The sequence below is a fragment of the Pseudomonas sp. A-B-19 genome (assembly GCF_019947515.1).
In the GTDB taxonomy this organism is placed as follows: domain Bacteria; phylum Pseudomonadota; class Gammaproteobacteria; order Pseudomonadales; family Pseudomonadaceae; genus Aquipseudomonas.
The window spans coordinates 56,692-112,593 of sequence record NZ_JAGYGN010000002.1 but is presented as its reverse complement, the minus strand read 5'-3'; the positions used below and the strand labels follow the sequence as shown (position 1 = coordinate 112,593).

The following is a 55,902-nucleotide window of genomic DNA, read 5'->3' as shown; positions in this document are numbered from 1 at the left end:
GCCGATCAGCGCGCGGGCGGCGGCGACCCGTTGCTGCTGGCCGATGGACAGCGCATCGGCGCGGCGACCGAGGATGTTTGCATCCTTCAACCCCAGGTGGGCAAGCAGCGTCGCGGCCGCTTTGTCGACGCTGCCGTGACGTTGTTTCGCCCGTGCGGCGCGCAGTTTCGAGAAGTGGCAGGGCAGTTCGACGTTTTCGCGCACCGACAGAAACGGCAGCAGGTTGAACTGCTGGAAGATGTAGCCGGTGTGATCGACGCGGAAGTGGTCGCGGGCACCGGCCGAGAGTTGCGTCAATTCCTGGCCGAGCAGGCGGATGCTGCCGCGATCAGGCTTTTGCACGCCGCCGAGCAGGCCGAGCAGGGTGGTCTTGCCGCTGCCGCTGGGGCCTTTGAGGAACAGGGTTTCCCCGCGCTCCAGGCGAAACGCCGGGATGTCCAGCAGTGGCGGGTGACCGGGCCAACTGAAGCCCAGGTCGGACAGTTCGATGAGTGCTTGGGTCATGTGAAACCGGTCTGGTTGGTGGCGAACCCCTGTAGGAGCGAGCTTGCTCGCGAATGCGGTGTGTCGGAAACATTGATGCAAACTGATACGACGCATTCGCGGGCAAGCCCGCTCCTACAGTGGATTTTCGTTGAGTCAGAATTTCAGGCTGGCAGCCTTGGCCGTCACATCAACCCCTTGCTGCCCGCTCGGGCCGATCAGTTGTACCTGAATTGTCCGGGTGGCCGGGAAGCTGGTGAAGATATTCGCCAGGTCCAGCGACTTCAGGGCCGCGGGCGTGGCGCAGGTGAACTGATAGCGAGCGTGGATTTCGCTGTGATCATGGTGATGTTCGTGGCCCTCTTCGTCCTTGGCGTCTTCATCGTGATCATCGTCGGCATCGGGCTGGTCGCCGAACAGCGGGCTTTCCAGTTCCTGGTTTTCCACCACGCATCCGGCGGCTTCTGGCAGTTTGAACAAGGCCAGTGGTTGCTCAAGCCGGGCGCGGACAGCGGCAACTTTGGCTTTGTCGGCATCGCTGGTGGCGACGTGCTCGAAACCCACCAGGTTCATGGCCGGGCTTTCCAGCTCCAGCTCCAGGGTCTGCCCGTCCAGCCCGGCATTCAGGCGTCCAACGCCATGTTCGTGAGCACCCAGGCTGCCATGCGCATGATCGTGTTCGTCGGCGGCATGGGCGACAGCCAGCGGCAACATGGCAAACGGCAGGGCGAGAAGCAGACGACGCATGGCGAGTCTCCGAAAAGTAAAATGAAGAAAATGTTATGTAATCTTATAACGTAAGTGCGGAGAGTTTGACTGCCTGCTTGGCGTTGCACAAGCCCCATGGGAGCATGCAGGGAAGAAATGTGCGGGAGCAGACCTATGTTGCGAATTCGCGGAAGCATCGGCGACTGGCCGGTGGATCTGACCCTGGAGATGGACGACGCGGACTGGGCGCGGCTAGGGGCGCAGTTGCAGGTGGAAAAAACCGAGGTCAGCGCGCCAGCGGCCAAACCGCTGAATCAGGATGATGCGCTGTGGCAGATCGCCAGGGATTTGCTGCGCGAGGCCGGGCAGCTCAGCGGACCGGATCTGCTCGATCAACTCGAAGCCCTGACCGGCAGTGCGGCGGCGGGTAAACGCCTGCTGGTGCGCCTGCGCCACAGTCCGGACGTGAAGGTGGAAAGCGGCGGGGATACGCCGCTCTACCGCTGGTTGTTGTAGGAGCGAGCTTGCTCGCGAAGGGCGTCAGGGCACCGTTGTCATTCAGGTAGCCCTCGTTATCGTTGACGTCCATCGCGAGCAATCGAGCGTCGACCGGCTGCTCCTACAAGGTCGTGATCAGTAGAGAGCGGCAAACAACTTGCGACGGTAGGTGCTCACCAACGGATGATCGTTGCCCAGCAACTCGAACACCTGCAGCAAGGTCTTGTGCGGCAAGCCTTCGCTGTAGCTGCGGTTGCGGATGAACAACCTGAGCAATGCGTCCAGCGCGGCGTCGTACTGCTGACGGGCCAGTTGCTGGATCGACAGTTGATAGACCGCCTCATCGTCCAGCGGGTCTTTCGCCAGCCGCGCCTTCAGGTCGGCGACGTCCGGCAAGTCCTTGGCCAAACCGAGAAACTTGATCTGTGCCTTGGCGCCGGCCAGTGCAGCCTTGTGCTCGTCGCTCTTGACCGCATCCAGAACGGTTTGCGCTTCGCCCAGTTCACCGCGCTCGGTCAGGCAGCGGGCGTACAGGATCAACGCCTTGGCGTTGGTGTTGTCTTCGCCCAGGATCACTTTGAGCAGCGCTTCGGCATCGGCAAAGCGGCTGTCGTCGAACAGAGCCTGGGCCTGTTCGAACGGGTCGGCGGCGGCCGGTGGCGGCATCTGTACATGGGGTTCGAGCAGGGCGCGGACGGCGGACTCGGGCTGGGCGCCGGCAAAACCGTCGACAGGCTGGCCGTCCTTGAACAGCACCACGGTCGGCAGGCTGCGGATGCCGAAGCGGGCGACGATGTCTTGCTCGAGGTCACAGTTGACCTTGGCCAGCAGCAATTCACCCTGATAGCTCTCGGCAATGCTCTGCAACATCGGCATCAGCACTTTGCAGGGCGCGCACCATTCGGCCCAGAAATCCACCAGCACTGGCTTGTGGAAAGAGTTCTCGATCACCGACTGGTCGAAATCGGCAGTCGTGGCGTCGAAGATGTACGGCGTTTGCTGACTCATGGGGGATCTCGTAAAAGCGTGAATGGGGCAACTATACGGTCAGGCGCGGGCAGCGTGGTAGAGGCTCACATGCCGAAACTCGTGGGGCTCGGCCAGGTCCGGCAGGGTCATGGCTTCGAGCATTTCGATGCGCCGGTACAACGGATGACGGAAATCCCTGACGCGGGAATCCGCCACCAGCGCTTCTCGGCCGCGGCTGAGGAACTGGTCGAGCAGTGGCAGGTTCGCCCGGTCGTACAGCACATCAGCCACCAGGATCAGATCGAAGCGATCGGCCTCGGCGAAAAAATCCGTCGAGTAATCAAGCTGTATGTCATTGAGCTCGGCATTGGCCCGGCACGCGGCAATCGCCAGCGGGTCGAGGTCGCAGGCCAGCACTTCGAGCGCGCCGGCCTTGGCCGCGGCAATCCCCGCCACCCCGGAACCGGCACCGAAATCCAGTACCCGCTTGCCTTCGACCCAATGCGGGTTTGCGGCCAGATAACGGGCCACGGCCAGGCCGCTGGCCCAGCAGAAGCACCAGTACGGTGGCTCATGCAGAATGCGCCGGGTTTCTTCCGGGCTGAAAGCGCGGTCCATGTTATCGCCGTCGATCAGCCACAGTTTCAAATCGGTTCCGGGTAAAGCACAGTCCACCAATCGTGCGTCACCGAGCAGATCCGCCAACGCCATTTGCAGGTCGAGCGGTGCACTCATGGGGCTTTGACGAATTGCAGTTGGCCCAGGGCCTGGGTGGTCGGCTGGGTGATCGTCTGCGACGGCAAGTGCAGGATCAACTGCCCGGACTGGCTGGCGCGGCCTCGCAGTTCAACGCGGGCGTCGACCGGGAACGCATCCGGGTTGAAGCGCAAGTGAAACGGCAACACCTGGTTGTTGCCGATCAGGCTGGAACTGGCGAGCAATTGTTGCGGACGGCCTTTATCGTCGATCACCAACAGCGCCAGCTCAACCTCGGCGCCGTCCGGCACACCTTGCAAAGTGCCGCTCAATTCGCGCTGATACGCGGGCAGCGGGCCAAGTTCGGTGGCCTCCCGGGCTTTCTTCTGCGCTTGCTGCGGCGCCGGGCCCGGCGTTGGCGGCTGGGGCTTGGGTGCGTCGCTGCCGCAAGCCACCAGCAGGCTGAAAACACTGAGCAAAATAAGCGGACGTAACGACATTGGTGACTCCATAAAGCTGAATTCCATGGATCAAGTGATCATCCCGTCTGTATACCGCAAACCCTATGGCTTGTCTTGCCACCGGGATGCGCTACCATGGCCCTCCCTTTTCTTGTTGCCTGCCACCATGCACTGTCCCTTCTGCGGTGCCAACGACACCAAGGTCATCGACTCGCGTCTGGTCGCCGAGGGCGAACAGGTGCGCCGCCGGCGTGAATGCCTGGCCTGCGGCGAGCGTTTCACGACGTTCGAGACGGCTGAACTGGTGTTGCCGCGCCTGATTAAAACCGACGGCAGTCGCCAGCCGTTCGACGAAGAAAAACTCCGCGCCGGCATGCAGCGTGCGCTGGAAAAGCGCCCGGTGAGCGTCGAACGCCTCGAATCGTCGCTGGTGCACATCAAACACAAACTGCGCGCCACCGGCGAACGCGAGGTCAAATCCCTCGTGGTCGGCGAGCTGGTGATGGCCGAGTTGCAGAAACTCGACGAAGTCGCCTACATCCGCTTCGCTTCGGTATATCGCCGCTTCCAGGACCTCAACGAGTTCCGCGAAGAGATCGATCGCCTGGCCCGTGAACCGGTGAAAGAATGAACACGCCAGCAGAACTTGCCATCCTCGATGCCCACTACATGGCCCGTGCCCTGGAACTGGCGCGCAAGGGTCATTACACGACGCACCCCAATCCGCGAGTCGGCTGCGTGATCGTGCAGGGCGGGCAGATTGTCGGTGAAGGCTGGCATGAGCGCGCAGGCGAGCCCCACGCCGAAGTCCACGCCCTGCGCGCGGCCGGTGAGTTGGCCCGTGGCGCTACTGCCTATGTCACGCTTGAGCCGTGCAGCCATCACGGCCGTACGCCGCCGTGCGCCGACGCGCTGGTCAATGCCGGTGTGGCGCGGGTGGTCGCGGCGATGCAGGACCCGAATCCGGAAGTCGCCGGTCGTGGTCTGCAGCGCCTGGCTCAGGCGGGTATCACCACCGAAAGTGGTGTGCTGGAAGGTGAAGCGCGCAAGCTCAATCAAGGTTTCCTCAAGCGCATGGAGCACGGCTTGCCGTTCGTGCGGGTCAAGTTGGCCATGAGCCTGGACGGCCGTACGGCGATGGAAAGTGGCGAAAGCCAGTGGATCACCGGTCCCGCGGCGCGCTCGGCCGTTCAGCGTCTGCGCGCGCAGGCGAGCGTGGTACTGACCGGCGCCGATACGGTACTGGCGGACAACGCGCGGTTGACCGTGCGCGCCGATGAGTTGGGGCTCGATGCCGAGCAAACCGCACTGGCCATGAGTCGTCCCCCGCTTCGAGTCCTGGTTGACGGTCGCCTGCGGGTGCCGCTGGATGCACCGTTCTTCAAGGCTGGCCCGGCGCTGGTCGCTACCTGTGTCGCGGTGGAAGAACAGTACGCCAACGGCCCGGAGTGCCTGATCGTGCCGGGTTTTGACGGCCAGGTCGATCTGCATCGGTTGCTGGTCGAACTCGCCGCCCGTGGGGCCAACGAAGTGTTGGTCGAGGCCGGTCCGCGTCTGGCGGGCGCGTTTGCCCAGCTCGGACTGGTGGACGAGTTTCAGATATTCATCGCCGGCAAGTTCCTGGGTTCATCGGCGCGGCCGCTGCTGGACTGGCCGCTCGCGCAAATGAAGGATGCGCCGGAACTCAAAATCACCGAAATTCGTGCCGTTGGCGATGACTGGCGAGTCACTGCCATTCCTCTGTCAGCAGCAAGCGTATAATTTCCGGCCATCGCGCAAGCGCGGGCTTTGTTCTCGAGGAGAACCTCATGTTTACCGGCATCATCGAATCCATCGGCAGTATTCGTGCATTGACCCCAAAGGGCGGTGATGTGCGGGTTCACGTCGAAACCGGCAAGCTCGACCTGAGCGACGTCAAACTGGGCGACAGCATCGCGGTCAACGGCGTGTGCCTGACTGCCGTTGAATTGCCGGGCAACGGCTTCGCAGCCGATGTCAGTCGCGAAACCCTCGACTGCACCGCCATGAGCGACCTGAAGAGCGGCAGCCCGGTCAACCTGGAAAAAGCCCTGACCCCGACCACTCGCCTCGGCGGGCATCTGGTCAGCGGTCACGTCGACGGCGTGGGCGAAGTGGTTGCCCGTACCGAGAACGCGCGGGCCGTGGAATTCCGCATTCGCGCACCCAAGGACCTGGCCAAGTACATCGCCCATAAAGGCTCGATCACCGTCGACGGCACCAGCCTCACCGTGAACGCGGTCGATGGCGCCGAGTTCCTGCTGACCATCATTCCCCACACCCTGAGCGAAACCATCATGGCGTCGTACCAGCCAGGCCGCAGGGTGAACCTGGAAGTGGACTTGCTGGCCCGTTACCTGGAGCGCCTGCTGCTGGGCGACAAGGCCGCAGAGCCAACCTCCAGCAACATCACCGAAAGCTTTCTGGCCGCCAACGGCTACCTCAAATCCTGACTCAAGGGGGTGCCTTGTGGCGCTCAATAGCATCGAAGAACTGGTTGAAGACATCCGCCAAGGCAAGATGGTCATCCTCATGGATGACGAAGACCGCGAGAACGAAGGCGACCTGATCATGGCCGCCGAGTGCTGCAAACCCGAGCACATCAACTTCATGGCCAAGCACGCCCGTGGCCTGATCTGCATGCCGATGAGCCGCGAGCGTTGCGAACTGCTCAAGCTGCCGTTGATGGCGCCGCGCAACGGTTCCGGTTTCGGCACCAAGTTCACCGTATCGATCGAAGCAGCCACCGGTGTGACCACCGGCATCTCCGCCGCTGACCGCGCGCGCACCGTACAGGCTGCCGCCGCCCGTGATGCCAAGGCTGAAGACATCGTCAGCCCGGGTCACATCTTCCCGCTGATGGCCCAGGCCGGCGGTACGCTGGCCCGTGCCGGTCACACCGAAGCCGCCTGTGATCTGGCGCGCATGGCCGGTTTCGAGCCGAGCGGGGTGATCTGCGAAGTGATGAACGACGACGGCACCATGTCCCGTCGTGCCGAGCTGGAAGCTTTTGCCGCCGAACACGAGATCAAGATCGGCACCATCGCCGACCTGATTCACTACCGGATGATCCACGAACGTACCGTTCAGCGGATTGCCGAGCAGCCACTGGATAGCGAACTGGGCCAATTCAACCTGGTGACCTACCGTGATTCCGTGGAAGGCGACGTGCACATGGCACTGACCCTGGGCAACGTGTGTGCCGAAGAACCGACCCTGGTTCGCGTGCACAACATGGACCCGCTGCGTGACCTGCTGATGGTCAAGCAGCCGGGCCGCTGGAGCCTGCGCGCCGCCATGGCTGCGGTTGCCGAGGCTGGCAGTGGTGTGGTGCTGTTGCTGGGTCACCCGCTCGATGGCGACGTGTTGCTGGCGCACATCCGCGAAACCGCCGACCACTCCTCCGTGAAAAAACCGACCACCTATAGCATTGTCGGTGCCGGTTCGCAGATCCTGCGTGACCTGGGCGTACGCAAAATGCGCCTGATGTCGGCGCCGATGAAATTTAATGCGATATCCGGTTTCGATCTGGAAGTTGTAGAATACGTGCCCTCCGAATAATGACCGGTTGTTGCCGGCCCTGAATTCGCGGTTCAAATATCACCGAGGGACGCGTACGAGACGCGTCCCGGCTCTTTAAGAGATCTATCGAATGACCCTGAAGACCATCGAAGGTACCTTCATCGCCCCTAAAGGCCGCTACGCTTTGGTAGTGGGCCGTTTCAACAGCTTCGTCGTTGAAAGCCTGGTCAGCGGTGCAGTTGATGCCCTGGTTCGCCACGGCGTGAGCGAAAGCGACATCACCATCATCCGCGCACCTGGCGCCTTCGAAATTCCGCTGGTTGCGCAGAAAGTCGCCCAGAAAGGCGAGTTCGCGGCAATCATCGCCCTGGGCGCGGTCATTCGTGGCGGCACTCCGCATTTCGAATACGTGGCTGGCGAATGCACCAAGGGCCTGGCCCAGGTGTCCATGGAGTTCGGCGTTCCGGTCGCATTCGGCGTGCTGACCGTTGACTCCATCGAGCAAGCCATCGAACGTTCCGGCACCAAGGCCGGTAATAAAGGTGCTGAAGCTGCCCTGTCCGCTCTGGAAATGGTCAGCCTGCTGGCGCAGTTGGAGGCCAAGTGATTAGCGACGAAAGCGATCGTTTCAACCCGCGCGATCCAAAGCCTGCGGATGCCGGCAAGCCATCGAAAAGCGTCAAGCGTCGCGAAGCCCGTCAGCTCGCGACCCAGGCGCTGTACCAATGGCACATGGCCAAGCAGTCGCTGAACGAGATCGAAGCGCAGTTCCGGGTCGATAACGATTTCACCGATGTCGACGGCGCGTACTTCCGCGAAATCCTGCACGGGGTTCCGCAGTTCAAGGCCGAAATCGACACCGCGCTCACGCCATGCCTGGACTTGACCATCGAAGAGCTGGATCCGGTTGAACTGGCGGTTCTGCGTCTGTCCACCTGGGAACTGCTCAAGCGCGCCGACGTGCCGTACCGCGTTGTGATCAACGAGGGTATCGAACTGGCCAAGGTCTTCGGTTCCACCGACGGCCACAAGTTCGTCAACGGTGTGCTCGACAAGCTGGCCCCGCGTCTGCGTGAAGCTGAAGTGAAGGCGTTCAAGCGCTGATTGGCGCTTGGAATGTCGACACGAAGCCATGGGCGAGTTTGAGCTGATCCGCAATTTTTTCGCCGCCGCGCCTTGTGCGCAGGGCGGCGAAGGCGTTGCCCTCGGGATTGGCGATGACTGCGCCTTGCTGACTGTTCCCCCAGGGGAACAGATGGCGATCTCTACCGATACGTTGGTGGCCGGCGTGCACTTCGCCGACCCCTGCGATCCGTTTCTGCTCGGTCAGCGCTCGCTGGCCGTGGCCGTCAGCGACCTGGCTGCCATGGGCGCTACCCCCGTTGCCTTTACCCTTGCCCTGACCTTGCCGACGGTGACTGCCGATTGGCTGCAGGCCTATGCTCGTGGTTTGAACGCCATGGCGCAAAGCTGTGGTGTGGCGTTGGTGGGGGGCGATACCACCCGTGGGCCGCTGAGCATGACCATGACCGTGTTCGGTCGCGTACCGGGTGGCCAGGCGTTGACCCGCAGCGGTGCACAACCGGGCGACCTGCTGTGTGTCGGCGGCGACCTGGGCAATGCTGCGGGTGCCCTGCCATTGGTGCTTGGTCAGCGCACGGCCCCAGCGAGTATCGCCGAGCCGTTGCTGGCGCATTACTGGTCGCCGCAACCGCAGCTCGGCTTGGGTCAGGCGCTACGGGGCAAGGCCACTTCGGCAATGGATATCTCCGACGGTCTGCTCGCTGATTGCGGGCATATCGCGCTGGCTTCGAAGGTCGGTATTCAAGTCGAGCGAGATCGCCTGCCGCTCTCCAAAGCGCTGCTCGACTTTCTCGGTCGAGCGGGCGCACAAGTTGCGGCCCTGAGCGGCGGCGACGATTACGTCCTGGCCTTCACCTTACCGTCCGTCGAGTTGCCGCTATTGCTGGCCGATGGTTGGCCGATCCATGTGATCGGGCAGGTGGTAACGGGGCAGGGCGTGACGCTGCTGGACGCCGATGGCAAAGACATCACCCCACAAACCCGGGGTTATCAACATTTTCGGGAGTCACCGTGACAGATCATCCCAAGCAGGTCCCGGCGGAAAACGTACCGCCGACGGTCTGGCGTAATCCGTGGCATTTTTTGGCGTTCGGCTTCGGCTCGGGCACCTTGCCAAAGGCGCCTGGCACTTGGGGGTCGTTAGTTGCGCTGCCTTTTATCCCGTTGTGGCAAATGCTTCCCGACTGGGGTTACTGGCTGATGCTGGGCATCACCATGTTGTTCGGCTTCTGGCTGTGCGGCAAAGTGGCCGATGATTTACGGGTGCATGACCATGAAGGCATCGTCTGGGACGAAATGGTCGGGATGTGGATCACCCTGTGGCTGGTGCCGGAAGGTTGGCAATGGTTGCTCGCGGGGTTCTTGATGTTCCGCTTCTTCGACATCCTCAAGCCGTGGCCGATTCGCTGGATTGACCGGCACGTACATGGCGGTGTCGGCATCATGCTCGATGATGTCCTGGCCGGGGTGTTCGCCTGGCTGGCGATGCAGGGGCTGGTGTGGTTTTTCGCCTGACCAGGGGGACACCGCTCCCACAGGAGTAGTGTCTTGCGGGCGAATATCAAACTTTTTGATAGTTATCGCCGATAATTCAGCCTAAGCGTCGCTCGGAACCTGCTGTTACAATGCCGGCTCTGCGAATCTTCAGACTCTTTAGATCAGGAGCACACCGGTGCCTGTCGTTTTTGTCGCCGCTTCCAAGCTGCCAACGCCTTTTGCGCAATTCACCATGCACGGCTTTCTCGATGAAGCCACCGGCCGCGAGCACGTTGTGCTGAGCCTGGGTGAGTTCGCCGATGGTGCCCCGGTACTCGGCCGGCTGCACTCCGAGTGCCTGACGGGTGATGCCTTGTTCAGCCAGCGTTGCGACTGCGGTTCGCAACTGGAGGCCGCCTTGCAGGCCATCGCCCGCGAAGGTCGCGGCGTTTTGCTCTACCTGCGTCAGGAAGGCCGGGGCATTGGTCTGCTGAACAAGATCCGCGCCTATGAGCTGCAGGACGGTGGTGCCGACACTGTCGAAGCCAACGAGCGCCTGGGCTTTGCCGCCGACCAGCGTGACTACGCCATGTGCCTGCCGATGCTGGAGCACCTGGGCGTGAAGTCATTGCGCCTGATGACCAACAACCCACGCAAGGTCAAAGCCCTGACCGATATGGGTATCGTCGTCGCCGAGCGCGTGCCGCTGCACACCGGCCACAACCCGCATAACCGACTCTATCTGGCGACCAAGGCCAGCAAGCTCGATCACATGATGGGCAATGAGCATCAGGGCGAGGTAGACCGGGCGTGACCCGCGGTCAGGTGCGGCGGCGACTGTCCGTCAACTGGTGGCAGTACCTGGCACTGGCCTTGTTGCCGCTGTTTGTGATCAACGCGGTGTTCGGCCAGAGCGAAGCCATTCTGCCGGTACTGGCGATGCCGTTGTTCATCGCCGGAGCCGCCTCGATGTTTGTCAGTCTGAAATTTTTCGGTGCCTACAAACACGCACTGATCGCCACCCAGAAAGCCCTCGATACCCCTGAAGAACCTGCCGCCTGGATCAGTCTGGCGGCCAAGCGGCGTACAGCATTCCTTGCCGCCGGCCTGCCGGCCTGGATCGCTGCCCTGGCGGTGTTCGTCGGTCTCGAAGCGGTGCCGCTGATGCTGCTGGCACTGTCAACCGCCGTGCTGTTCTACCTCTACCGTATTCCGCGTCAACTCGGTTGATGCGTGCGCTCTGGCTGGCGCTGTTGCTGCTGGCCGCCAGCGGCTCGGCCATCGCGGTCGAGCGGGTTGTCAGCCTCGCACCGTCGCTCTCTGAAATTGTCGTTGAACTGGGCTCCGCCGACCTCCTGGTCGGTGTGCTGGACGCCGGTGAACGACCTGCGCGACTCAAGAACCTGCCCTCCGTTGGCCGCTATGGCCAGTTGGACATGGAGCGCCTGCTCAGCCTGAAACCTGACCTGTTGCTGCTATGGCCCGGTAGCGTCGGCCCGGCCCAGCGTGACCAACTCAAGCGCCTGAATATTCCCACCTTCGTCGCCGAACCCCACAGCCTGGACCAGCTCACCGCACAGATCGAGGCCATTGCCGCTCAGCTTGGACGGCCTGAACGCGGAACTTCATTGGCCAGGGACTTACGCCAGCGGCTGGATGAGTTGCGTCAGCGCTATCGACGGGACAAGCCGTTACGGGTGTTCTATCAGGTCTGGGATCGGCCGCTGTACACCGTCGGCGGCGAGCAGATCATCAGCGATGCGCTGGAAGTCTGCGGTGCCCAAAACGTGTTTGCCGACCTGAAATTGCCGGCACCGCAGGTCAGTGTTGAAGCCGTGTTGCAGCGTAATCCCGAAGTGATACTGGCCAGCGATCAGGCGCAACTCGATGCGTGGAAAGTGTGGCCGCAGGTGGCGGCGGTAAAGAAGGGCCAATTGCGTTTGGTGACAGATAAGGGCCTGGAGCGGCCGAGTGGGCAGATGATTGAGGCGACTGCAAAGCTGTGCCATTTGATTGCGCCAGACCGCTGAAACCGAGGTGCCTTCATCGCGAGCTTGCTCGCGATGAGGCCATTCCATGCGCCGAAAACTTCAGATCAGATCTCCGGCGTCCAGGTCACCCCGAACATCCACGCCCGACCTTCCTCGCGATACCCGTACTGACTATCCTGGTAGCTGTACAACGCCCGGCTGTATCCCTTATCCAGCAGATTATCGACCTTCAGCTCCAGACTGATTTCACGATTGAGCGCCCAGTTGCTGCGCAGTCCCAACAAGGCATAGCCGCCGAGCGGTTGTCGATTGTTCAGATCGTCATAGCTGCTGCTGACCGCTTGCCAACTGGCGCCCAGACCCAGGCGATTGAACTGTCGGTCCAGATCCCAGCTCAAAGTGCGCCGCGCGCGACGGGCCAGGGTATGGCCGGTGTCGCGATCCCTCGGGTCGATAATCGCCACGCCAAGGTTGCTCTGCCAGCCGAACCATTCTTGCTTCAATGCTGCTTCAAAGCCGTTGATCCGCGCCGAGGCGACGTTCTCCGGGCGCGAGTTGCTGCCGAAGATGATTGCGTCTTCAAGGTCGGTGCGATACAGCGACGCTTCCAGGCGACTGCTCTCGGTCAATTGACTGCGCCATTGCAGTTCATAGCTTTTCGACGTTTCCGGTTTCAGGTCCGGGTTGCTGAAGTCGGGGTAGTACAGGTCGTTGAACGTCGGTGCACGGAAGCCTTCGCTGTAGGTCAGCAGCACTTCGTTGTCCGGGTTCAGCGGCAGGGTGAAGGTGCCGCTCCAGGTGTTCTGGCTGCCGAACTGCTGGTTTTCGTCGTGACGCAGGCCCAATTCCGTGGTGAAACTGTCGGCCTGATAGCGGTGCTGGATGTACGCTGCTCGGTTCCAGCGACTGTCCTCATCGAACGCGGTGCTGCTGTTGATGCGGTCTTCATACCAGTCGCCTCCGAGCAGCAAACTGTTGCGCTCGTTGAGCGTCAGGTCGTTCTGCCAGTTCACCGAGTCGCGGTAGGTGTTGAACACGCTGCGCTCATCGCTGAGCTTGTCCAGGGTCTTCTCGCGGTTTTCGCTGTGGCCGAACTCGATGCGGGTTTTCCACAGATCATTGATGCGTGCGTCGATGTAACTGCTGACGCTGCTCACATCGAATTCGTTGTAGGGCTGCTGTTGGACCGACTTGAAGGTATTCTTGTCGAAGCGTCCGAACGGGTTATCGAACTCGCTTTTGCCGCGGTTATCCAGCAGGTTGGCACCGACTTCGATGTCATCGGTCAACGCATGGCTGAGGCTCAGGCTGACGGATTTGTTGCGGTATTCGTCATGGTCGCCGTCGCTGGGGTACGACTCGTGAGTGCGATTGATCCCGGCGGTTTCGTCGAGGCTGGCGCCGAGGTTGAAGCGGGTGTTTGCATCGCCACCGGACAAACCGAGGCTACGCTCCCAGGTCTGGTTGCTGCCAAAACCCATGTGCATTCGAGGTTGCAGGCCCTGTTCGCCGCTACGACGAGTGAAGATCTGGATCACCCCGCCAATCGCATCGCTGCCATAAATCACCGAGCGGGAGCCGCGCAGCACTTCCACGCGCTCGACCTGTTCGATGTTGATGTGTTGCAGGTTGCTGTCGCCGGAAGTCGAACTGCCGATGCGCTGGCCGTCCACCAATACCAGGCTCTGGGCCGACTGGGTGCCGCGGATGTAAACCCCCGGCAAGCTGCCGCGCCCGCCGGTTTGCACGACTTGCACGCCCGGTACGCGACGCAGCAGGTCGGTGACGCTATCGGGTTGCAGGCGATCGATGTCTGCGCGGGTGAATACGCTGTTGGCGGCACTGCTGTCATTGCGCGCTTCGACCTGGCGGTTGGCGCTGATCAACACATCGGGCAGCTTCAGGGCCTGATCGCGTTCGAAGGTGTCGGCCAGCGGTTGACCGGCTGGCAGCAGGGTCAGCATCAGGGCCAGGCGAGAGAAATTCATGGTTAATTCTTGTACGTGAAGAACAACGCGGTCCTGTAGGAGCTGGCTTGCCAGCGAAGCTTTTGGCGCCAATGAGGGCGCCTTCGCCGGCAAGCCGGTTCCTACAGGGGATGGGATTTAGATGTTGAGCAGTTGCAGGCGCTCGCGGATCGAAGTCTCGATCCCGGCTTCATCCAGACCACACTCGGCCAGCATTTGCGCAGGCTTGGCGTGTTCGACGTAGATGTCGGGCAAGCCCAGGTGCAGCATCGACTTGAGGATGTTTTCGCGGGCGAGGAATTCGCTGACTGCGCCACCGGCGCCGCCCATGATTGCGTTTTCTTCGATGGTCACCAACAGCTCGTGGCTGCCGGCGATTTCGCGAACCAGCGCCTCATCCAGCGGTTTGACGAAGCGCATGTCGACCACGGTCGCGTCCAGCGTCTCGGCGACTTTCAGGGCTTCGGCCATTTGCACGCCGAACACCAGCAAGGCGACTTTGCTGCCGTGGCGGCGAATAACGCCCTTGCCGATCTCGATCGGCTCCAGGTCTTTCTCGATGGTCGCGTTCGGGCCATTACCGCGTGGATAACGCACCGCCGCCGGGCCTTCATACAGGTAACCGGTGGTGAGCATTTTACGCAGCTCGTTTTCATCGCTCGGAGTCATCACCAGCATGCCGGGGATGCAGCGCAGGTACGAAAGGTCGAAACTGCCGGCGTGGGTCGGACCGTCTTCGCCCACCAGGCCTGCGCGGTCGATAGCGAACAGTACGTCGAGGTTCTGCACGGCGACGTCATGCACCAACTGGTCGTAGCCGCGCTGCAGGAAGGTCGAATAAATGGCTACCACGGGTTTGGCACCCTCGCAGGCCATGCCGGCCGCGAAGGTGACGGCGTGCTGTTCGGCAATGGCCACGTCGAAGTAGCGCTGCGGGAAGCGTTCGCTGAAGGCGACCAGATCCGAGCCTTCCTTCATCGCCGGGGTAATCCCGACCAGGCGCGGATCGGCAGCCGCCATGTCGCACAGCCATTCACCGAACACACCGGAATATTTCGGTCCACTGGCCTTTTTCGGCGCAACGGCCGGGGCGTCCAGCGGTTCGAGCTTGGTAATGGCGTGGTAACCGATCGGGTCGACTTCCGCCGGGGCGAAGCCTTTGCCTTTCTTGGTGACGACGTGCAGGAACTGCGGACCTTTCAGATCGCGCATGTTGCGTAGCGTGGCGATCAGGGTCGGCAGGTCGTGGCCATCGATCGGGCCGATGTAGTTCCAGCCCAGCTCTTCGAACAGCGTGCCGGGAACCAGCATGCCTTTGGCATATTCTTCGGTGCGCCGGGCGATTTCCCAGGCTCCGGGCAGACGCGACAGCACTTTTTTGCTGCCTTCGCGCATGCTCGCGTAGGTGCGGCTGGAAAGGATCTTCGCCAGATAGTTCGACAAGCCACCGACGTTGCGCGAGATCGACATGTCGTTGTCATTGAGGATCACCAGCATGTTGGCGTCCACTTCCGGCGCATGGTTCAGCGCCTCGAACGCCATGCCCGCGGTCAACGCGCCGTCGCCGATCACCGCGATGGCCTTGCGCTCGCTGTTTTGCAGGCGGGCGGCAATCGCCATGCCCAGCGCGGCACTGATCGAGGTGCTGGAGTGGCCGACGCCAAAGGTGTCGTATTCGCTCTCGGAGCGGCGCGGGAACGCGGCAACGCCGTCCTTCTGGCGCAGGGTGCCCATGCGCTCGCGACGACCGGTGAGGATCTTGTGTGGATAAGCCTGATGACCCACGTCCCACACCAGCCGGTCGTCCGGGGTGTCGAAGACGTAATGCAGCGCGATGGTCAGCTCGATCACGCCCAGCCCGGCACCGAAATGCCCACCGGTCTGGCCGACCGTGTAGAGCAATTCCAGGCGCAACTCATCGGCCAGGGTTTCCAGCTCGGCTTCGCCTAACCGGCGCAGGCCGTCCGGCGTTTTCGCGCGGTCGAGCAGGGGCGTGGTCGGGCGTTTGCGGGGAATCTCATGAAACGTCGTGGGCATCAGGCGAATCGTTATAGGTATAAAAGATGCGGCAGTTTACCTGATGCATCGGTCCCTGCCCACGCGTTGGTTTTTTTTGGCGGATTCGCCGTCAGCTGCGGCGATCGACGATATACCGGGCCAGATCGCGCAACGGCTCGGCCGCCGCGTCAAACGGTCGCAGTGCGTGCAGGGCCTGGTCGCGCAGCTCCCGGGCATAGGCCTTGGCGGCGTCGAGGCCGAGCAGGGCCGGGTAGGTCGGTTTGTCCCGGGCAATGTCGGCGCCCTGGCGTTTGCCGAGGGTTTCGGTATCGCTTTCGACGTCGAGAATGTCGTCCTGCACCTGGAATGCCAGGCCGATGGCCTGTGCATAAGTCTGCAGGGACTTGAGTTCGTCTTTCTCGGCACGGCCGCTGGCCAGGGCACCAAGCTTGACGCTGACCTCGATCAACGCACCGGTCTTGTGCCGGTGCATGTACTCCAGGGCTTTCTGGTCAAGCTTGAGGCCAACCGAACCGAGGTCGATGGCTTGACCGCCGACCATGCCCGCCGGGCCTGCCGCCAGTGCCAGGGCGCTGACCATTTGCAGGCGGGTTTCAGCATCCGGGGCGCTCAGACGCGGATCGAGCAGGGCGCTGAAGGCCAGGCTCTGCAAACCGTCGCCGGCGAGGATCGCGCAGGCTTCATCGAATTTCTTGTGGGTAGTGGGCTGACCGCGACGCAGATCGTCATCGTCCATGGCCGGCAAGTCGTCATGCACCAGCGAATAGGCGTGGATCAACTCCACCGCGCAGGCTGCGCCGTTGGCTTGCTCAGCCTTGCCGCCCAGCGCTTCGCACGCGGCGTAGGCCAACAGTGGACGCACGCGTTTGCCGCCGTTCATCACGCTGTAGCGCATGGCTTCATACAGCCGCGCCAGCTCAGGGCTCGGCGCGATGAACAGGGTTTCCAGAGCCGCATTGACGCGGGCCTGGCTGGTGGCGGAGTACGCTGCAATCATTCTGGCTGATCCGCGTCGAAGGGTTCCTCGGCCAACTCGCCATCACGCTCGAGCAGCACTTGAACCTTTTGCTCGGCCTGGGCCAGCGCCGCCTGGCAATCGCGGGTCAGACCAATACCCTGCTCGAAAGCGGCCAGCGACTCCTCCAGCGACAATTCGCCATTCTCCAGACGCTCCACCAGCGTTTGCAGGTCGGCGAGGGATTGTTCGAAATCCAGTGCAGCTTTTTTGCGGGCCATGGCGGCGATTTCCGGTTGACGTTAAACCGGCGCGACACTAGCAGATAGGGGGGGTATGGGCAAACTCACGGCGACGCACTCTCCTACAGTGGCGAGTTATCAGGATAGCGAATCTGATACCGCGTACTGCGCCCGCCACCTGGCAGGCGTTGCAGGCATTCCTTTTCCAGCAGTTCGGCCAGATGCCGGGTCGCGGTCGCTTTGGAGACTTTCGCCACGGCTTGATACTGCGCCGCACTAATCCCGCCTTCGAATCCACGCTCCCCCCCGTCCAGCAAACGATTCAGTACTTTGGTCTGCTCGGTCGACAGCTCGGACTCCCGGTGCGCCTGCCAGAAGCGCGCTTTGCCCAGCACGGATTCGATCCGTGCCATGGCCTCTTGCAGGCTGCGCAATAGAGTTTGCAGGAACCATTCGAGCCAAACCGTAATGTCCGTGTTGGATTTCTGGCAGGTTTCCAGCACCCGGTAATAGCCAGATCGATCCTCGAGAATACTCGCCGACATGGCATAAAAACGGATCGTCTGAGCCTCGCCTTGAGCCAATGCAAGGTCGGTGATCGTCCTGGTCAGGCGACCGTTGCCGTCGTCAAACGGGTGGAGTGTCACAAACCAGAAGTGTGCGATGCCAGCTCGCAGTAAAGGATCGAGCTCGGACTGACTTCGGCTGCTTTCAAACCATTCGAGGAAGGTATCGAGCTGGCGCTCAAGACCCAGGCGAGGCGGTGCTTCGAAGTGCACGGTCGGTCTGTCGAGACGACCGGAAACCACTTGCATTGGATCATTGCCGCGCAAAGCACCTACACGAATGCTTTGCGCGGCCAAGCCGATTTCCTGTTCTGGAAACAGCCACTCATGCCAATCCAGCAATCGTTCAAGTGTCAGCGGCTCGGCGAAATGCTGGGTAGCATCGAGCATTAATTGCGCGAGCCCTTCACTGCGCTTGCTGACGTTGTCTCCATCATTGAGCTCCAACCCCAATCGCCGCGCCAATGAAGAACGAACTGAACCGACATTCAGCTGTTCGCCTTCAATCGCCGACGAGGTGACGATGTTCTGCAGCAATGCATCCAGTTCACTTTGTGCGCTCAACGAACTGCCCACGGAACTGGCCATACCCATTAACCGACCTTGCGCTTGAACGCATTCGCGTAACAAGGGCGCCAAGCGTTCGGCATCCCAGGTGAAATCCGGCCAATCAGTCTGCTGCCATATCCATTGAGGTGTCATGAACTTGATGCTCTAAGTGATGGTGAGCCGATTAGACAGGCTATTCGGCTCACATAATGAGCCGAATATGATACTTATTCGGCTCACCGTCCACCCCTTACCGTGATTCCCAGCGCAATTTCGGAGCCATCCGATTGTTAAAAAACATCCGAATGGCTAACCTTCGAGCCCTATACGACCCAATAGTCACGGGTCTTTCAGGCGAAACGCAGTATCGGCATCTGTAACGCGCCCAGGATCAGGCGCCAGGTTTCGTCATGCATGGCAGGAGGCGTCGCATGCGTTCATTTCTTTTGCTGCTGATCGGGTTGGCTATCGCGCCCGTGATTCTGGCTGCGCTGAATGCCGAGTTATCGGAACCGGTGGGTGGCTGGCGTTACAACAGTCTGCTGGACCGTAGCGAAAACCCGCAAGTCGCCTATCCCACGCCGCCGATTGATCGGGGTGTGCAACGCAACCGCACGATGATCGAAGGCCGGCTCAAGGCCCTCGGCACCCAGCGCGGGCCACACACGTTGGCGGTCAACGGCAATCCGCTGAACCTCTACACCGACGAGCAGGGGCGTTTTGCCCGGCCCTACGCGTTTGGCGCCGGCTCCAATAGTGTCGAAATCCGCAGCGCCGAAGGCCAGTCCCTCAAGCGTGTTCAATTCTATGAAGCCAACAACCTGCGTACTCCGGCGCGGATTCGCGTGGCGCTGGGTTGGGACGATCCGAAGGCCGAACTCGACCTGCACATCGTCACGCCCGATGGCCAGCATGCCTTCTGGGCGCATTCGGCCTTGACCAATGGCGGCGGCCTCGACCCTGACGGCGTTGATGGCCCGGGTCCGGAAATGTTCACCATGACCGCACCGCTGCGTGGCACCTATATGGTTTACGTGAACTATTGGGGCAACTTCGGCAGCGACGGCTATAACTTCGATGAGTCTGGCAACCAGAAGGAGGTGATTACCTCGCAGATCAACCTGGTGCTCAACGAAAACACCGTCGATGAAAAACGCGAGACATTCATCGTGCCCCTGCGCGCAATCGGCGACCTGCTGCTGGTCAAGACTTTCAACTACTAAGCATCCCCGCTCCACGGATGAACATCGGGTTTTGTGAACATGAGTGATAGCACTGTTACTCCGGCCGCTGGCACACCCGCGGCCAAACCTTCCCTGCACTGGCCGACGCTGCTGATCGGGTTATGCCTGGTCGTTGTCGTGGCTGGTGGGGTGGGGTGGTTCATGCACAAGCCCAAGGCCCCGGCGCCTGTGTTGGCCAGTGACAAGCTGGGCATGAGCCGCCCGGATGGCTTGCTGGAAACCCGTTCCCTGAGCCAGTTGCCCAAGGATTTGCTGGCAGTGCCGTTCCTCAAGGAAACCCTGACCGAAGATTTCGTCTTCTATTACGAAAGCCACGCCGACCGCCTGGGGTTGATCGGCAGCTTGCGGCGGATCATCTACGAACATGACCTGAAACTGCAGGACACCTTGATCGAGCAACTGTTCGATCAACCGGCCGACGTAGCGCTGTGGCGAGGGGCGGATGGGCGGCTCAAGGATTTCCTGCTGGTGATGGATCGCGGCGGGCTGGCCAAGGTACTGGAGCCGCTGGCCAAAGTGGCGCTGGACGACTCGCAGTTGAGCAAGGTCGCTGACGTGAAAGTCGGCACCGACGACGTAGCGCTCTATCAACTCGGCTACAACGCCAGCAAGGCGCTGCTGTTTGCGTCCCATGGCGATAAATTGGTGGTGCTGTCCAATCCAGCGAAACTCTACGATCCGCAGGGCGGTGCATCGGAGGAACCGGGCAGCGTGTCGACCACGGCCATTGCCGCGCTGCTCAATGGCGACAAACTGTTCCCCGAGGCCTTCGGCCTGCCGCCGCGTGCGCCGCAGGTGAAACAACGCCTGTCGGTCAATGCCAGCGTGCTGGCAATGGGTTACCAGCGTTTCATCCCGAACTTCGCCGGCCTGCGTTTCGATATGGATGACAAGGGCTGGCACAGCTTCCTGGCCATGGACGAACTGGAGAATCAGCCGGACTTCGATTTCAAACCGATCTGGCAAGCCATGCCCATGGGCGCCAGCGCTTGCGTGGCGTTGCCGCTGGCTGCCGAACAACAGAAGCCGCTGCTGGTGAAACTCGGTGCCCAGGAGAAGGTGGCCCAGGCGCTGACCGAACACATGGCCGGCGCAGCGGGCCTGTGCTGGTATGCCGATTCGCGGCTGTACACGCCCTTGCTGGTGGCCAGCCTCAACGATGACGACAGCGGCAAACTGGATGGAGACCTGGGCAGCCTGTTCGGCTCGATGGTCGGCGCCTTTGAGCCCAATGTCGAAGACGGGGCCTTCCCGGTGGTGGAGAAACAGCAAGGCCAGGGCCATCAGTGGCAACGCCAGGTCAGCTCCGGTTTCGGTCCCTATGCGGCCAAGGAAGCTGAAGCCCCCGATGCCATCACCGGCAAGGCATTCATGCGCGTGAGCCTGGCGCGTCACGGTTCGACGCTGCTGTTTTCCCTCGACGACAAGCTGGTGGACAAGGCCCTCGGCACCCTCGACAAACGCTTCCCGCCGATGGCCGACTTGGTGCCCAAAGACCTGCTGATGCCGGTCTATTTCGGCCCGGATTCCATGGTGCAACTGATGCAGCAGGAAACCCTCGACAGCCTGCCCCAGGATATGGAGCCGGTGTTCTATAACGCCGCGCAAACCTGGCTGATCCCGAAACTGCGCAAGCTCGGCGGCTACGGTAAATACGCCCTGACCTTGCCCGAAGGCAGCGAGCCCGACGGCCATTGGCAGTGGCTGCCGCTGGAGTGGAAAGCCCTGTGACGGCATTGATCCGAAGTCTCGGCCTGCTGGCACTGTTGCTGAGCGCGGCTGCTCGCGCTGTCGAGGCACCGTCGCTCGACCCGCAGCAATCCCAGGTGTTCCGCGCCTGGTTCGTGCGCATCGCCCAGGAGCAACTGAGCCAGGGCCCGAGCCCCCGTTGGTATCAGCAGGATTGCGCCGGGCTGGTGCGCTTCGCCGCTAACGAAGCGCTGAAAGTCCATGACGACAAATGGCTGCGCAGCAATGGCCTGTCCAATCGCTACCTGCCGCCGGAGCTGCAACTGAGCGACGCCCAGCGCGGTCTTGCCCGGCAATGGCAGCAGGGCGGCGGCAAGGTCGGGCCGTACGTCAATGCGATCAAATTGATCCAGTTCAACAGCCATCTGGTCAGCCGCGATGTGGCTCAGGCACGCCCAGGCGATCTGATGTTTTTCGATCAGGGCGATGACCAGCACCTGATGATCTGGATGGGCCGCTACATCGCCTATCACACCGGCACCAGCACACCCACCGACAACGGCATGCGTTCGGCAAGCCTGCAGCAACTCATGACATGGAAGGACACCCGATGGATACCCGACGCAGCCAACCCCAACTTCATCGGCGTCTATCGACTGAATTTTCTTTCCCAATGACCGGTGCCCGAATGCTGCGTTTTCTGTCTCTGCTGTTGGTATTGGTGCTGCCGTTCTCGGCGGCTTGCGCCGAAGACTCGGTCCCGGCCAGCGGCTATGCGCCGGTGGCCGGCGAGAGTTTTTTCCTGCTGGCCGACAGCAGCTTTGCCAGCGATGAACCGGCGATGGTGCGCCTCGAAGCACCGGGCCGCGACTATCGCCGGTTTCGCATGGAACCCTACGGCGGCGCCGATATTCGGGTGTATCGCATCGACAAACCGCTGGACTTCCTCAAGCGTCAGAAGAACCTGCATCGGGTAGTCAGCGATGGCCAGTTCAAGGGTGAAGGCCTGTCCAATACCCTCGCTTACCTGTGGGACAACTGGTATCGCAAATCCCGTCGGGTGATGCAGCGGGCGTTTTCCTACGAGTCGCGTAAACAAGTCACCGAGCAAGTGCCGGAACTGAAGATGGGCGACGCGATGTCCGCGCCAACGCCCTACGATGCGCAGCCGCAATTCGCGCTGATACCGGGGTTGCCGGTGGTCAGCCAGTTCCGTTATCCGTTGTGGCAGGCCAAACCGATCCAGCCACCTGCCGGGGTGAACCTGGCCGGTTCTTCCAGTGAGTTCGTCAGCGTCGCGCCGGGCAACGTGTACATCCCGCTGGGTAATCTCAAACCGGGTCTTTATCTGGTGGAAGCGCTGATCGGCAAGTACCGCGCGACCACCATGGTGTTCGTCTCCAACACCGTGGCGGTGAGCAAGATTGCCGGTGACGAATTGCTGGTGTGGGCCGCGCGCAAACACGAAGGCAGTTCGGTGCCGAAGGTCAATGTGCTGTGGACCGATGGCCTCGGTGTGATGAGCAGCGGGGCCACCGATATCGACGGCTTGCTGCGTTTGAAACACGTCAGTCCCGAGCGTTCGTTCGTGATCGGCGAGGACGAAGAGGGTGGGGTGTTCGTCTCCGAGAACTTCTACTACGACAGCGAAATCTACGACACCAAACTCTATGCCTTCACCGACCGGCCGCTGTATCGGCCGGGGGATTGGGTGTCGCTGAAAATCGTTGGGCGGGAGTTCAAGAACGCACGGGACTCGGTGCAGCCAGGCGCAGCCGACGTCAACGTGACCGTGCTGGATGCAACCGGCACGGCACTGCAATCCCTCGACTTGAAGCTCGACTCCAGGGCCGGCACCCAGGGCCGTTTCCAGTTACCGGACGACGCCGTGGCCGGTGGTTATGAACTGCGTTTCAGCTACAAGGATCAGGCCTATAGCAGCGCCTTTCGCGTCGCTGAATATATCAAGCCGCACTTCGAAATTTCGCTCAATCTGGCCAAGCAGGATTACCGTACTGGCGAACCGGTGAAGGGCAATCTGGTGCTGCTGTACCCGGACGGCAAGCCGGTGGCCAATGCGAAATTGAGCCTGAGCCTGCGCGCCCAACAGCTGTCGATGGTCGACAACGAACTGCAATACCTCGGGCAATTTCCGGTGGAGCTGACCAGCACCGAACTGACCACCGACGCCAAGGGCAATGCGGCCCTCGACTTGCCGGCCGCCGACAAACCGAGTCGCTACATGCTCACGGTGTTTGCCAGCGACGGCGCGGCGTATCGGGTCAAGACCACCAAGGAAATCCTGATCGACCGTGGCGCGGCGAATTTCCGCTTGAGCGCGCTTCAACGCTTCAGCGCGGTGGGTGACAAGGTTGCCTTCAGCTACACCCGCGAAGGCGAGCAGGTCGACGCCGTTACGCCGGGCAGCTTTGGCTGGGTGCGTTTGGAGGACCAGAGCACCGGCGAAGGCAAACTCGCAGCAACCGACAAGGGCTTCACCCTGGCCTTTGACCGGCCGGGCACCTACAACCTGACGCTCAAGGATGATCATGGCCGAGTGGTCGGTGCCACCGGTCATTCGGTTACCGGAGAAGGTGTCAAAGCCGTACCCGGCACTGTGGAAATCGTCCTCGACAAGCCCGAGTACATCGCAGGCGATGAAGCACTGGCGCTGATCACTTTCCCGGAACCGGTCGTCGATGCCTTGCTGTCGCTAGAGCGGGACAAGGTCGAAGCGACCGCGCTGCTGTCCAGGGGCGGTGACTGGCTGAAACTGGAAAAACTCAGCGATACCCAATACCGCGCGCGCATCCCGGTGAAGGACGGTTTCGCGCCGAACCTGACCTTCTCGGTGTTGTACACCAAGGGCGGCCAATACAGTTTCCAGAACGCCGGCATCAAGGTGGTCACGCCACAGATCGACGTGGTCATCACCACGGATAAGCAAACCTACCAGCCGGGCGAAACCGTCTCGGTGGACCTGACCACCCGGTTCGCCGGCAAAGCGATTCCCGCGCACCTGACGGTCAGCGTGGTCGATGAAATGGTCTATGCCCTGCAACCGGAAGTCGCACCGAGCATCGACCAGTTCTTCTATCACCCACGGCGCAACAACGTGCGCACCAGTGCCAGTTTGTCGTTCATCAGTTATGACGTCGCTCTGCCGGGCAGCCCCGGTGCACCGGGCAAAGCCAATCGCAGTGAGCGCGGCGTGAAGGTGCTGGAGCGGCCGCGTCGCGAGGACGTCGACACGGCGGCGTGGCAACCTGAATTGCTGACCGATGCCAACGGCAAAACCCGTTTCACCTTCAAGATGCCGGACTCCCTGACCCGCTGGCGCATCACCGCCAGGGCCATCGCTGATGGCGGTCAGGTCGGGCAGAAGAAGCAATTCGTGCGATCGGAAAAACCTTTGTACCTGAAGTGGAGCGGTCCGACTCGATTCCGCGCCGGCGACAAACCGGATCTCGGCGTATTTGCTTTCAGTCAGGCCGAGAAACCGGTCAAAGCCGAACTGGTAACCCGTTACGCCGGCAACGAACAGCGCGTGCCTGTGACCCTCAACAGCGGCATCAACTACATCCCGTTGCCGACCTTTGAACTGGCCAATGGCGAGTGGAGCGCCGAGTTGGTGCAGGATGGCAAAACCGCTGATGCCCTGGCGGTGCGCCTGAGCACGAGCGGTGAAGGCTGGCAGGTGATTCAAACCCAGAGCCTTGATGTGGGTGAGGGCGATACGCCGCTGACGCTGCCGACAGACGCCAGTGAGATCCGCCTGCGTCTGGATGACAGTCCGCAAGCGTTGTTCCGTTCGGCCCTCGACGACCTGTTGAGCTACCCCTACGGCGGCGTCGAGCAGACTGCCAGTCGCCTGTTGCCGTTGAGCATCGCCTACCCGACGCTGGCGGCGAATCCGCAGATCCGCGATCGCCTGCGCCTGATCATGCAAAACAGTCGCCTGCGCCTGGTGCAAATGGCCGGTCCTTCGGCGAGCTTCACCTGGTGGGGCATGGACGGCGAGCCGGATGCCTTCCTCACCGCCTACGCCTATTACGCCGACTGGCACGCCAGCCAGGTGCTGGAACTGAGCCTGCCGCCGGAGCATTGGCAGCGGGTGCTGGAGGTCTACGCCAAGCAGGCGAAAAACACGCCGCTGTTGCAGCGGGCGCTGATTCTGTCGTTCGCCCGGCAGATGCAGTTGCCGGTCAACACCTTGCTCAGTGGCTTGATGGATGACCTGGCGAAAGCGGGCGAGGGCACTGCCGCGAACCTGATGGATAACGGCGAAGACAGCCTCGTCATGAGCGATCCCGATTCAGCCCTGGGCCTGGCTGCCGCGCGAGTGCTGACGGCATCGCTGGCCAGGCAAGCGAAGGTCGCTTTGCCGGACGCGTTCAATCGGCAACTGGCCGACGCGCAGCAGCGTCTGGCGGTCAGTTCCCAGCCGTTTGCCGAAGCGTTGAACCTGTCGCTGCAACCCTTCGATCAGGCTCACGCCCAGGCCTTGCTGCAACGCTTGCTGCCACAGCAATCCACGCTCGAACGGGCCTTGGCGTTGACCTGGCTGCAACGCAGCATCGAGCAGGCATCGCCCACCATTGCATTGGCGCCGGGTGAAGGCTGGAAGAAACAGTATGGGGTTTCTGGTGAGATGTATTGGACGTGGCAGGGGGCTGCACCCGTGCCGACGGTATTGACGCTGCCCGGGGCGCAAGAGCGCCCGCTGCGCGCTGCATTGAGCTACCGCAGCCAGCAGCCGGTGGTCGATTCGATGGCTGTGACCATCACCCGTCGCCTGTCGCGACTGGTACCGGGGGATGAGGCCTTCACCTTCAAACTCGAAGCGGTCGGCAACGCGCCGCTGTCCAGCGACAACCTCTATCTCGATGAAGTGATCGTCACCAGCAAAGCCGCCAGACCGTTGCGCTACGGCATGTTGGAGGTGCCGTTGCCGCCCGGTGCCGATGTCGAGCGCACGACCTGGGGCATCAAGCTCATGGGCAAGGCCGGCACCGAGCCGACGGCGCTGGAGAAGGCGCGTTTCGAACCGGGGCAAATGGCTTATGCCGTTCCGGTCGATGCCTTGAGTGGCGAGTTGCGTCTGCGGCACTTGGTGCGTTTCTCGCAGAAGGGGCAGTTCAGTTTGCCGCCGGTACGTTTCACGCAGGTGTATGCGCCGCAGCATCAGGCAGTGGAACAAAAGGCAGCCCTTGGCCAGGTCACGGTTCACTAACGTGCACAGACTGCTGATAGGTGGGCTGCTGTGTTTGATCCCTGTGCTGGCAACGGCGCAGGACGAACCGCTGCGCCTGGCCTTCAAGGGCGATTTGTTGGCGCTCGGCCGAACACAGGTGATCACCCGCGAGCCATTGCCGCAGACCTTGCAGACGCCGCTGGGCAGCGTGTGGAAGTTATTTGTCTACGCCTGGCTGGTGGATACCGGTGCCCGAGAGCCGGCTTATGAATGTCGCGGCCAGTCGAAGGAAGAAGTTTATTGCTGCACGGCGGGCAGCAAGATCGAGCGTGACCAGGCATTGGTGAAGTCGTGCGGTTTGTATTTCGAGCCCACGCGGCTGGGCATCAACGATGCAGTATGGCGAGCCTATTGGCAGGCGCGACAGGCGCCGCAATGGTTGCTGGATTTGCCTTCGTTGCAACCGGCTACCCGGGTTTCGGTGGCGGAACTGTTGAAGGTGTTGGCCGTGCTGCCGGCGCAGGATCAATCCCGGCGTGTGTTGCTCGATGTGGTGCTCAATGCCGCTGATGGCCAAGTCGTCGGCGAACTCGGAAGCCGCCTGCGGGTGAAGACCTGGAGCTGGTTGGCGGATCAGGACGCAACATCGCGACAGGGCGGGTTTGCCGGCTGGACGGTGGATGGCACACCAGTCTGGTCCGGAGGACGGGGCACCAGTCAGCGGGTACTGCGTGATTACGCGCAGGCATTGTCTACGGTGATTCCCGTTTCATGGCCAGCAGACGCAGGGAAATGCGTAGAGGTCGATCTGTTCTCGCGCTATCCCCTTCGGCGCGTGCTGTCAGGGGGCGCAACGGTGACTTCCGGAGCGTTGCAGGGTGACTACCGCGTTGAATTCGCCAACGGTAATGCGCTGGATATTCACAGCGACGGCGAGCTGTTTCTGCTCAACGACAAGCTCGTCGCCCGGCTGGATCGCGAAGAATACGTCGCCCGTGTTCTCCAGCGCGAAGCCAGTGCCGAACCGGTCGAAGCCGCCAAAGCCCTGGCCGTGGCCATCCGCACCTATCTGCTGCAAAACGCCACGCGCAGCGGAGACTGCCTGAGCATCGACGACAGCAGCAGCCGCCAGCGAGTTGCACCGCGTCCGGCGGCGTCCGAGTCGCGCGACATCGCCGCCTGGACCAGCGACCTGGTGCTGGCGGGCAGCACCGTCACCTACCATTCCGATCAACCCGGCCCGGACAAACTGTCCTGGCAGCAAGCCGTCGAACAGGCCCGTGCCGGCCAGCGCTACGACGCCATCCTGCTGCACGCCTACCCACGCGCCAGTCTCAGCCGCTGGGACAACCCGGTCGCGTCCTGCGAAGCGTTGCCCGCCGCACAAGCATGGCTGCAGAAACAACGGCGCGGCTGGCGCCCAAAACTTGAAAGCGAAACCGGCTACAACGAAGTCAGCACCTTCGCCGTCTGCCACCTGGCCTTCGGCCGCCCCTATGTCGACCGCGAACGTCAGCGCATCTACGTGCGTGGCGCGCAGACACTGCAAGACCGCCTCGACCTGACCCACGAATACCTGCACCTGGCCTTCGAAGCACACCCCAATGGCCAGGATGAAACCTACATCGAAGGGCTCGCCCGCCACCTCTTGCTGGAATAGTCCATGAAACTCCGTTATCCACAGGTCTTGCTGTTGCTCTGTTCGCTGCTGGCGTTGCCATCGGTGATGGCGGCGGACAGCGTCAAACTCGACACCCCCGCAGGCGGTTGGCGCACCGGCGCGCCTGAGGGCGAAGGGGAAAACTTCCGGCAGATCGTCAACTACCCGGCCTCGTCGGTGAATACCCCGGCAGGGCAGGCCAACACCGCTCGCATCAGCGGGCAGATCAAAGCCACAGCCAAATCCACAGAGCCCGGCAGGTTGATCGTCAACGGAGTGAGCATGCCGCTGAAAATCGACCCGGCCGGCCGCTTCGATCGCCCGTTCTCATTCCCCAGCGGCAGCAACAGCGTCGAGGTTCGCAGCCCCGATGGCCAACAACGTCACCGCACGCAATTGCTTAACAGCAGTGGCGGTGCGACCCCCGCCAAATTGCGCGTATTACTGGCGTGGGACAGCGACAACACCGACCTCGACCTGCACCTGATCACCCCCGACGGCGCGCACATCTGGTACGGCGACCGCGTCGCCCCCAACGGCGCTGCGCTCGACGTAGACGTCACCACCGGCTACGGCCCGGAAATCTTCGCCATGCCCGCACCGATCAAGGGGCAATATCTGGTCTACGTGAACTACTTTGGCGGCGGCTACAGCCGTGATGAAGAAGGGCAGGAAGACGCGGGGCAAGCGCTGACCACCGCGCAGGTGACGGTGATTACCGAGGAAGGCACGCCGAGCGAGAAGATGGAGACGTTCCTTGTACCGATGCGTGCGGTGGGGGAGTTGACGTTGGTGAAGTCGTTCAGTTATCCGTGAGGTTGAGGTTCAACTTGCGCAGGCTTTGCACACGGCGAGGTGGAGGCCTATTAGCGTTGTTTCATGCAGAAATACATTGTGAATGTTCCTGCATCGGTATCAGGAGTAATTGAAAGGGCTCTCCAACTGACATGGAAATGCTCTGACGTGAACGATCTTCGTAGCGATACTTCTCTCGATTCTGCTTTCAACGAAATCACCCAACTGATCGTGACCGCGCGACAACGCGCCATGCAGGCGGTCAACACCGAGCTGATTGAGTTGCACTGGCAGGTTGGGGCCTACATCAGTCGCAAAATTGAAGCGGCGGAGTGGGGTGATGGGGTGGTGGCACAACTGGCTCAGCACCTGGCCTATACGCAGCCTGGATTACGGGGGTTCACTCGTGCGAATCTTTTTCGCATGCGCAAGTTTTACGAGACTTATAGGCAAGACGCAAAAGTCGCAGCACTGCTGCGACAATTACCCTGGACCCAGAATCTGATCATCCTCAACCAGAGCAAACGCCCGGAGGAACGAGAGTTTTACCTGCGCATGGCAATCCAGGAGAAGTGGTCGAGCCGCGAACTGGAGCGGCAGTTCAAGGCGGCTCTGTTTGAGCGTTCAGTGGTCAGCCCGGCAAAAGTCTCAGCACCGCTGAGACAAATTCATCCCCAGGCTCTGGACGTGTTCAAGGATGCCTACGTGGTCGAGTTTCTAGCTCTGGAGCGTGGTCATGCAGAAACAGACTTGCATGGAGGCCTGCTGCATAAGCTCAGGGATTTTCTGATCGAACTGGGCAGGGACTTCTGCTTTGTTGGATCGCAATACCCGTTGCAGGTAGGTGGGCGGGACTTTGCGCTGGATCTGTTGTTTTTCCACCGTGGGCTGAACTGCCTGGTGGCGATCGAACTCAAGGTCGGGCGCTTTGAGCCGGAATACCTGGGGAAGATGGATTTTTATCTTGAAGCGTTGGACCGCAACGTCCGCAAGCCACACGAAAACCCGGCGCTCGGCGTATTGTTGTGCGCAAGCAAAGAGGACGAAATCGTCGAGTACGCCCTGAACCGCTCACTGTCTCCTGCCTTGATCGCGGAGTACCACACGCAATTGCCGGACAAGAAACTGTTGCAAGCCAAGCTGCAGGAGTTTTATGCGCTGAATACTGAAGAAATTGAGTGATTCGCGAATCACTTTCTTTCAGACATTAAAAAGCCGGCTTGTGGCCGGCTTCTCGGGGACGGGCTTGGATCATTTTTGGTAAACCGCGCCAGCCTTCAAAACGTACACCCGGATCTTGCGTCCGGCTGTGGGACCTGATGAGAAAGTCATCTGTCAGGTCAGTGCATCTGGGCCGCAGGGCGGGTCGATGCGCAAATGTGGGGCGCAGCATACGCAGGTTTGATGGAAATTCCCAGCGAGAACTGCAGGGCAGAGCCGTTTGGCCACCCGGGTGGGCGGCCGATGGGCGTTCTGGAGCGCTTAAAGAAAGGGCACCGTCGGTCGCCGTTTGTTCAGGGTCGACCACCAGAACACCCAGCCCAGCACCCTGATGTTCTGCTCTTCGATTTGTGCGGCTCTGAAGATTTCATCCGGGTATTCGGCGCGGTTGTGGCTGCGCAGTCGCAGGGAGTTGCCCGGTAGTCGGTGCAGGTACTTGATGCGTAGCATGCCGTCATGTTCGATGGCGTAGATCTCGCCATCGATAATCTGGGTCAGGCCACGGTCGATCGCCAGGGTCGAACCGTCTTCAATTTTCTCGCCCATGCTGTTCCCGCTCATGACGGCACAGATGGCGTCGGCGTGGTTGATTTCCAGGGAGTCGAGGTGGCTGCGGGGCAGGCGGATGGATTGCTCGGGGTCTTCTATGACGTGGGTTCTGTTGGAGCCGGGGGCGGTAAAAACTTCTTTGTAGAACGGCAGTTCGATGTCGACCGGCTCGATCACCGTGTAGACACCACGGATGGTCTGGGCATCGAAGGTGTTGCCGGATTCGTCGAGCAGGCGCAGGTGTTGGGCGTCTTTCGAGCCTTCGCCGGTTTTCAGCCAGTCGCTGCTGACGGAGAGTTTTCTGGCGACTTCTTCCATGCAATGGGCGGGCACGCCGCGGGTGTACCAGTTATGGACATTTTGCGGAGCCGTATCCAGGAATTCGGCAAATCCGGTGGTCGTGATGTTCGCTGCTTTGAGGAGTGCCTTGAAGCGTGGGCCGCTAGTGTTCTTTTTCATGAACGCGAGTCTACTGGCGGCTGACAAGGGTTTGAATAAACGCTTCGTTCAAATTTCGCGGGAAATTTACGACGGGATGTAAGACGCTCTTGGGGAATTTTAAACAAACAAAAACCATTGGAGGGTCTGTTTAAACGGGGTGTTTGGCGTGCTTATCAAGCGCCCACAAAAAACCCCGGATCTCCCGGGGTTTTTCTTGCCGCTGAAAGCCTGCAGCCGGGCTTAGCCTTTGTAGGCCGCAACCGACTTGGTGATCGCGTCGCGGGCGGCGTCTGCGCCGGCCCAGCCTTCGATTTTCACCCATTTGCCTTTTTCGAGATCTTTGTAGTTCGCGAAGAAGTGCTCGATCTGCTGGATCAGCAGTGCTGGCAGGTCGGTGTATTCCTTCACGTCGACGTACAGCTGGGACAGCTTGTCGTGTGGTACTGCGATGACTTTGGCATCGCCGCCGCCGTCGTCGGTCATGTTCAGGATGCCGACCGGACGAGCGCGGATCACCGAACCTGGAGCGACCGGGTAAGGGGTTACAACCAGCACGTCGAGGGGATCACCGTCGTCAGCCAGGGTGTTCGGGATGTAACCGTAGTTGGCCGGGTAGAACATTGGGGTGGCCATGAAACGGTCAACGAACAGGCAATCGCTGTCTTTGTCGATTTCGTATTTGATCGGCGCGTGGTTGGCCGGAATCTCGATCGCGACGTAGATGTCGTTCGGCAGGTCTTTGCCAGCCGGAATCTTGCTGTAGCTCATTGGGCGTTGCCCCCGTTAGTTGACCAGAAATACTTGGCCGGATTGACCAAAAAGTGGCGGCGATTATAGGCATATTCCCGGATCGACGCCACGCACCAGAAGTCGTATGGCGCTCACTGGTGTGCCTGATAGACAGGGTCATGCGCCTTTAGTTGCTTCAACCGCGCCAGCGGGTCCTGGCGATAGAACAACTTCAGCTGCTGGTACACCTGTGGATAAGCCTTGTGCAGCAAATCCGGGGCGCTGAAGAAGTACTCACTGGTGACAGCAAAGAACTCGGCAGGGTTTTCGGCGGCATAGGGGTCGATGGTCGTTTCGGCATGGGGATTGCGATCCAGTTGCCGGTCGAGGTCGTCGTAGGCCTTTTGCATGACGCTGGCCCAGTCGCTGACCCGCATGTCGGGGTGCAACGGCGGCAGGCCGTTGGCGACGCCGTTGAGCATGTCCAGTTTGTGCGCGAGTTCGTGGATCACCAGGTTGTAGCCTCCCCAGCCCCCGCTGGCCATTACGCCGGGCCAGGCAAGGATGATCGGGCCCTGCTGCCACGCTTCACCGCTGTGCTCACCCACCCATTCGTGCTCGATGCCGCCGACATCGCGATGGCGTTGGGGGCTGAGGAAGTCGTCGGGGTAGAGAATGATTTCGTGGAAGCCCTGATACCAGTTCAGGTCGCCGAGGTTCAGCAGCGGCAGTTGCGCCTGCGCAGCGAGCAGCAAGCGTTGTTCCTGATGCAGTTCGACGCCGGGCAGGGCAGTCAGGTGCTTGTCTTCAAGGAACAGCACGCAGGCTTCGCGCAGCCATTGGTCTTCGGCGGCGCTGATGCCATCGAGAAAGCTCAGGTGATGGCGCACCCGTTGCCACATGTCATCGGCAATCGGGTGCTTGGCCAGGGTGCGCCGGCGACGCCAGGCGCTCAGGGACCACATCGTGTCAGCGTGATTCGGCTTTGGAGCTAGAACCCGCCAAGCGGTTACGCACCATGCCAATGATCATCGGCACCAGCGAGAGCAGGATGATGCCGACTACCAGCAGCGACAGGTTCTTCTTGATGAACGGTACGTTGCCGAAGAAATAGCCGAGGGTCACCAGCCCACCTACCCACAGGACAGTGCCTAAGACGCTGAAGGCGAAGAAACGCGGATAAGGCATTTTCCCCACCCCTGCGACGAACGGTGCAAAAGTACGGATGATCGGCAGGAAGCGCGCCAGGGTCACGGTTTTGCCGCCGTGCTTGTCGTAGAAATCGTGGGTTTGTTGCAGGTAGTCACGGCGGAAGATTTTGGAGTCCGGATTGCTGAACAGTTTTTCACCCGCCGTTCGTCCGATGATGTAGTTGGTGCTGTCGCCCAGAACTGCCGCCAGCATCAGCAGGCCACCGAGCAGTACCGGGTCCATGCCGCCACCGGCCGCCACGGCGCCAGCGATGAACAGCAGGGAGTCGCCCGGCAGGAAGGGCGTGACCACCAGACCGGTTTCACAGAAGATCACCATAAACAGGATGGCGTAGATCCATGCCCCGTAGTTGGTTACAAGCATGTCGAGGTAGACGTCGAGATGCAGGACGATGTCGATCGGGTTGAAATCCATGGAAAGCACCTGTGGTGATGGCCCGACTCAGCAGGCCTGTGCGGATGACTTCGCGTAAGACTACGGATAAGGGTAGTTTTTCTTACAAGCCGGGGGAGTTCGCGATTATACGAGGCGAGAGGTGAAAATCGCGTCGAGATTGTAGCGGGGAATGTCCAGGGGTTTTATCGGGGCGCAAAATATTGTGGCAAGAGGGCAAGCCCCCTCGCCACAGGGGCTCGTCCCGCTGGTACTACCTTATAGTTCGTCGCTGATCGGCAGCACATAGTTCTTGAATTCGGTGTCTTCCTTGAATCCGATGGACTCATAGGTTTTCCGCGCGACTTCGTTGTTGCTGCTGGTGGAAACACGCATGCGCACGGCATTGGTTTCCTTGGCCATTTTTTTTGCGGTGCGGATCAGGTTGTCAGCCACCAACTGACGGCGGGCGTCCTCGATGACATAAATATCGTTGAGGATCCACACGCGTTTGAGCGAAAGCGAGGAGAAGCTCGGGTACAACTGGCAGAAACCCATCAGTTTGTTGCTGTCGTCATCGGACAGCGCCAGGTAGATCACCGACTCCTTGCGACGCAGGCGTTTTTCGAGGAACGCCCGGGACGAGTCCGGATACGGCAGGGAGCCATAAAACTCGCGATATTTGACGAACAATGGGGTCAGCAGGTCCAGGTGTTCGAGGGTCGCTTGAATAATCCGCATGGTAGGTCTCGTCTTCAAGTGGCTGTCTTACGTCTTTGACGGCGATGGGAAACCCTTGGCGGCCGTGCCACGATCCTGCCTGAAACTGGTACGAATGTGCAATGCGCAAGCGGTTCAGGCATTCGGCGGGCCGAGCAGGAAATTACCTTTCATGTCGGCTTGCGCGTCCGACTCCAGTGTCTGAACCTGCGCTTCATCCTTCAGATTGACCCCTGACAACTGCCGTCGGCAGGCTTCGCACATCAAGTAGAGCAAACGGTGTGCCGCCATGCCGTAGCTCAGGCCCTCGAGCCGTACGTTGGAGATGCAGTTACGGTAGGCATCGGTAAGGCCGACCTTGGGATTATAGGTGAAATATAAACCCAGGCTGTCCGGGGAGCTGAGGCCAGGGCGTTCGCCGATGAGGATCACGGTCATTTTCGCTGCGAGCAATTCACCGATTTCGTCAGCGACCGCCACGCGCCCCTGTTCCACCAAAATCACCGGCGCTACTGTCCAGCCTTGCGCTGCAATCTGTTCTTCGAGGCGTGCCAGAAAGGGCAGGGTATGGCGATGAACGGCCAGCGCCGACAGGCCGTCGGCGATCACGATCACCAAATCGACCCCGCCAGGATGCGCCGAAGCGTATTCGCGCAAGGTCTTTGCCGATGCGTCACTCAGTTTTCGTCCCAGGTCCGGGCGTTGCAGGTAACTGTTGCGGTCGATCGCTGCGCTGTGCAGCACAAGGCTTTCGTGTCCGCGTTCGGCCAGTTGTGAGCTGAGTGCCGCATGATCGAACGGCAAGTGCACCGCATCCCGTGCCTGAGCGTGGGCATATTGGAAGTCCAGTTGTGCACGGGTGGGAATGCTGGTGCCGGTGCGGCCCAGGGCAATTCGCGCCGGTGTCAGGCGTCGCAGTTCCAGCCATGGGTTGTGGGGATCGAAGGGTAGTTTATCCATTTCAATGCTCATCCCAGTTGTGCCAATGCCTGGCGAAAGGCCGGCGGCAGGCTGTTGCCAAACAGAACCCGGCCGTCCGCCTGGGTGAAAATGCCCATTTTCGCCAGCCACTGCTCGAACTCCGGCGCGGGCTTCAACCCCAGGGTCTGCCGGGCGTAGAGCGCATCGTGGAAGGAGGTGGTCTGGTAGTTGAGCATGATGTCGTCGGAGCCGGGGATGCCCATGATGAAGTTGATCCCGGCGACGCCCAGCAGGGTCAGCAGGGTGTCCATGTCATCCTGGTCGGCTTCGGCGTGGTTGGTGTAACAGATGTCGCAACCCATGGGCACACCGAGCAATTTTCCGCAGAAGTGGTCTTCCAGGCCGGCGCGGATGATCTGTTTGCCGTTGTACAGGTATTCCGGGCCGATGAAACCGACGACGGTGTTGACCAGGAACGGGTTGAAATGCCGCGCGACGGCGTAGGCCCGGGTTTCGCAGGTTTGTTGATCGACGCCATGGTGGGCGTTGGCCGACAGGGCGCTGCCCTGACCGGTTTCGAAATACATCAGGTTCTGGCCCAGCGTGCCGCGATTCAGACTCAAGCCGGCGTCATGGCCTTCCCTCAATATACTCAGGTTAATGCCGAAACTGGCGTTGGCCGCTTCGGTGCCGGCGATCGACTGGAACACCAGATCCAGCGGCACGCCGCGATTGACCGCTTCGATCGACGTGGTGACATGGGTCAGCACGCACGCCTGGGTCGGGATTTCGTAGCGCTGGATGATCGCGTCGAGCATTTCCAGCATGGCGCAGATCGAGGCGATGCTGTCGGTGGCGGGGTTGATGCCGATCATGGCGTCGCCATTACCGTGCAGCAGACCGTCGAGGATGCTTGCGGCGATACCGGCCGGTTCGTCGGTGGGGTGGTTCGGTTGCAGGCGTGTGGACAGTCGACCGCGCAGGCCCAGGGTGCCGCGAAACTGTGTGACCACGCGGATTTTTTGCGCCACCAGTACCAGATCCTGCACGCGCATGATTTTCGATACGGCGGCAGCCATTTCCGGAGTCAAACCGGGGGCGAGGGCGCGCAGGACCTGTTCGTCGGCGGCATCGCTGAGCAGCCAGTCGCGAAAGCCGCCGACGGTGAGGTGGCTGACGACGGCGAAGGCTTGTTTGTCGTGGGTGTCGATGATCAGACGGGTGACTTCATCGGATTCGTAGGGGATCAGCGCTTCCTGCAGGAAGTGGCTTAGCGGCGTGTCGGCCAAAGCCATCTGTGCCGCGACACGCTCGCCGTCATTGAGGGCCGCGACGCCGGCCAGAAAATCTCCGGAGCGTGCCGGGCTGGCCTTGGCCATCACTTCCTTGAGGCTGTCGAAGCGGTAAGTCTGGGCGCCGACGGTATGGGCGAATGCGGTCATGGGGCGGGGGCCTCCTGATCAATTCAAAAATTCGATCTGATTTTCTGTGGGAGCGAGCTTGCACCCGCAACATGTGCTGAATGACACACCGCCATCGCGAGCAAGCTCGCTCCCGCAGGGGAACTGCATGCACTTCAATAATGCAGGCGCCGGGCAGTGAGCCCGGCGCCGGTGCATTTAGATACCTTCGAGCATAGCGTCTGCCGGTGCCTCGGAACGTTGCTTGGCGGTCAACTGGAAGTACAGGTAACCGGCAGCCATGAAACCCAGGAAAATCAGGCCGATCAAGGTGTTGAACCAGGCCATCGCCACCAGGCACACCACCGCCAGAAACAGCGCGATCCCCGGTACGATCGGATAGCCAGGGGCGCGGAAGGTGCGTTCCAGGTTCGGCTCGGTTTTACGTAGCTTGAACAGGCTCAGCATACTGATGATGTACATCACGATGGCGCCGAATACCGACATGGTGATCATTGCTGCCGTCAGGGTCATGCCTTGCAGGTTGACCAGGCCATCACTGTAGATGGCCGCAATGCCGACCACACCACCGGCCAGAATGGCCCGGTGCGGCGTCTGGAAGCGCGAAAGTTTGGCCAGCCCTTTAGGCAGGTAACCGGCGCGAGCCAGGGCGAAGAACTGCCGTGAATAGCCAAGAATGATCCCGTGAAAGCTCGCCACCAGGCCGAACAGACCGATCCATACCAGCATGTGCATCCAGGTCGAATTGTTGCCGACCACGGCTTTCATCGCCTGAGGCAACGGATCGTTGATGTTCGACAGTTGACGCCAGTCGCCGACACCACCGGCCATCACCATCACGCCGATGGCCAGGAACACCAGGGTCAAAATGCCGCTGACATAGGCTTTGGGGATAGTGCGTTTCGGATCCTTGGCTTCTTCGGCGGCCATGGCTGCACCTTCGATCGCGAGAAAGAACCAGATCGCGAAGGGAATGGCGGCGAAAATGCCAGGAATCGAACCCATCGTGAATTCATTGGCGCCCGACCAGCCATTGAGCACAAAGTTGCTGAAGCTGAAGCCCGGGGCGACCACACCCATGAACACCAGCAATTCGGCGACGGCCAGCACGGTGACCACCAACTCGAAGGTGGCAGCGATGCTGACGCCGAGGATGTTCAGGCCCATGAACACGAAATAGGCGCCAACGGCGGCGATCTTCGGGTCCAGTTCCGGGTATTGCACGTTGAGGTAGGCGCCGATGGCCATGGCGATGGCCGGTGGCGCAAAGACGAATTCGATCAGGGTGGCGATGCCGGCGATCAACCCGCCTTTCTCACCAAAGGCCCGGCGGCTATAGGCAAATGGCCCGCCAGCGTGGGGAATTGCAGTCGTCAGTTCGGTGAAGCTGAAAATGAAGCAGGTGTACATCGTCGCCACCATCAGTGCGGTGACGAGAAAACCCAGTGTGCCTGCAGTGCCCCAGCCGTAACTCCAGCCGAAGTACTCGCCGGAAATCACCAGGCCGACGGCAATGCCCCATAGATGCAGGGTGCCGAGTGTGGGTTTGAGCTGTGTGGAAGAAGTAGTCATAAGTCCTCTCTAGTTTTTATTGTTCGATCTTTTGGACTTTCGGGTGTGACGGGTTGGGTGCAAATCCTGAATGATGGGTAGGCAAGGCCCGTGCCAGAGCGGCCAGGCCTTGTGCATTGAGTCAGTGGGTGTGCATTCGCGGGCAAATCGGGTCGCCGCATCGCAGCTCCTACAGGTATTGCGCAAACCTGTAGGAGCTGGCTTGCCAGCGAAGGCCGTTACCCGATTTCGAGTCGAATCAGAAGAACCCCAGCGGATTGATGTCGTAGCTCACCAGCAGGTTTTTGGTTTGTTGGTAGTGGTCGAGCATCATCTTGTGGGTTTCACGGCCGACGCCGGACTTCTTGTAACCACCGAACGCAGCGTGCGCCGGGTACAGGTGGTAGCAGTTGGTCCACACACGACCGGCCTTGATGGCGCGGCCCATGCGGTAGGCGCGGTTGATGTCGCGGGTCCAGAGGCCGGCACCCAGGCCGAACTCGGTGTCGTTGGCGATGGCCAGGGCTTCGGCTTCGTCCTTGAAGGTGGTGATGCTCACCACCGGGCCGAAGATTTCTTCCTGGAACACACGCATTTTGTTGGTGCCCTTGAGCAGGGTCGGCTGGATGTAATACCCGGTCGCCAGGTTGCCCTCGAGTTTTTCCACCTTGCCGCCGGTCAGCAGCTCGGCGCCTTCGCCCTTGGCGATTTCCAGGTACGAAAGGATTTTGTCGAATTGCTGCTCGGACGCCTGGGCGCCAACCATGGTGTCGGTGTCCAGCGGGTCACCACGTTTGATTTGCAGGACCTTGTTCATGACCACTTTCATGAACTCGTCGTAGATCGATTCCTGCACCAGTGCCCGGGACGGACAGGTGCAGACTTCGCCCTGGTTGAAGAACGCCAGCACCAGGCCTTCGGCGGCTTTCTCGATGAAGGACGGTTCGGCCTGCATGATGTCTTCGAAGAAGATGTTCGGCGACTTGCCGCCCAGTTCCACGGTGGATGGAATGATGTTTTCCGCTGCGCATTTCATGATGTGCGAGCCGACCGGGGTCGAGCCAGTGAAGGCAATCTTGGCGATGCGTTTGCTGGTGGCCAGCGCTTCGCCGGCTTCCTTGCCGAAGCCTTGCACAATGTTCAGCACGCCCGGTGGCAGCAGGTCGCCGATCAACTCCATCAGCACGGTAATGCCCAGCGGGGTTTGCTCGGCAGGTTTGAGCACCACGCAGTTGCCGGCGGCCAGGGCCGGCGCGAGTTTCCAGGCGGCCATCAGGATCGGGAAGTTCCACGGGATGATCTGCCCGACCACGCCCAGCGGTTCATGGATGTGATAGGCCACGGTGTTGCCGTCGATTTCGGCAGCGCTGCCTTCCTGGGCACGCAGGCAACCCGCGAAGTAGCGGAAGTGGTCGGCGGCCAGCGGGATGTCAGCATTCAGCGTTTCACGCACGGCTTTGCCGTTGTCCCAGGATTCGGTGATCGCCAGGGTTTCCAGATTCTGCTCGATGCGGTCGGCGATTTTCAGCAGCACCAGCGAACGGGCCTGCGCAGAGGTGGCACCCCATGCGTCGGCAGCGGCGTGGGCAGCGTCCAGGGCCTTGTCGACGTCTTCGGCCGTGGAACGGGGGAATTCGGCAATCGGTTGGCCATTAACTGGCGAGGTATTGGTGAAGTACTGACCTTTGACAGGCGCGACGAACTCGCCGCCGATGTAGTTACCGTATTTGGCTTTGAACGAAACGATAGCGCCTTCAGTACCGGGGTGAGCGTAACGCATAGTGGTCTCTCCTTGCTTTTGTGCTTATAGGGAGTCGCGCATGTGCGCTTGCTTTAAGCGTAGAGCAAGGGGCGGGCCAGTGCGCTGCAGCTCAGGAAAATCAAGGCCTTGCGCATTTTTTGTCGGACGGATGGAGCATGCCTGTGACGCTTTCGGTACAGTCGGCGTGACACTTTGTACCGATTCTGGCACAACCTGTGACCACCCGGTCTTGCAGGCATTGCAATGCGGGCCGGGCTGGAGGATGCTCGGGCGACCGCTACTGATACACCCTGTAGGAGCCTTCGGCAGCTCCTACAGGGTTGCGTAGGACCTTTCGGGGAGAATAATAAGAAATGCACGACAACCATCTGAGTCGCCATGCCCAGCAAGTATTGACCGTGACCCAGGGCAAGGCCCACCTGCACGGCCCTGGCAGCGATCCGTCCATCGCCCGTTCCTGGCTGCGCTGCCTTGAGGACTATCACCTCGATCCGGCCCTGAGCATCGCGCCGACGGTGCTGGAACATGGTCGCGTCCTCGAAAGCCGCGAACGCTTGCAGCAAGTGCTGCACATTGCCGGCAATGAAATGACCAGCCTGCACCAGCAGCTCTCCGGTGCCGGCCATGCGGTATTGCTGACGGACGCCCGTGGCGTGATCCTCAATTGTGTCACTGCGCCCGCCGAACGGCAGATTTTCGAGCGGGCCGGGCTCTGGCTCGGTGCCGACTGGAGCGAAGCCTGTGAAGGCACCAACGGCATCGGCACTTGTCTGGTGGAGCGTCAGTCGTTGACCATCCATCAGGATGAACACTTTCGCGGCCGCCACACCGGCCTGACCTGTTCGGCAAGCCCGGTCTTCGATCCCCATGGCGAACTGCTGGCGGTGCTCGACGTGTCGTCGGCGCGGCGTGATGCCTCGCGGCAAAGTCAGTTCCACACCATGGCGCTGGTCAATCTGTCGGCGAAGATGATCGAGAGCTGCTACTTCCTGCGCTGCTTCGACAACCAATGGTTGCTGCGCTTTCACTTGCAGGCCGAGTCCGTCGGTTTGTTCAGCGAAGGCTTGCTGGCGTTCGACGCAGAGGGGCGCATTTGCGCAGTCAATCAGAGTGCGCTGAACCTGCTGGGACACATTCGCGGCGGCTTGCTGGGTAAACCGGTGGAGGCTTTTTTCGATTGCTCGCTCGATGAGTTGCTCGGTCGCGCGAGCACTAATGCCGCCGCCAGTTGGCCGTTGCGCACCCGTGATGGTCGCAAGCTGTTCGCGGTATTGCGCGGTGAGGCACGGCGGCCGGTGCCGACTCCATTGGTGCCAGCTGCCAAGGTTGCACAGACGCCGCGACTGTCGGGCATTTGCCTGGATGACGCAGCGTTGCAGGCGGACTTCCGCAAGGCCCTGCGCGTCTACGAGCGCGACGTGCCGTTGTTGATCAACGGCGAAACCGGGTCCGGCAAGGAGGCTTTTGCCAAAGCGGTGCACCACGCCAGCCAGCGGGCGGAAAAAGCCTTTGTGGCCCTCAACTGCGCGGCCATTCCCGAAAGCCTGATCGAAAGTGAGCTGTTCGGTTATCGCGGCGGCAGTTTCACCGGTGCGCGCAAGGAAGGCATGCGCGGCAAGTTGCAACAGGCTGATGGCGGGACGTTGTTCCTCGATGAAATCGGTGACATGCCACTGGCCCTGCAGACGCGATTGCTCAGAGTGCTGGAGGACCGGCAAGTGGTGCCGATCGGTGGCGAACCGGAAGCGGTGAATGTGCGGATCATCAGTGCCACTCACCGCAACTTGCTGGATCGCGTGGAGGACGGCAGCTTCCGCGAGGATTTGTATTACCGCCTCAACGGGCTGGAAGTTGCATTGCCGCCGTTGCGCGAGCGTAGCGACAAATCCCGGTTGCTCGACTTTTTGCTGGCCGAAGAGGCAGGCGCAGAAACGGTGTTGATTGACGGACCGGCGCGGGAGGCCTTATTGGGATTCGCTTGGCCGGGCAACGTGCGGCAGTTGCGTAATGTGCTGCGTACGTTGGCGGCGTTGTGTGAGGACGGGCGGATCGGTCTGGAAGATTTGCCGGCGATGATTCGCCAGACACGGCCGGTGGTGTCGACGATTGAAGAGGCGTCGGAGCATCCGCTGGAGGATGCCGAGCGGCTGGCATTGCTCGCAGCGCTGGAGCAGACGCGCTGGCATATGACGCATACGGCGGAGCAGTTGGGGGTCAGTCGAAATACCCTTTACAGGAAGCTGCGCAAGCACGGAATTGCCCGCTAATTGCCACGCCGACCTGTAGGAGCCGGCTTGCCGGCGAAAGCAATCTCAAGACCGCCTTCGCCGGCAAGCCGGCTCCTACAGGTTTTGCACTGAGCACAATCGAAACAAAGGTGCGATTTTCCCCTCCCTAAGCTAACCTGCGACCAAGTTTTACGAGGTCGACTATGCACATTCATATTCTTGGTATCTGCGGCACATTCATGGGGTCAATGGCGGTTCTGGCCAAAGAGCTGGGCCATCACGTGACGGGCTCCGATGCCAACGTCTATCCGCCGATGAGCACTCAGCTGGAGGCCCAAGGCATCGAATTGACCCAAGGCTACGACCCGGCGCAACTCGATCCGGCCCCCGATCTGGTGGTGATCGGCAACGCCATGTCCCGGGGCAATCCTGCGGTGGAGTACGTGCTGAACAAAGGCCTGCCTTACGTCTCCGGCCCGCAATGGCTGGCTGATCACGTGCTGCAAGGTCGTTGGGTGCTGGCCGTTGCCGGTACGCACGGCAAGACCACCACCAGCAGCATGCTGGCCTGGGTGCTGGAGCACGCGGGCATGGCCCCGGGCTTCCTGATCGGCGGTGTGCCGCAAAATTTCTCGGTCTCGGCGCGCCTGGGCGATACGCCGTTCTTCGTCATCGAAGCCGACGAGTACGACAGTGCGTTCTTCGACAAGCGCTCGAAGTTCGTGCACTACCGTCCGCGCACGGCAATCCTGAACAACCTCGAATTCGATCACGCGGACATCTTCCCGGACCTGCCGGCCATCGAGCGACAGTTTCATCATTTGGTGCGGACCATCCCGAGCGAAGGGCTGGTGATTCATCCGACCACTGAGCCGGCGTTGCAGCGTGTTATCGAGATGGGCTGCTGGACGCCGGTGCAAACCACCGGTGCCGGCGGTCAGTGGCAGGTCAAGCTGCTCAGTGAAGATGGCTCGAAGTTCGAAGTGATGTTCGAAGGCGTCGCCCAGGGTGTGGTCGAGTGGGACATGACTGGCCAGCACAACGTCGCCAACGCCCTGGCGACCCTGGCTGCCGCACGCCATGTCGGTGTGGTGCCGTCCATGGGCGTCGCTGCGTTGAGCGCCTTCAAAAGCGTGAAGCGCCGGATGGAGAAAGTCGCGCAAGTGCGTGGCATCACCATCTATGACGACTTCGCTCACCACCCGACCGCCATCGCCACGACACTGGACGGCCTGCGCAAGCGCATCGGCGATGCGCCACTGATTGCGATCATCGAGCCGCGTTCCAACTCCATGAAGCTCGGCGCGCACCGTGACGGATTGCCGCAAAGCGTGGTCGATGCCGATCAGGTGATCTGGTATGCACCAGCCAACCTCGGCTGGGACCTGGCGGGTACTGCGGCGCTGTGCACTGTGCCGTCGATTGTCAGCGATTCCCTTGAGGGCATCATCGAGCGCGTGAAGAGTCAGGCTCAACCAGGCACTCACGTGGTCATCATGAGTAACGGGGGCTTCGGCGGCCTGCACGGCAAGCTGGCCGAGGCGCTCAAATGAGCAACGGCCCGGACCGCATCACCCTGGCGATGACCGGCGCTTCAGGCGCCCAGTACGGTTTGCGTCTGCTCGACTGTCTGGTGCGGGAAGATCGTGAAGTGCACTTCCTGATTTCCAAGGCCGCGCAGTTGGTGATGAGCACCGAAACTGATGTCACGTTGCCGAACAAGCCGCAGATGATGCAGGCGTTCCTCACTGAATACACGGGCGCTGCCGCCGGGCAGATTCGGGTGTACGGCAAGGAAGACTGGATGTCGCCAGTGGCTTCGGGCTCCGGCGCACCAGCGGCTATGGTGGTAGTGCCGTGTTCCACGGGCACGTTGTCGGCCATCGCCACGGGTGCCTGCAACAACCTGATCGAACGTGCCGCCGATGTGACGCTCAAAGAGCGTCGCCAACTGATTCTCGTGCCTCGTGAGGCGCCGTATTCGAGCATTCACCTTGAGCACATGCTCAAGTTGTCGAATATGGGTGTGACGATCCTGCCGGCATCGCCGGGCTTTTATCATCAGCCGCAAACCATCGACGACCTGATCGATTTCGTCGTGGCACGGATTCTCAACCTGCTGAATATTCCTCAGGACATGTTGCCGCGCTGGGGCGAGCATCATTTGACCAGCGATGAATAAGCTGTTGGTGATGGTACTGGCGCTGCAATTGGTCGGGTGCGCCACGGCGCGCACGCTCGATGCTGCGAAGCCGGGGGCGCCGGTGGTGTACTCGGGGACTCGTCTGGATTTGTACGCGATGAACGGTGGGTGCTGCGCCAAGGACCGTTTCGGAGCTGAAGCGCCGAGCTATCCGGGCGTTGATCTGCCGGCCAGTGCGTTGCTCGACACGCTGCTGTTACCGCTGTCGTTGCTCACGGTTTTGGGCGTGAATTTTCAGGCGACGGGTGGGTTGTAAGAGAGCGTTGTGGCGAGGGGGCTTGCCCCCTCGCCACAGGTCCGCCTGCTACTTGCCGAGTTTGCGCAACTCATCCGACTCGACAATCCTGACCCCATCCTGCTCTTCCAGTGCCAGGCGCCACATCGCCCGGGCCAGTTGGCAGGCCTCGATACCATGGAATTTGCCAGGGATCAGTCGTGACAACGGGCCGGCGACCTTCTCGCCCAGTCGCGGTTCGGTGCGTTCGCCCAGCAACAGCGAAGGGCGGCAAATAGTCAGCTGCGGCCAGTTCTGCGCGCGCAGTGCGTACTCCATTTCGCCTTTGACCCGGTTGTAGAAAATCGAGGATCTGCGATCGGCTCCCAGAGCACTGATCACGATCAGGTGCCGTGCGCCCAGCTCCCGTGCGCGTTTGGCAAAGGCTACGACCATGTCCAGGTCCACCGCGCGGAATGCCTGCTCCGAGCCTGCCTGCTTGATGGTGGTGCCCAGGCAGCAGTAGGCGATATCGACACGACCGTTCAACTGCGGCAGAAGCTCCACCAGGTCGCCAACCGGGTTTTCAAGGTGGGGGTGCTTGGCCAGGGGCCGGCGTGAGGGGGCCACTACCCGGGTAATCGTTGGCTCGTTTAGCAGGCGATCCAGCAGGTGTTCACCCGTCAAACCAGTGGCTCCGGCAAGCAGCACGTGCTGTGGCGTCAAGTACATAGTGTCTCTCCCTTGATACTGTTCAGCTTAGTTGCTGTTTGCATCCTTGCTTTCGATAGACGCACTTTGCAGGGCTTTTCGTGCCTGCTGTTTGCGCAGTAGTTGCCAATGCGAGAGGACGGTTTTCGGTGCCCAGATCTGAGGTTCGGAGGCTTCGAAACCGTCCGCCAGTTCACGTTCGGCGACAGTGGCCTTGGCCAGTTTGAAGGCTTGTTCCAGATCATCGGTCTGGTTCAGGGCCTGGGCGAACAGTGCATCGCCGAAGTAAGTGAAGTTGGCTTCCTCCGAGCAACCGAAGGACACCCGGTCGGCCCGGGAGGCTGTCATGATCAGGGTCCGTTCATCCTTGAGGGCGGGGAGGAATCCGCCGGAGTAGCAGGCTGAAATCACGATGATCTTGTCGCGGTTTTTCAACGGGGCGAGGACAGCAGCCATTTCGTCGGCTGGCAGGTCGGCCAACTCCATGCGTGGCTGGTCAAGCACCAGCTCGTGTTCGCTGGTGCCATGGCTGGTCAGGTAGATGAAAATCAGGTCTTCCGGCCCGCTGCGTTCGGCCAGCGTCAGGGCGGCACGGCGCAGGTTTTCCCTGGTCGCCATCGGGCGGTCGGCGAGGTGATCGCGATGGTTCACCAGGCGGATCTGGCCGAAAGCGCCGAAACGGCTGGTGAGCATATTGGCGACGTAGTCGGATTCGCGCAGAAACACACTTTGCTTGCCGTCACCGCCCAGGGTCAACGAATACAGTTCCACCGCCGGGGTCGAGGGCGCAATGTTGGCCAGCGCTGCGTCGAGCAAGCGCCCCTGGGCCAGAAGGCCGAGTTCCAGGGTGTCGGGCAATAATTTGCCCTCGGCGTCGCGCACGCGCTGGCCGTTGATCCAGGTGCCACTGAGCACAGTGCCGTCGGTCAGCACCAATGTGCCGCGCCCCTGATAACTGTCGTTTTCGAACTGACCGGTGTAAAAACTGCCGTCGGGCAGGTTCAGTCTGCCCTGGCCGGAAAAGCGCCAGTCATTGAACTGGCCGATGTAGTGGCTGCCGTCAGCGCCGATCAACTCGCCCTTGCCGTTCAGCGAGCCTTCCTTGAACTGCCCTAGCCAGACATCGCCGTCGGCGTTTTCGTAGCGGCCTTTGCCGTGCAGTTGATTGTTCTTGAAGCCGCCGACATAGATGTCGCCATCGGCACTGTTGAACGTGCCGTTGCCTTCCAGTTGGCCGTCGACGAAGTGCCCGGTGAACTGATTGCCATTGCCGTCACTGCGCTGGCCTTCGCCATTGGGTTTGCCGTGGGCGAACTGGCCCTGATAGACGCTGCCGTCTTCGAGTTCGAGGCGACCCAGGCCGGCGTATTGATCGGCCTTGAACTCTCCGCGATAGCTCATGCCGTTTTCTTTGAGGGTGCCTTCGCCGTCGCGTCGGCCGGCCTTGAAGCCGCCGCTGTAACTGCTGGCGTTGGTGGTCAGCATCCCCTGGCCGTCGAACAGCCCCTGATTGAACTGCCCGCGATAGACCTCGCCGTTGCTGCCGTGCCATTCGCCTTGGCCCTGCCACTGGCCCTTGTCGAATTCACCGGCGTACCAACTGCCGTTCGGGTAGTCGATGCGCCCCTTGCCTTGCAGCAAGCCATTGACCAGGTCACCGCGATAGCGTCCGCCGTCCGGCAGGCGGGCGTCGGGGGCTAAAAGCGATTCGCCGTCGCCGCAAGCGGTGAGCATCAGGGTCAAGGCAAGGAGTGCAAGTGGGCGCATAGCGGATTCCGGGCAATTAGGCGAGGGAGTATGCCGCAGCTATGTGTCCTTATATAGGGTGAGGTACCGCGAGATGGCGCGAAACAGCATGAGCTGCTTCGCATCCGGGAAGGTTTATACGAAGCACAGGGACAGCGGTTCGGCGATATACGCCGGTTTGTCCGAACCTTCGATTTCCAGGGTGGTGGTGGCCTTGAGCAGCCATTGGCCGGGTTTTTTCTCGATGACTTCGGTCAGGTCGACCTTCAGGCGCACTTTCGAATTGACCTTGACCGGCTGAATGAAGCGCACGCTGTCGAGGCCATAGTTGACCACCATCTTCAAGCCTTCGGGCATGACGAGGATGTCTTCCATCAGTTTCGGGATTAGCGACAACGACAGAAAACCGTGAGCGATGGTGCCGCCAAATGGCGTTTGCGCGGCCTTGACCGGGTCGACGTGGATGAACTGAAAATCCCCTGTGGCTTCGGCGAACAGGTTGATGCGCTCCTGATCGATAGTGAGCCATTCGGAACGTCCAAGTTCCTTGCCGACATAATCTTTGAGCTCTGCAACTGGAACATAGGGCATTGAGACTCTCCTTGGGTTCATCGGTTTTATAGATTTGGCTTGCGGGGATTTAACCTCCCGGCTAACCACTTTAGATCAACATGGCCAAACGCTCCGGTCAACTGACCATGCTTTTGGCGAATGCCGGTCTATAGCGCGGGCATGCTTATAATGCCCGGCCAATGCGGGTGACGGATTTTGCGGGAGATCAATAATGTTGCTACGGGGCCTGACGTGGCTGGTGCTGTTCCAATTGCTCGGCACGGCGATCAATCATTTGTTTTTGCCCGTGCTGCCAGGGCCGATTGTGGGGTTGCTGCTGTTGCTGGTGTACCTCATCTGTCGCGGACAGGTCGGTGAGCCACTGAACCTGGCGGCCAGCAGCCTGTTGCGCTACCTGCCGCTGTTGCTGGTGCCGCCAGCCGTGGGCGTGATGGTCTATGCCGCTGATATCGCGGCGGATTTCTGGGCCATTGTCGGTGCGCTGGTGTTGTCGCTGCTGCTTTCGATGGCCTTCGCCGGGGTGCTGATGCAGCGCATGGTCAAGCGTCACGCACGCTCCGAGGACAGCCAATGATCTTCGACTGGCACGGCGCCTGGGCGTCAGTGATTCACCATCCATTGTTCGGCATAGGCATTACCCTTGGTGCCTATCAACTCGTCCTGGCGGCATTCGAGAAAACCCGTTGGATCTTTTTGCAGCCGGTGCTGGTCTCCATGTTAGTGGTGATCGGCGTGCTGGTGGGCTGCGGTCTGACCTACGCCGAGTACCGCAAGAGCACCGAGATCCTGAGCATCCTGCTCGGCCCGGCCACTGTCGCGTTGGCTGTGCCGCTTTACCTCAACCTGCGACGGATTCGGCAGTTGTTCTGGCCGATATTTACTACGCTGGTGATAGGTGGTGTCGTGGCTACGGGCATGGGCGTGCTGCTGGGCTGGTGGTTCGGTGCCGAACACATGATCCTGATGACCATGGCGCCGAAGTCGGTAACCTCGCCGATTGCCATGTTGGTGGCCGAGCAGATCGGTGGTGTCGCGGCGCTGGCAGCGGTGTTCGTCTTGATTACGGGAGTGATCGGGGCGATTTTCGGCCCGGCCCTGTTGACCCGGCTCGGCGTGCACAGCCCGGAAGCCAGGGGGATGGCGCTGGGCATGACAGCCCACGCTGTCGGCACGGCGGTGGCAATGCAGGAAAGTGAGGAGTGTGGCGCCTTCGCGGCGCTGGCGATGAGTCTGATGGGTGTGGCCACGGCGGTTCTCCTGCCGCTGGCGGTGTCGATGGTGGTGTAAGGAAATGTCTATGAGTCTGCCGCTTTTTCCGTTGAACACAGTGCTGTTTCCAGGCTGCATCCTCGACCTGCAGATTTTCGAGGCGCGCTATCTGGACATGATCGGCCGCTGCATGAAACAGGGCGGTGGTTTCGGCGTGGTGTGCATCCTCGAGGGTGAAGAGGTCGGCATCGCCCCGGCCGGCTACGCGCTGGTGGGTTGCGAAGCGCTGATCACCGATTTCAATCAACAGGACAACGGCCTGCTGGGGATTCGGGTTCGAGGCGGACGGCGTTTCCATGTATTACGATCGCAAATCCAGCGCGATCAGTTGACCGTCGCCGAGGTCGAGTGGCTGGAAGACGAACCGGAGCAGCCACTGCAGGACGAGGACGCCGATCTGGTGGCATTGCTCAAGGCCCTGGCGGAACACCCGATGGTTGAAGCCTTGAACATGGGCACTGAAGCGACCGGACAACAGTCACTGGCCAATCAGTTGGCGTATCTGTTGCCCTTCGCTGAACTGGACAAGATCGACCTGCTGCAACTCGATGATCCGCAGCAACGACTGGATGCCATACAGGCGTTGCTGGATGAGTTGCAGGGTGAGTTGTTTGCCTGAAAGCATTCTTCAGAACCCAATGCGGTAAATTATCGTGTTTACCATGGGGCTGGCGGCTGCGGATAACCACTGCGTATGCGCGACCCTGCCGTATCCGATGGTGAGGTATGCGTACTGGTTAAACTTTTTTATCAGATGGCGAGATGCTGTCGAAATCCAGTTTATTTGCCATTGACCCGCTCGGGGTCAATCGCAAAGTTCCGATATTCTGTCATTTCTCGGGTATTTCAAAAGTGGCGCGACCTCCCTGCGCCCAAGAGCCACAAAAACAAGGCTGCAGCATGCGAGCCTCTGTTAACTATCTTCGTCATCAATGACTTCAAGATTGATTGCGTAGTACCGACCATTATCCCCCTTGCATAAATCGTAGCTCACCATCTGGCCAGCCTTGATATTCAGAGCTTCGAGTTCAGCTGGATCAAGGGAAAAAAAGACATGCTGTTCATTGGGCTCCTCCGAAGGGAAATTGATGTCAGCAGGATCATTGGGACTCCATTCTTTCATGTCTCCTCCAAAGGCAAGCCAGCTCCCACAAAAAAGCGGCGCAGGGCTTGCCCGAAAATCAGGTGATGTTCACAGGTTGTGTCTATAGAAGACTTACGTCTTCTGCCTGCATTCCTTTTGGCCCAGGAACGGACTTGAAGGTTACTTTTTGTCCCTCTTTCAGGCTTTTAAAACCTTCGGCCTTTATTGCTTTGAAGTGAACAAACAGGTCTGCGCTACCATCATCAGGTGTGATAAACCCAAAACCCTTCTCATCATTGAACCACTTGACTGTTCCTGCTTTCATTTTATTTTCCGCTTACTAATTAACATGAAACAAAGTCACACCATTTCGCATATGGACCTTGTTGGCTGGCGACAGAGAAACACCCTTGGTAGGAGCAACGCTTGAGAAGCTCAGGATGATTTTCAGACCTCACATCACGGAACGTGATGTGAGGTTCAAAAAACTAATACAAACAGCCCCGCGCCGCAATGAATGCATTGCTGCAAAACTGAGACTGAATGCGACTGAATGTTTTAGCTTTTTTCAAAGACACAAAATGCTTGCTTGGTCAGAACTTGATAAATCGGTCGAGCGTTCGAACTGACACGTCCGGTCACGATCGATTACAACAATAGTGTTCTTTGTAAGGGGCGGAATGAGTGTGTTGGTTGGTGTTTGTAGCTTTGTTATCGGTTTTACGAGAGTTGAGGTTTGTCGGGTATCGTTTTTTCTGAGGCTGAGGATTGTATGTTTCGTGGCTGCATGAGTGGGCACGAAATATACAAGAGGCTGCTGGGTAATAAAGAGTTCCGATATAGCTGTAGTGTGTGTGCGTTCGGGCTTATCATTGCCCGGTTGCCCACTATTGATGGTGTCAGATAAAACCGCTTCACTCTTAATGATGAAGCGGTTTTTTTTGCTACTCGGATTCCAATCGGCTAATAGGCATAACGCAACATTGTATGTGGCAAGTGACGCAGTATGAAGAACGCGAACAACGCTATCATCGCCGTCAGTATCAGCCACCAGGCCTTGGGTGGCAGCGCCTTGAGCGGCTCCCTTCGCTGGACCAGGTACAGGCTGGTCGCGCAGACGCACGCTGCCAGCATCGTGCCGGCCATTACATCCGTTGGCCAGTGCGCGCCGAGGTACACTCGGGAAAGGGCAATCGCCATCGCCGGCAGGCTGGCCACCAGTAACCAGGTCAGGCGCATGCGCGGTGGTTGTCCGCGGCCGGCCAGAACCGCGAGGGTCAGGAACAGTGCGAACGAACCCGATGCATGGCCGCTGGGCATGCTGTAGCTGGACAGAGGGTCGCTCAGCACTTCCGGCCGTAGGCGGGCGAAAAAAAGTTTGGTCGCGGTGTTGGCCAGTGCCGTGAACAATAATGTGCTGATGGCGAAGATCGCCTGCCGCCACTGTCGGGTAATGAGCAGCAGCCCTGCCAGCAAAGCACTGAACAGCAGCATATTGTGGAATTCGCCGATCAGCGTGAAGACCACCGCCACTTCATCGAGCGTCGGGCTGCGATGTTCCTGCACCAGGCTCATCAAACCTTGATCAAGGGCGTTCAGGTACGGATAGCCGATGAACAGCCCAGCCAGAAGGAGAAAACTCATGCCGGCGATTATCGATGTAGCCCGGCGATGCTGGCGCAAGCTACTGGTGGCGCTCAGCCCCACCATGACTGCAATGCTGCCGGCAACGATTGCGGCCTGAGTCCAGAAACCTTCGGGCAACGGCAAGCGAATCGCCGCGCCGGTGGCCCAGCCAGGCAGCAAATAAGCCACCGACCACCCCGCACCGGCCAGCAGGCTGACGGCGATGAAGCGCGGGAAGGGCATGTCGCACATGCCGGCGACCATGGGCAGCATCGGCCGCAATGGCCCGATAAAACGCCCGACCAGCAGGCTGGCGGTGCCATAACGCTGGAAATAGGTCTCGGCTCCGGCAATCCATTGCGGGTGATGGCGCAAACCGGGCAGGCGCCGGATGTTCTGATGAAAATGCCGTCCGAGGAAATACGAAACCACGTCACCCAACACACCGGCGCCGAAGCCCAGCAGCAAGGTTTCACTCAGCGGCAGCGCACCGCTGCCGGCCAGTACCGCAACGGTGAACAGCAAGACCGTACCGGGGACGATCAGCCCGGCAATCGCCAGGCATTCCACAAAAGCCACCAGAAATATCGCCGCCGCCAGCCATTGCGGGTTGACCGTCAACCAGCCGGTCAAGCTTTCGAGCCATTGGCCCATATAAACCACTCCATCAAATGTTCAATTGCTTCCAGGGGATAAGAGCCACTTTGAATACGCCACCGCCCCCTGTAGGAGCGGGCTTGCCCGCGAATCGGCCCTATCAGTCGACATTGACGTCGCCTGACACGCCGCTTCCGCGGGCAAGCCCGCTCCCACAGGGGATCCCTTCAGTTTCAAAGTACGGGTCAATCTCAGGTCAGCACAAAATAATCGCGACCCTCGACCTGCCCCCGTCGTAGCGGATTGCGCGTGCAATAAGCCGCGTAGGCAGCGTCGACGAAGCGGTACATCAGGTGCTCATCGCGCCCGTGGGGGATGCCCAGGCGTGTAGTCTGGATGACGTGGGCGGGCGTCTGGCCGACGTGCTCCACCAGCAGCACTTGATGGTCGAAGCGTTTGGCGTCCCACACCGGCACTTTCAGGCCCAGTGCCTTGCAGAGCAGGGTTTGCCCGGCGCAGAGTTTTTGTGACGGGCGAGGGTGGCCCTGGGCATCGGGATTGTTCAACAGCATCTGTGCCAGGCTGGCCGGCCCGCTCAATTCATCGACCCACGGGTAGGCGGACTTGATCAGCACGGCGTTACCGGGCCCTTGGGCGCTGAAATTAAGGGAATCGCCGCCCCGGGCGTAATACATATAGATGTGGCCGCCATCCAGAAACAAAGCCTTACGCTTTTCTGTGTAGCCGAGGGACGCGTGGCTGCCTTTTTCCGCGCAGTAATAGGCTTCGGTCTCGATGATCCGGGCGCTGAGCCACAGGTCGCCGACCCGATGGCGTATGACTTTGCCCAGTAAATCCCGAGCCAGAATTTGCGCGTCGCGGTCGAAAAACGCGTCCGGAAGGCCCGTGGGCAGGCTCGCAGCGGATGCTCGAACAGTCAGGTTGGACATGATGAACGACGTTTATCAGGGCTGATTGAGTCGTGATGATAACAATTTGCAGCTTAATCCCGGCTGAACATCAGCAAATTGCCCTCCATTTCGACCATCCGCCCGTCACCGCTGTTAGTCCCGGGACGCGACAGCTATAATCTGCCGCTTTACTCTTTACCAAGACCTTATCAAAGACCACGCCAGACCATGACTGAGTCCGTTCTTGACTACATGACCCGCCTGGGTTGCGCTGCCCGCGAAGCTTCCCGCGTGATCGGCCGCGCCAGCACTGCGCAGAAAAACCGCGCCCTGCAGGCCGCCGCCAATGCGCTGGACGCTGCCCGCGCCGAGCTGACCGCGGCCAATGAGCTGGATCTGGCCGCCGGTCGCGCCAGTGGTCTGGAGCCGGCCCTGCTTGAGCGCCTGGCTCTGACCCCGGAGCGTATCGACGGCATGATCGTCGGCCTGCGACAAGTGGCAGCCCTGCCGGACCCGGTTGGCGCGATCCGTGACATGAGCTTCCGCCCGTCCGGTATTCAGGTTGGCAAGATGCGCGTGCCATTGGGCGTGATTGGAATCATCTACGAGTCGCGGCCGAACGTGACCATCGATGCCGCGAGCCTGTGCCTGAAGTCCGGTAACGCGACCATCCTGCGTGGCGGCTCCGAGGCGATTCATTCCAATCGTGCCATCGCCGCCTGCATTCAGCGTGGTCTGGCCGAGGCCGATCTGCCGGCCGCGGTGGTGCAAGTGGTCGAAACCACCGATCGCGCAGCCGTCGGTGCGCTGATCACCATGCCTGAATACGTCGATGTCATCGTGCCGCGCGGCGGCCGTGGCCTGATCGAACGTGTCAGCCGTGACGCCCGCGTACCGGTGATCAAGCACCTGGACGGCATTTGCCACGTTTACGTGAGTGAGCACGCCGACATGGCCAAGGCCCAGCGCATTGCGTTCAACGCCAAGACGTACCGTTACGGCATCTGCGGTGCCATGGAGACGCTGCTGGTGGATCAAACCGTCGCCAGGGATTTCCTGCCGGCGATGGCGGCACAGTTCCGCGAAAAAGGCGTCGAACTGCGCGGTTGTGAGCGTACCCGAGCGATCATCGATGCCGTGGTCGCCACTGAAGAAGACTGGAGCACCGAATACCTGGCGCCGATTCTGTCGATCCGCGTGGTCGACGGACTGGGCCAGGCCATCGAGCACATCAACCACTACGGTTCCCATCACACCGATTCTATTGTCAGCGAACACCAGGGCGACACCCGGCGTTTCGTGGCTGAAGTCGACTCCTCGTCGGTGATGATCAATACCCCGACGTGCTTCGCCGATGGCTTCGAATACGGATTGGGTGCCGAGATCGGCATTTCTACTGATAAGCTGCACGCCCGCGGTCCGGTGGGCCTCGAAGGACTGACCTGCGAGAAGTACATCGTGGTCGGCGACGGGCAGTTGCGTGGACAGGAGCCGGCCTGACTTGGGCGACTTAGACCCGTCAGCCCCGGTCATCGCCAGCGAGCCAGCCCCTCGCCGCATTGGCGTGCTGGGCGGAACGTTCGACCCGGTGCACATCGGCCATTTGCGCGGTGCGCTGGAGGTCGCCGAAACACTGGTGCTCGATGAACTGCGACTGACACCCAGTGCCAGGCCGCCCCATCGGGATACGCCGCAGGTGTCCGCCAAAGACCGACTGGCGATGGTCGAGTGTGCGGTGGCCGGTGTGGCGCCGTTGGTGGTGGACGCCCGCGAATTGCGGCGGGACAAACCGTCCTACACCATTGATACCCTGGAGCTGATGCGCGCTGAACTGGCCGCAGATGACCAGGTTTTTCTGCTTTTGGGCTGGGACGCTTTTTGCGGCCTGCCCACTTGGCACCGCTGGGAAGAGTTGCTCCAGCATTGCCATATCCTGGTGTTGCAACGCCCGGATGCCGACAGCGAACCGCCGGATGCCTTGCGCAACCTGCTGGCAGCGCGCTCGGTGAGCGACCCGCTGGCCCTCAAGGGGCCGAGCGGACAGATTGCATTCGTCTGGCAGACACCGCTCGCGGTATCCGCCACCCAGATCCGTCAACTGCTGGCCAGCGGTAAGTCGGTACGTTTCCTGGTGCCCGACGCGGTCCTGGCCTACATCGATGCGCACGGACTCTACCGTGCGTCGAACTGAATAGGAGTGCCTCAAGGCACGTGGCAACAACGTGTATTGAAGCGCCCGAACATACGAGCAAAACGAGTTTTATATGACGAACAACGACGTAAACAAAGTTAAGCGCAAAGGCACGTTCAAGAGTGCCCCGCTGCCGGAAAAGGTACTCGCTGCCGAGCCGCCTAAAGGCGACGAACTGGTCAAGATCGCCGTAGCCGCCCTGGAAGACGTCAAGGCCCAGGACGTGCTGGTCATCGATGTTCGCGACAAACAGAGCATCACTGACTACATGATCATCGCCACCGGTACGTCCAACCGCCAGATCGGCGCGATGCTGGACAAGGTTCGCGAGGCCGTCAAAGCCCTGGGCATCAAGCCGCTGGGTGAAGAAGGCAAGGGCGACAGCGACTGGGTTCTGCTGGACATGGACGACGTGATCGTCCACATGATGACTTCCAATGCACGCCAGTTCTACGACCTGGAGCGCCTGTGGAAAGGTGCCGAGCAGAGCCGTGCAGCCGATGGCAAACACCACAGCCCTGAAGTTGGTCACGAGCACTTCAACAAGCTCAACAAAGACCAGGAATAAGGGACTGCTGTGCGACTGCGACTGATCGCCGTCGGTTCACGCATGCCCAAATGGGTGGAAGAAGGCTGGCATGAATATGCCAAGCGTCTTCCGTCCGAGCTGGCGCTGGAACTGGTGGAAATACCGCTCAATACCCGTGGCAAGAACGCCGACGTGGCCCGTTTCATCCGTCAGGAAGGCGAAGCCATGCTGGCCAAGGTCGGGCCGAACGAGCGGATTGTCACTCTCGAAGTCCACGGCAAGCCCTGGAGCACCGAGCAACTGGCGGTCGAGCTCGATCGCTGGCGGCTGGACTCA

The 55,902-nt window shown here is 60.6% G+C and carries 56 protein-coding genes (2 of these 56 cut by a window edge); 30 read left to right on the top strand and 26 right to left on the bottom strand.

All coding sequences use genetic code 11. The features are described 5' to 3' along the window. Together KGA81_RS02680 and KGA81_RS02675 are read right to left on the bottom strand one after the other, a co-directional pair. Positions 1-504 carry the 5' portion of an ABC transporter ATP-binding protein gene (locus tag KGA81_RS02680; RefSeq protein ID WP_223544461.1) on the bottom strand. Its footprint begins 207 nt before the window's first position, so 504 of the gene's 711 nt are visible here — the first part of the coding sequence; its start codon is at positions 502-504; its stop codon lies beyond the left edge, outside the window. Between the two features lie 135 nt (positions 505-639). Further along, positions 640-1,230 carry a DUF2796 domain-containing protein gene (locus tag KGA81_RS02675; RefSeq protein ID WP_223544460.1) on the bottom strand — a complete coding sequence of 197 codons (591 nt, stop codon included), beginning with the start codon at positions 1,228-1,230 and terminating at the stop codon, positions 640-642. Positions 1,231-1,365: 135 nt separating this feature from the next. Between KGA81_RS02675 and KGA81_RS02670 the strand changes: the two genes are divergently transcribed. Then, positions 1,366-1,707, top strand: a complete 342-nt coding sequence (locus KGA81_RS02670; RefSeq protein ID WP_223544459.1) for a hypothetical protein — start codon at positions 1,366-1,368, stop codon at positions 1,705-1,707. A gap of 117 nt (positions 1,708-1,824) precedes the next feature. On the opposite strand, the gene trxA is transcribed toward KGA81_RS02670, so the two are convergent. From trxA to KGA81_RS02655, 3 genes are read right to left on the bottom strand one after another with little or no spacing between them, the layout of a single operon-like run. Next, positions 1,825-2,697 carry a thioredoxin gene (trxA, locus tag KGA81_RS02665; protein WP_223544458.1) on the bottom strand — a complete coding sequence of 291 codons (873 nt, stop codon included), beginning with the start codon at positions 2,695-2,697 and terminating at the stop codon, positions 1,825-1,827. 39 nt (positions 2,698-2,736) lie between these two features. After that, positions 2,737-3,393 carry a class I SAM-dependent methyltransferase gene (locus KGA81_RS02660; protein WP_223544457.1) on the bottom strand — a complete coding sequence of 219 codons (657 nt, stop codon included), beginning with the start codon at positions 3,391-3,393 and terminating at the stop codon, positions 2,737-2,739. Beyond that, positions 3,390-3,854 carry a hypothetical protein gene (locus KGA81_RS02655; protein WP_223544456.1) on the bottom strand — a complete coding sequence of 155 codons (465 nt, stop codon included), beginning with the start codon at positions 3,852-3,854 and terminating at the stop codon, positions 3,390-3,392. Before KGA81_RS02655 ends, KGA81_RS02660 begins: the two co-directional genes overlap by 4 nt. Before the next feature lie 127 nt (positions 3,855-3,981). Here KGA81_RS02655 and nrdR point away from each other — a divergent pair, with 127 nt between their 5' ends. From nrdR to KGA81_RS02600, 11 genes are all read left to right on the top strand, one after another. After that, a complete protein-coding gene (gene nrdR, locus KGA81_RS02650; protein ID WP_003228656.1) occupies positions 3,982-4,446 on the top strand; it encodes a transcriptional regulator NrdR in 465 nt (154 codons plus the stop codon). Next, positions 4,443-5,576, top strand: coding sequence for a bifunctional diaminohydroxyphosphoribosylaminopyrimidine deaminase/5-amino-6-(5-phosphoribosylamino)uracil reductase RibD (gene ribD / locus KGA81_RS02645; protein WP_223544455.1), 1,134 nt, complete (start codon positions 4,443-4,445; stop codon positions 5,574-5,576). The genes nrdR and ribD overlap by 4 nt, the downstream gene beginning before the upstream one ends. Positions 5,577-5,623: 47 nt before the next feature. Further along, positions 5,624-6,286: a riboflavin synthase gene (locus KGA81_RS02640; protein ID WP_223544454.1), complete on the top strand. Its 663-nt coding sequence runs from the start codon at positions 5,624-5,626 to the stop codon at positions 6,284-6,286. A 16-nt stretch (positions 6,287-6,302) separates the two neighbouring features. Then, on the top strand, positions 6,303-7,394 hold the full coding sequence (ribBA, locus tag KGA81_RS02635) for a bifunctional 3,4-dihydroxy-2-butanone-4-phosphate synthase/GTP cyclohydrolase II (protein WP_223544453.1): 1,092 nt from the start codon (positions 6,303-6,305) through the stop codon (positions 7,392-7,394). Positions 7,395-7,485: 91 nt separating this feature from the next. Further along, a complete protein-coding gene (ribE, locus tag KGA81_RS02630) occupies positions 7,486-7,962 on the top strand; it encodes a 6,7-dimethyl-8-ribityllumazine synthase (protein WP_003228649.1) in 477 nt (158 codons plus the stop codon). Further along, complete coding sequence (gene nusB, locus KGA81_RS02625) at positions 7,959-8,459, top strand: transcription antitermination factor NusB (protein WP_223544452.1); 501 nt, start codon at positions 7,959-7,961, stop codon at positions 8,457-8,459. Before ribE ends, nusB begins: the two co-directional genes overlap by 4 nt. Before the next feature lie 28 nt (positions 8,460-8,487). After that, positions 8,488-9,453, top strand: a complete 966-nt coding sequence (gene thiL / locus KGA81_RS02620) for a thiamine-phosphate kinase (RefSeq protein WP_223544451.1) — start codon at positions 8,488-8,490, stop codon at positions 9,451-9,453. Further along, complete coding sequence (locus KGA81_RS02615; RefSeq protein ID WP_223544450.1) at positions 9,450-9,953, top strand: phosphatidylglycerophosphatase A; 504 nt, start codon at positions 9,450-9,452, stop codon at positions 9,951-9,953. Before thiL ends, KGA81_RS02615 begins: the two co-directional genes overlap by 4 nt. Positions 9,954-10,110: 157 nt before the next feature. Continuing rightward, positions 10,111-10,728, top strand: coding sequence for a GTP cyclohydrolase II (gene ribA, locus KGA81_RS02610; RefSeq protein ID WP_150726901.1), 618 nt, complete (start codon positions 10,111-10,113; stop codon positions 10,726-10,728). Beyond that, entirely contained in the window at positions 10,725-11,144 is a 420-nt protein-coding gene (locus KGA81_RS02605) for an MFS transporter (RefSeq protein ID WP_223544449.1), read from the top strand. Before ribA ends, KGA81_RS02605 begins: the two co-directional genes overlap by 4 nt. Further along, the gene (locus KGA81_RS02600) at positions 11,144-11,944 is read left to right on the top strand and encodes a cobalamin-binding protein (RefSeq protein ID WP_223544448.1); all 801 of its coding nucleotides are present in this window, start codon (positions 11,144-11,146) and stop codon (positions 11,942-11,944) included. Before KGA81_RS02605 ends, KGA81_RS02600 begins: the two co-directional genes overlap by 1 nt. Before the next feature lie 65 nt (positions 11,945-12,009). On the opposite strand, the gene KGA81_RS02595 is transcribed toward KGA81_RS02600, so the two are convergent. The 5 genes from KGA81_RS02595 to KGA81_RS02575 form a co-directional block, all read right to left on the bottom strand. Next, the gene (locus KGA81_RS02595) at positions 12,010-13,893 is read right to left on the bottom strand and encodes a TonB-dependent receptor domain-containing protein (protein ID WP_223544447.1); all 1,884 of its coding nucleotides are present in this window, start codon (positions 13,891-13,893) and stop codon (positions 12,010-12,012) included. Between the two features lie 117 nt (positions 13,894-14,010). Next, positions 14,011-15,909 carry a 1-deoxy-D-xylulose-5-phosphate synthase gene (gene dxs, locus KGA81_RS02590; RefSeq protein ID WP_223544446.1) on the bottom strand — a complete coding sequence of 633 codons (1,899 nt, stop codon included), beginning with the start codon at positions 15,907-15,909 and terminating at the stop codon, positions 14,011-14,013. A 91-nt stretch (positions 15,910-16,000) separates the two neighbouring features. Then, the gene (gene ispA / locus KGA81_RS02585) at positions 16,001-16,888 is read right to left on the bottom strand and encodes a (2E,6E)-farnesyl diphosphate synthase (protein WP_223544445.1); all 888 of its coding nucleotides are present in this window, start codon (positions 16,886-16,888) and stop codon (positions 16,001-16,003) included. Beyond that, positions 16,885-17,127, bottom strand: a complete 243-nt coding sequence (locus KGA81_RS02580; protein ID WP_108216307.1) for an exodeoxyribonuclease VII small subunit — start codon at positions 17,125-17,127, stop codon at positions 16,885-16,887. Before KGA81_RS02580 ends, ispA begins: the two co-directional genes overlap by 4 nt. An 83-nt stretch (positions 17,128-17,210) precedes the next feature. Next, on the bottom strand, positions 17,211-18,356 hold the full coding sequence (locus KGA81_RS02575) for a Fic family protein (RefSeq protein WP_223544444.1): 1,146 nt from the start codon (positions 18,354-18,356) through the stop codon (positions 17,211-17,213). A gap of 278 nt (positions 18,357-18,634) precedes the next feature. On the opposite strand from KGA81_RS02575, the gene KGA81_RS02570 reads away from it, so the two are divergent. The 7 genes from KGA81_RS02570 (at position 18,635) to KGA81_RS02540 (ending at position 29,967) form a co-directional block, all read left to right on the top strand. Then, complete coding sequence (locus KGA81_RS02570) at positions 18,635-19,426, top strand: YfaP family protein (protein WP_223544443.1); 792 nt, start codon at positions 18,635-18,637, stop codon at positions 19,424-19,426. 39 nt (positions 19,427-19,465) lie between these two features. Beyond that, entirely contained in the window at positions 19,466-21,178 is a 1,713-nt protein-coding gene (locus KGA81_RS02565; protein ID WP_223544442.1) for a DUF2138 domain-containing protein, read from the top strand. Next, complete coding sequence (locus tag KGA81_RS02560; RefSeq protein WP_223544441.1) at positions 21,175-21,813, top strand: DUF1175 domain-containing protein; 639 nt, start codon at positions 21,175-21,177, stop codon at positions 21,811-21,813. The genes KGA81_RS02565 and KGA81_RS02560 overlap by 4 nt, the downstream gene beginning before the upstream one ends. Further along, positions 21,810-26,369: an alpha-2-macroglobulin family protein gene (locus KGA81_RS02555; RefSeq protein WP_223544440.1), complete on the top strand. Its 4,560-nt coding sequence runs from the start codon at positions 21,810-21,812 to the stop codon at positions 26,367-26,369. The genes KGA81_RS02560 and KGA81_RS02555 overlap by 4 nt, the downstream gene beginning before the upstream one ends. Beyond that, entirely contained in the window at positions 26,347-27,990 is a 1,644-nt protein-coding gene (locus KGA81_RS02550) for a DUF2300 domain-containing protein (RefSeq protein ID WP_263293211.1), read from the top strand. The genes KGA81_RS02555 and KGA81_RS02550 overlap by 23 nt, the downstream gene beginning before the upstream one ends. 3 nt (positions 27,991-27,993) lie before the next feature. Further along, a complete protein-coding gene (locus KGA81_RS02545) occupies positions 27,994-28,806 on the top strand; it encodes a YfaP family protein (protein ID WP_223544438.1) in 813 nt (270 codons plus the stop codon). A gap of 147 nt (positions 28,807-28,953) precedes the next feature. Continuing rightward, positions 28,954-29,967: a YhcG family protein gene (locus tag KGA81_RS02540; protein ID WP_223544437.1), complete on the top strand. Its 1,014-nt coding sequence runs from the start codon at positions 28,954-28,956 to the stop codon at positions 29,965-29,967. A gap of 300 nt (positions 29,968-30,267) precedes the next feature. Here the strand turns inward: KGA81_RS02540 and KGA81_RS02535 are convergent, their stop codons facing one another. The 9 genes from KGA81_RS02535 to KGA81_RS02495 all read right to left on the bottom strand — a co-directional run bounded on the left by KGA81_RS02535 (position 30,268) and on the right by KGA81_RS02495 (position 39,702). Continuing rightward, complete coding sequence (locus KGA81_RS02535; protein WP_223544436.1) at positions 30,268-31,014, bottom strand: S24 family peptidase; 747 nt, start codon at positions 31,012-31,014, stop codon at positions 30,268-30,270. A gap of 222 nt (positions 31,015-31,236) precedes the next feature. After that, the gene (ppa, locus tag KGA81_RS02530; RefSeq protein WP_007894323.1) at positions 31,237-31,764 is read right to left on the bottom strand and encodes an inorganic diphosphatase; all 528 of its coding nucleotides are present in this window, start codon (positions 31,762-31,764) and stop codon (positions 31,237-31,239) included. Between the two features lie 113 nt (positions 31,765-31,877). Continuing rightward, positions 31,878-32,690, bottom strand: a complete 813-nt coding sequence (locus KGA81_RS02525) for a zinc-dependent peptidase (RefSeq protein WP_223544435.1) — start codon at positions 32,688-32,690, stop codon at positions 31,878-31,880. Positions 32,691-32,694: 4 nt separating this feature from the next. Continuing rightward, positions 32,695-33,351 carry a DedA family protein gene (locus KGA81_RS02520; RefSeq protein WP_223544434.1) on the bottom strand — a complete coding sequence of 219 codons (657 nt, stop codon included), beginning with the start codon at positions 33,349-33,351 and terminating at the stop codon, positions 32,695-32,697. A 237-nt stretch (positions 33,352-33,588) separates the two neighbouring features. Beyond that, positions 33,589-34,050 carry a GNAT family N-acetyltransferase gene (locus tag KGA81_RS02515; protein ID WP_223544433.1) on the bottom strand — a complete coding sequence of 154 codons (462 nt, stop codon included), beginning with the start codon at positions 34,048-34,050 and terminating at the stop codon, positions 33,589-33,591. Between the two features lie 114 nt (positions 34,051-34,164). After that, on the bottom strand, positions 34,165-34,989 hold the full coding sequence (eutC, locus tag KGA81_RS02510; RefSeq protein WP_223544432.1) for an ethanolamine ammonia-lyase subunit EutC: 825 nt from the start codon (positions 34,987-34,989) through the stop codon (positions 34,165-34,167). Positions 34,990-34,997: 8 nt separating this feature from the next. Beyond that, positions 34,998-36,392 carry an ethanolamine ammonia-lyase subunit EutB gene (locus KGA81_RS02505; RefSeq protein ID WP_223544431.1) on the bottom strand — a complete coding sequence of 465 codons (1,395 nt, stop codon included), beginning with the start codon at positions 36,390-36,392 and terminating at the stop codon, positions 34,998-35,000. Between the two features lie 177 nt (positions 36,393-36,569). Then, positions 36,570-37,943 carry an ethanolamine permease gene (eat, locus tag KGA81_RS02500; protein WP_223544430.1) on the bottom strand — a complete coding sequence of 458 codons (1,374 nt, stop codon included), beginning with the start codon at positions 37,941-37,943 and terminating at the stop codon, positions 36,570-36,572. 238 nt (positions 37,944-38,181) lie between these two features. Then, the gene (locus tag KGA81_RS02495) at positions 38,182-39,702 is read right to left on the bottom strand and encodes an aldehyde dehydrogenase family protein (protein WP_223544429.1); all 1,521 of its coding nucleotides are present in this window, start codon (positions 39,700-39,702) and stop codon (positions 38,182-38,184) included. A gap of 335 nt (positions 39,703-40,037) precedes the next feature. Between KGA81_RS02495 and KGA81_RS02490 the strand changes: the two genes are divergently transcribed. From KGA81_RS02490 to KGA81_RS02475, 4 genes are all read left to right on the top strand, one after another. Further along, a complete protein-coding gene (locus tag KGA81_RS02490; protein ID WP_223544428.1) occupies positions 40,038-41,951 on the top strand; it encodes a sigma-54-dependent Fis family transcriptional regulator in 1,914 nt (637 codons plus the stop codon). A 164-nt stretch (positions 41,952-42,115) separates the two neighbouring features. After that, a complete protein-coding gene (mpl, locus tag KGA81_RS02485; protein WP_223544427.1) occupies positions 42,116-43,465 on the top strand; it encodes a UDP-N-acetylmuramate:L-alanyl-gamma-D-glutamyl-meso-diaminopimelate ligase in 1,350 nt (449 codons plus the stop codon). Continuing rightward, a complete protein-coding gene (gene ubiX, locus KGA81_RS02480; RefSeq protein WP_223544426.1) occupies positions 43,462-44,094 on the top strand; it encodes a flavin prenyltransferase UbiX in 633 nt (210 codons plus the stop codon). Before mpl ends, ubiX begins: the two co-directional genes overlap by 4 nt. Beyond that, positions 44,087-44,371 (top strand): YceK/YidQ family lipoprotein, encoded by a 285-nt coding sequence (locus KGA81_RS02475; protein WP_223460869.1) that lies wholly within the window; start codon positions 44,087-44,089, stop codon positions 44,369-44,371. The genes ubiX and KGA81_RS02475 overlap by 8 nt, the downstream gene beginning before the upstream one ends. A gap of 48 nt (positions 44,372-44,419) precedes the next feature. On the opposite strand, the gene KGA81_RS02470 is transcribed toward KGA81_RS02475, so the two are convergent. The 3 genes from KGA81_RS02470 to KGA81_RS02460 form a co-directional block, all read right to left on the bottom strand. Beyond that, positions 44,420-45,061, bottom strand: coding sequence for an oxidoreductase (locus KGA81_RS02470; RefSeq protein WP_223544425.1), 642 nt, complete (start codon positions 45,059-45,061; stop codon positions 44,420-44,422). 27 nt (positions 45,062-45,088) lie between these two features. Next, positions 45,089-46,807 (bottom strand): C13 family peptidase, encoded by a 1,719-nt coding sequence (locus KGA81_RS02465; protein ID WP_223544424.1) that lies wholly within the window; start codon positions 46,805-46,807, stop codon positions 45,089-45,091. Positions 46,808-46,921: 114 nt separating this feature from the next. After that, positions 46,922-47,377, bottom strand: coding sequence for a MaoC family dehydratase (locus tag KGA81_RS02460; protein WP_223544423.1), 456 nt, complete (start codon positions 47,375-47,377; stop codon positions 46,922-46,924). 193 nt (positions 47,378-47,570) lie between these two features. On the opposite strand from KGA81_RS02460, the gene KGA81_RS02455 reads away from it, so the two are divergent. Genes KGA81_RS02455 through KGA81_RS02445 form a run of 3 tightly spaced genes read left to right on the top strand, consistent with a single transcriptional unit; the run spans position 47,571 to position 49,247 of the window. Further along, on the top strand, positions 47,571-47,933 hold the full coding sequence (locus tag KGA81_RS02455; RefSeq protein ID WP_223544422.1) for a CidA/LrgA family protein: 363 nt from the start codon (positions 47,571-47,573) through the stop codon (positions 47,931-47,933). Then, positions 47,930-48,646 carry an LrgB family protein gene (locus KGA81_RS02450; protein ID WP_223544421.1) on the top strand — a complete coding sequence of 239 codons (717 nt, stop codon included), beginning with the start codon at positions 47,930-47,932 and terminating at the stop codon, positions 48,644-48,646. Before KGA81_RS02455 ends, KGA81_RS02450 begins: the two co-directional genes overlap by 4 nt. A 10-nt stretch (positions 48,647-48,656) precedes the next feature. Further along, complete coding sequence (locus KGA81_RS02445) at positions 48,657-49,247, top strand: LON peptidase substrate-binding domain-containing protein (protein ID WP_223544420.1); 591 nt, start codon at positions 48,657-48,659, stop codon at positions 49,245-49,247. Between the two features lie 294 nt (positions 49,248-49,541). Here KGA81_RS02445 and KGA81_RS02440 read toward each other — a convergent pair whose 3' ends face one another. The 4 genes from KGA81_RS02440 to KGA81_RS02425 form a co-directional block, all read right to left on the bottom strand. Continuing rightward, positions 49,542-49,751 carry a hypothetical protein gene (locus KGA81_RS02440; RefSeq protein WP_223544419.1) on the bottom strand — a complete coding sequence of 70 codons (210 nt, stop codon included), beginning with the start codon at positions 49,749-49,751 and terminating at the stop codon, positions 49,542-49,544. Between the two features lie 82 nt (positions 49,752-49,833). Further along, complete coding sequence (locus tag KGA81_RS02435) at positions 49,834-50,037, bottom strand: cold-shock protein (protein WP_223544418.1); 204 nt, start codon at positions 50,035-50,037, stop codon at positions 49,834-49,836. A 638-nt stretch (positions 50,038-50,675) separates the two neighbouring features. Continuing rightward, positions 50,676-51,992, bottom strand: a complete 1,317-nt coding sequence (locus KGA81_RS02430; protein ID WP_223544417.1) for a bifunctional DedA family/phosphatase PAP2 family protein — start codon at positions 51,990-51,992, stop codon at positions 50,676-50,678. Positions 51,993-52,186: 194 nt separating this feature from the next. Then, positions 52,187-52,885 carry a DNA-3-methyladenine glycosylase gene (locus KGA81_RS02425; RefSeq protein ID WP_223544416.1) on the bottom strand — a complete coding sequence of 233 codons (699 nt, stop codon included), beginning with the start codon at positions 52,883-52,885 and terminating at the stop codon, positions 52,187-52,189. A gap of 189 nt (positions 52,886-53,074) precedes the next feature. On the opposite strand from KGA81_RS02425, the gene KGA81_RS02420 reads away from it, so the two are divergent. From KGA81_RS02420 to rlmH, 4 genes are all read left to right on the top strand, one after another. Further along, positions 53,075-54,346 carry a glutamate-5-semialdehyde dehydrogenase gene (locus tag KGA81_RS02420; protein WP_223544415.1) on the top strand — a complete coding sequence of 424 codons (1,272 nt, stop codon included), beginning with the start codon at positions 53,075-53,077 and terminating at the stop codon, positions 54,344-54,346. 1 nt (position 54,347) lies between these two features. Then, positions 54,348-55,037, top strand: coding sequence for a nicotinate-nucleotide adenylyltransferase (nadD, locus tag KGA81_RS02415; protein WP_223544414.1), 690 nt, complete (start codon positions 54,348-54,350; stop codon positions 55,035-55,037). Positions 55,038-55,110: 73 nt separating this feature from the next. Then, positions 55,111-55,605, top strand: coding sequence for a ribosome silencing factor (rsfS, locus tag KGA81_RS02410; RefSeq protein ID WP_008022922.1), 495 nt, complete (start codon positions 55,111-55,113; stop codon positions 55,603-55,605). 9 nt (positions 55,606-55,614) lie between these two features. Further along, positions 55,615-55,902 carry the 5' portion of a 23S rRNA (pseudouridine(1915)-N(3))-methyltransferase RlmH gene (gene rlmH, locus KGA81_RS02405; protein WP_003185785.1) on the top strand. 180 nt of this gene lie beyond the right edge of the window, so only the first 288 of its 468 coding nucleotides appear in the window; its start codon is at positions 55,615-55,617; the stop codon falls past the right edge of the window.

What these genes read in the sequence shown, in the direction of transcription:
- KGA81_RS02675 (WP_223544460.1), bottom strand. Translation starts at nt 1,230, where the DNA reads ATGCGTCGTCTGCTTCTCGCCCTGCCGTTTGCCATGTTGCCGCTGGCT.
- ispA (WP_223544445.1), bottom strand. Translation starts at nt 16,888, where the DNA reads ATGATTGCAGCGTACTCCGCCACCAGCCAGGCCCGCGTCAATGCGGCT.
- trxA (WP_223544458.1), bottom strand. Translation starts at nt 2,697, where the DNA reads ATGAGTCAGCAAACGCCGTACATCTTCGACGCCACGACTGCCGATTTC.
- KGA81_RS02565 (WP_223544442.1), top strand. Translation starts at nt 19,466, where the DNA reads ATGAGTGATAGCACTGTTACTCCGGCCGCTGGCACACCCGCGGCCAAA.
- KGA81_RS02545 (WP_223544438.1), top strand. Translation starts at nt 27,994, where the DNA reads ATGAAACTCCGTTATCCACAGGTCTTGCTGTTGCTCTGTTCGCTGCTG.
- KGA81_RS02655 (WP_223544456.1), bottom strand. Translation starts at nt 3,854, where the DNA reads ATGTCGTTACGTCCGCTTATTTTGCTCAGTGTTTTCAGCCTGCTGGTG.
- ppa (WP_007894323.1), bottom strand. Translation starts at nt 31,764, where the DNA reads ATGAGCTACAGCAAGATTCCGGCTGGCAAAGACCTGCCGAACGACATC.
- ribD (WP_223544455.1), top strand. Translation starts at nt 4,443, where the DNA reads ATGAACACGCCAGCAGAACTTGCCATCCTCGATGCCCACTACATGGCC.
- KGA81_RS02460 (WP_223544423.1), bottom strand. Translation starts at nt 47,377, where the DNA reads ATGCCCTATGTTCCAGTTGCAGAGCTCAAAGATTATGTCGGCAAGGAA.
- ribE (WP_003228649.1), top strand. Translation starts at nt 7,486, where the DNA reads ATGACCCTGAAGACCATCGAAGGTACCTTCATCGCCCCTAAAGGCCGC.
- KGA81_RS02555 (WP_223544440.1), top strand. Translation starts at nt 21,810, where the DNA reads ATGACCGGTGCCCGAATGCTGCGTTTTCTGTCTCTGCTGTTGGTATTG.
- KGA81_RS02640 (WP_223544454.1), top strand. Translation starts at nt 5,624, where the DNA reads ATGTTTACCGGCATCATCGAATCCATCGGCAGTATTCGTGCATTGACC.
- eutC (WP_223544432.1), bottom strand. Translation starts at nt 34,989, where the DNA reads ATGGATAAACTACCCTTCGATCCCCACAACCCATGGCTGGAACTGCGA.
- thiL (WP_223544451.1), top strand. Translation starts at nt 8,488, where the DNA reads ATGGGCGAGTTTGAGCTGATCCGCAATTTTTTCGCCGCCGCGCCTTGT.
- KGA81_RS02525 (WP_223544435.1), bottom strand. Translation starts at nt 32,690, where the DNA reads ATGTGGTCCCTGAGCGCCTGGCGTCGCCGGCGCACCCTGGCCAAGCAC.
- KGA81_RS02575 (WP_223544444.1), bottom strand. Translation starts at nt 18,356, where the DNA reads ATGACACCTCAATGGATATGGCAGCAGACTGATTGGCCGGATTTCACC.
- KGA81_RS02515 (WP_223544433.1), bottom strand. Translation starts at nt 34,050, where the DNA reads ATGCGGATTATTCAAGCGACCCTCGAACACCTGGACCTGCTGACCCCA.
- KGA81_RS02495 (WP_223544429.1), bottom strand. Translation starts at nt 39,702, where the DNA reads ATGCGTTACGCTCACCCCGGTACTGAAGGCGCTATCGTTTCGTTCAAA.
- KGA81_RS02455 (WP_223544422.1), top strand. Translation starts at nt 47,571, where the DNA reads ATGTTGCTACGGGGCCTGACGTGGCTGGTGCTGTTCCAATTGCTCGGC.
- KGA81_RS02465 (WP_223544424.1), bottom strand. Translation starts at nt 46,807, where the DNA reads ATGCGCCCACTTGCACTCCTTGCCTTGACCCTGATGCTCACCGCTTGC.
- KGA81_RS02470 (WP_223544425.1), bottom strand. Translation starts at nt 45,061, where the DNA reads ATGTACTTGACGCCACAGCACGTGCTGCTTGCCGGAGCCACTGGTTTG.
- KGA81_RS02600 (WP_223544448.1), top strand. Translation starts at nt 11,144, where the DNA reads ATGCGTGCGCTCTGGCTGGCGCTGTTGCTGCTGGCCGCCAGCGGCTCG.
- KGA81_RS02440 (WP_223544419.1), bottom strand. Translation starts at nt 49,751, where the DNA reads ATGAAAGAATGGAGTCCCAATGATCCTGCTGACATCAATTTCCCTTCG.
- KGA81_RS02430 (WP_223544417.1), bottom strand. Translation starts at nt 51,992, where the DNA reads ATGGGCCAATGGCTCGAAAGCTTGACCGGCTGGTTGACGGTCAACCCG.
- KGA81_RS02505 (WP_223544431.1), bottom strand. Translation starts at nt 36,392, where the DNA reads ATGACCGCATTCGCCCATACCGTCGGCGCCCAGACTTACCGCTTCGAC.
- ubiX (WP_223544426.1), top strand. Translation starts at nt 43,462, where the DNA reads ATGAGCAACGGCCCGGACCGCATCACCCTGGCGATGACCGGCGCTTCA.
- KGA81_RS02595 (WP_223544447.1), bottom strand. Translation starts at nt 13,893, where the DNA reads ATGAATTTCTCTCGCCTGGCCCTGATGCTGACCCTGCTGCCAGCCGGT.
- rsfS (WP_008022922.1), top strand. Translation starts at nt 55,111, where the DNA reads ATGACGAACAACGACGTAAACAAAGTTAAGCGCAAAGGCACGTTCAAG.
- KGA81_RS02520 (WP_223544434.1), bottom strand. Translation starts at nt 33,351, where the DNA reads ATGGATTTCAACCCGATCGACATCGTCCTGCATCTCGACGTCTACCTC.
- KGA81_RS02425 (WP_223544416.1), bottom strand. Translation starts at nt 52,885, where the DNA reads ATGTCCAACCTGACTGTTCGAGCATCCGCTGCGAGCCTGCCCACGGGC.
- KGA81_RS02435 (WP_223544418.1), bottom strand. Translation starts at nt 50,037, where the DNA reads ATGAAAGCAGGAACAGTCAAGTGGTTCAATGATGAGAAGGGTTTTGGG.
- KGA81_RS02570 (WP_223544443.1), top strand. Translation starts at nt 18,635, where the DNA reads ATGCGTTCATTTCTTTTGCTGCTGATCGGGTTGGCTATCGCGCCCGTG.
- KGA81_RS02660 (WP_223544457.1), bottom strand. Translation starts at nt 3,393, where the DNA reads ATGAGTGCACCGCTCGACCTGCAAATGGCGTTGGCGGATCTGCTCGGT.
- dxs (WP_223544446.1), bottom strand. Translation starts at nt 15,909, where the DNA reads ATGCCCACGACGTTTCATGAGATTCCCCGCAAACGCCCGACCACGCCC.
- mpl (WP_223544427.1), top strand. Translation starts at nt 42,116, where the DNA reads ATGCACATTCATATTCTTGGTATCTGCGGCACATTCATGGGGTCAATG.
- KGA81_RS02450 (WP_223544421.1), top strand. Translation starts at nt 47,930, where the DNA reads ATGATCTTCGACTGGCACGGCGCCTGGGCGTCAGTGATTCACCATCCA.
- KGA81_RS02490 (WP_223544428.1), top strand. Translation starts at nt 40,038, where the DNA reads ATGCACGACAACCATCTGAGTCGCCATGCCCAGCAAGTATTGACCGTG.
- eat (WP_223544430.1), bottom strand. Translation starts at nt 37,943, where the DNA reads ATGACTACTTCTTCCACACAGCTCAAACCCACACTCGGCACCCTGCAT.
- KGA81_RS02670 (WP_223544459.1), top strand. Translation starts at nt 1,366, where the DNA reads ATGTTGCGAATTCGCGGAAGCATCGGCGACTGGCCGGTGGATCTGACC.
- KGA81_RS02580 (WP_108216307.1), bottom strand. Translation starts at nt 17,127, where the DNA reads ATGGCCCGCAAAAAAGCTGCACTGGATTTCGAACAATCCCTCGCCGAC.
- nrdR (WP_003228656.1), top strand. Translation starts at nt 3,982, where the DNA reads ATGCACTGTCCCTTCTGCGGTGCCAACGACACCAAGGTCATCGACTCG.
- KGA81_RS02475 (WP_223460869.1), top strand. Translation starts at nt 44,087, where the DNA reads ATGAATAAGCTGTTGGTGATGGTACTGGCGCTGCAATTGGTCGGGTGC.
- KGA81_RS02535 (WP_223544436.1), bottom strand. Translation starts at nt 31,014, where the DNA reads ATGAAAAAGAACACTAGCGGCCCACGCTTCAAGGCACTCCTCAAAGCA.
- KGA81_RS02420 (WP_223544415.1), top strand. Translation starts at nt 53,075, where the DNA reads ATGACTGAGTCCGTTCTTGACTACATGACCCGCCTGGGTTGCGCTGCC.
- KGA81_RS02445 (WP_223544420.1), top strand. Translation starts at nt 48,657, where the DNA reads ATGAGTCTGCCGCTTTTTCCGTTGAACACAGTGCTGTTTCCAGGCTGC.